Origin of the sequence: Thauera linaloolentis 47Lol = DSM 12138, from assembly GCF_000310205.1 — a bacterium.
Classification (GTDB): domain Bacteria; phylum Pseudomonadota; class Gammaproteobacteria; order Burkholderiales; family Rhodocyclaceae; genus Thauera; species Thauera linaloolentis.
In genome coordinates, this window is the sequence record NZ_AMXE01000019.1 from 1 (window position 1) to 52754 (window position 52754).

Annotated in this window: 43 protein-coding genes and 1 tRNA gene; 21 read left to right on the forward strand and 23 right to left on the reverse strand. The window is 66.4% G+C overall.

Annotated elements, in window-relative coordinates; genetic code table 11:
- Positions 1-255: 255 nt before the first annotated feature.
- From C666_RS07360 to C666_RS20400, 5 genes are all read right to left on the reverse strand, one after another.
- Entirely contained in the window at positions 256-693 is a 438-nt protein-coding gene (locus tag C666_RS07360; RefSeq protein WP_004336170.1) for a HEPN family nuclease, read from the reverse strand.
- A gap of 175 nt (positions 694-868) precedes the next feature.
- The gene (locus C666_RS07365; RefSeq protein ID WP_004336171.1) at positions 869-1963 is read right to left on the reverse strand and encodes an IS5 family transposase; all 1095 of its coding nucleotides are present in this window, start codon (positions 1961-1963) and stop codon (positions 869-871) included.
- An 87-nt stretch (positions 1964-2050) separates the two neighbouring features.
- Positions 2051-2497: a hypothetical protein gene (locus C666_RS20395; protein ID WP_154666239.1), complete on the reverse strand. Its 447-nt coding sequence runs from the start codon at positions 2495-2497 to the stop codon at positions 2051-2053.
- 11 nt (positions 2498-2508) lie between these two features.
- Positions 2509-2973, reverse strand: coding sequence for a DUF4760 domain-containing protein (locus C666_RS07370; RefSeq protein WP_157280485.1), 465 nt, complete (start codon positions 2971-2973; stop codon positions 2509-2511).
- A gap of 121 nt (positions 2974-3094) precedes the next feature.
- Positions 3095-3337 (reverse strand): hypothetical protein, encoded by a 243-nt coding sequence (locus tag C666_RS20400; protein ID WP_154666240.1) that lies wholly within the window; start codon positions 3335-3337, stop codon positions 3095-3097.
- 371 nt (positions 3338-3708) lie between these two features.
- On the opposite strand from C666_RS20400, the gene C666_RS20695 reads away from it, so the two are divergent.
- The 5 genes from C666_RS20695 (at position 3709) to C666_RS07385 (ending at position 7066) form a co-directional block, all read left to right on the forward strand.
- Complete coding sequence (locus C666_RS20695; protein WP_162173257.1) at positions 3709-3876, forward strand: hypothetical protein; 168 nt, start codon at positions 3709-3711, stop codon at positions 3874-3876.
- Positions 3877-4100: 224 nt separating this feature from the next.
- A complete protein-coding gene (selB, locus tag C666_RS07375) occupies positions 4101-6059 on the forward strand; it encodes a selenocysteine-specific translation elongation factor (protein WP_004336174.1) in 1959 nt (652 codons plus the stop codon).
- Positions 6060-6093: 34 nt separating this feature from the next.
- Positions 6094-6190, forward strand: a tRNA-Sec gene (locus C666_RS20405).
- A 19-nt stretch (positions 6191-6209) separates the two neighbouring features.
- Positions 6210-6692, forward strand: a complete 483-nt coding sequence (locus C666_RS07380) for a glycine cleavage system protein H (protein WP_004336175.1) — start codon at positions 6210-6212, stop codon at positions 6690-6692.
- Complete coding sequence (locus C666_RS07385; protein ID WP_004336176.1) at positions 6689-7066, forward strand: DsrE family protein; 378 nt, start codon at positions 6689-6691, stop codon at positions 7064-7066. Before C666_RS07380 ends, C666_RS07385 begins: the two co-directional genes overlap by 4 nt.
- A 32-nt stretch (positions 7067-7098) precedes the next feature.
- Here the strand turns inward: C666_RS07385 and C666_RS07390 are convergent, their stop codons facing one another.
- Together C666_RS07390 and katG are read right to left on the reverse strand one after the other, a co-directional pair.
- Positions 7099-7773 carry an alpha/beta hydrolase gene (locus C666_RS07390; protein WP_004336177.1) on the reverse strand — a complete coding sequence of 225 codons (675 nt, stop codon included), beginning with the start codon at positions 7771-7773 and terminating at the stop codon, positions 7099-7101.
- A gap of 77 nt (positions 7774-7850) precedes the next feature.
- Positions 7851-10025 carry a catalase/peroxidase HPI gene (katG, locus tag C666_RS07395; protein WP_004336178.1) on the reverse strand — a complete coding sequence of 725 codons (2175 nt, stop codon included), beginning with the start codon at positions 10023-10025 and terminating at the stop codon, positions 7851-7853.
- Between the two features lie 335 nt (positions 10026-10360).
- On the opposite strand from katG, the gene C666_RS07400 reads away from it, so the two are divergent.
- Positions 10361-11272: a bestrophin family protein gene (locus C666_RS07400; RefSeq protein WP_004336179.1), complete on the forward strand. Its 912-nt coding sequence runs from the start codon at positions 10361-10363 to the stop codon at positions 11270-11272.
- 43 nt (positions 11273-11315) lie between these two features.
- Here C666_RS07400 and C666_RS20410 read toward each other — a convergent pair whose 3' ends face one another.
- Both C666_RS20410 and parA read right to left on the reverse strand, forming a co-directional pair.
- Positions 11316-11939 carry a hypothetical protein gene (locus C666_RS20410; protein ID WP_004336182.1) on the reverse strand — a complete coding sequence of 208 codons (624 nt, stop codon included), beginning with the start codon at positions 11937-11939 and terminating at the stop codon, positions 11316-11318.
- Positions 11936-12601 (reverse strand): ParA family partition ATPase, encoded by a 666-nt coding sequence (parA, locus tag C666_RS07410; RefSeq protein ID WP_028792377.1) that lies wholly within the window; start codon positions 12599-12601, stop codon positions 11936-11938. Before parA ends, C666_RS20410 begins: the two co-directional genes overlap by 4 nt.
- A gap of 97 nt (positions 12602-12698) precedes the next feature.
- Here parA and C666_RS07415 point away from each other — a divergent pair, with 97 nt between their 5' ends.
- The 4 genes from C666_RS07415 to C666_RS07430 all read left to right on the forward strand — a co-directional run bounded on the left by C666_RS07415 (position 12699) and on the right by C666_RS07430 (position 16547).
- Positions 12699-13796: an FUSC family protein gene (locus C666_RS07415; RefSeq protein WP_004336187.1), complete on the forward strand. Its 1098-nt coding sequence runs from the start codon at positions 12699-12701 to the stop codon at positions 13794-13796.
- Positions 13797-13910: 114 nt separating this feature from the next.
- Positions 13911-14372: a c-type cytochrome gene (locus tag C666_RS07420; RefSeq protein ID WP_028792378.1), complete on the forward strand. Its 462-nt coding sequence runs from the start codon at positions 13911-13913 to the stop codon at positions 14370-14372.
- 143 nt (positions 14373-14515) lie between these two features.
- Positions 14516-16159 carry a 2,3-bisphosphoglycerate-independent phosphoglycerate mutase gene (gene gpmI / locus C666_RS07425; RefSeq protein ID WP_004336189.1) on the forward strand — a complete coding sequence of 548 codons (1644 nt, stop codon included), beginning with the start codon at positions 14516-14518 and terminating at the stop codon, positions 16157-16159.
- Position 16160: 1 nt separating this feature from the next.
- Positions 16161-16547 (forward strand): hypothetical protein, encoded by a 387-nt coding sequence (locus C666_RS07430; RefSeq protein WP_004336190.1) that lies wholly within the window; start codon positions 16161-16163, stop codon positions 16545-16547.
- 14 nt (positions 16548-16561) lie between these two features.
- On the opposite strand, the gene C666_RS07435 is transcribed toward C666_RS07430, so the two are convergent.
- From C666_RS07435 to C666_RS07445, 3 genes are all read right to left on the reverse strand, one after another.
- The gene (locus C666_RS07435; protein ID WP_004336193.1) at positions 16562-17020 is read right to left on the reverse strand and encodes a bacteriohemerythrin; all 459 of its coding nucleotides are present in this window, start codon (positions 17018-17020) and stop codon (positions 16562-16564) included.
- Between the two features lie 204 nt (positions 17021-17224).
- Positions 17225-19462: an NADP-dependent isocitrate dehydrogenase gene (locus C666_RS07440; RefSeq protein WP_004336195.1), complete on the reverse strand. Its 2238-nt coding sequence runs from the start codon at positions 19460-19462 to the stop codon at positions 17225-17227.
- Between the two features lie 266 nt (positions 19463-19728).
- Positions 19729-20928, reverse strand: a complete 1200-nt coding sequence (locus C666_RS07445) for a YbfB/YjiJ family MFS transporter (protein ID WP_004336197.1) — start codon at positions 20926-20928, stop codon at positions 19729-19731.
- A 102-nt stretch (positions 20929-21030) separates the two neighbouring features.
- Between C666_RS07445 and C666_RS07450 the strand changes: the two genes are divergently transcribed.
- Positions 21031-21888: a LysR family transcriptional regulator gene (locus tag C666_RS07450; RefSeq protein WP_004336198.1), complete on the forward strand. Its 858-nt coding sequence runs from the start codon at positions 21031-21033 to the stop codon at positions 21886-21888.
- Positions 21889-22018: 130 nt separating this feature from the next.
- Entirely contained in the window at positions 22019-25354 is a 3336-nt protein-coding gene (gene mscK / locus C666_RS07455; RefSeq protein WP_004336200.1) for a mechanosensitive channel MscK, read from the forward strand.
- Between the two features lie 22 nt (positions 25355-25376).
- Here the strand turns inward: mscK and C666_RS07460 are convergent, their stop codons facing one another.
- On the reverse strand, positions 25377-27581 hold the full coding sequence (locus C666_RS07460; RefSeq protein WP_004336201.1) for an OsmC domain/YcaO domain-containing protein: 2205 nt from the start codon (positions 27579-27581) through the stop codon (positions 25377-25379).
- A gap of 229 nt (positions 27582-27810) precedes the next feature.
- Between C666_RS07460 and C666_RS07465 the strand changes: the two genes are divergently transcribed.
- Together C666_RS07465 and C666_RS07470 are read left to right on the forward strand one after the other, a co-directional pair.
- Positions 27811-28569: a class I SAM-dependent methyltransferase gene (locus C666_RS07465; RefSeq protein WP_004336203.1), complete on the forward strand. Its 759-nt coding sequence runs from the start codon at positions 27811-27813 to the stop codon at positions 28567-28569.
- Positions 28569-29000: a thioesterase family protein gene (locus C666_RS07470; RefSeq protein ID WP_004336205.1), complete on the forward strand. Its 432-nt coding sequence runs from the start codon at positions 28569-28571 to the stop codon at positions 28998-29000. The genes C666_RS07465 and C666_RS07470 overlap by 1 nt, the downstream gene beginning before the upstream one ends.
- A 332-nt stretch (positions 29001-29332) precedes the next feature.
- Here C666_RS07470 and C666_RS07475 read toward each other — a convergent pair whose 3' ends face one another.
- From C666_RS07475 to def, 6 genes are all read right to left on the reverse strand, one after another.
- Entirely contained in the window at positions 29333-31804 is a 2472-nt protein-coding gene (locus tag C666_RS07475) for a TonB-dependent siderophore receptor (protein WP_004336207.1), read from the reverse strand.
- A gap of 193 nt (positions 31805-31997) precedes the next feature.
- A complete protein-coding gene (locus C666_RS07480) occupies positions 31998-32966 on the reverse strand; it encodes a FecR domain-containing protein (RefSeq protein ID WP_038001183.1) in 969 nt (322 codons plus the stop codon).
- Positions 32967-33068: 102 nt separating this feature from the next.
- Entirely contained in the window at positions 33069-33569 is a 501-nt protein-coding gene (locus tag C666_RS07485) for a sigma-70 family RNA polymerase sigma factor (RefSeq protein WP_004336209.1), read from the reverse strand.
- A gap of 213 nt (positions 33570-33782) precedes the next feature.
- Positions 33783-34628, reverse strand: a complete 846-nt coding sequence (gene htpX, locus C666_RS07490) for a zinc metalloprotease HtpX (protein ID WP_004336210.1) — start codon at positions 34626-34628, stop codon at positions 33783-33785.
- A gap of 59 nt (positions 34629-34687) precedes the next feature.
- Entirely contained in the window at positions 34688-35641 is a 954-nt protein-coding gene (gene fmt / locus C666_RS07495; protein WP_004336211.1) for a methionyl-tRNA formyltransferase, read from the reverse strand.
- Complete coding sequence (gene def / locus C666_RS07500; RefSeq protein ID WP_004336212.1) at positions 35638-36141, reverse strand: peptide deformylase; 504 nt, start codon at positions 36139-36141, stop codon at positions 35638-35640. The genes fmt and def overlap by 4 nt, the downstream gene beginning before the upstream one ends.
- A gap of 195 nt (positions 36142-36336) precedes the next feature.
- Here def and C666_RS07505 point away from each other — a divergent pair, with 195 nt between their 5' ends.
- The 4 genes from C666_RS07505 to C666_RS07520 all read left to right on the forward strand — a co-directional run bounded on the left by C666_RS07505 (position 36337) and on the right by C666_RS07520 (position 41808).
- Positions 36337-37365 carry a LysM peptidoglycan-binding domain-containing protein gene (locus C666_RS07505; RefSeq protein WP_004336213.1) on the forward strand — a complete coding sequence of 343 codons (1029 nt, stop codon included), beginning with the start codon at positions 36337-36339 and terminating at the stop codon, positions 37363-37365.
- A gap of 16 nt (positions 37366-37381) precedes the next feature.
- Positions 37382-38542, forward strand: a complete 1161-nt coding sequence (gene dprA / locus C666_RS07510) for a DNA-processing protein DprA (RefSeq protein WP_004336214.1) — start codon at positions 37382-37384, stop codon at positions 38540-38542.
- A gap of 103 nt (positions 38543-38645) precedes the next feature.
- Positions 38646-39116 carry a Smg family protein gene (locus C666_RS07515; RefSeq protein WP_004336215.1) on the forward strand — a complete coding sequence of 157 codons (471 nt, stop codon included), beginning with the start codon at positions 38646-38648 and terminating at the stop codon, positions 39114-39116.
- A 115-nt stretch (positions 39117-39231) separates the two neighbouring features.
- Positions 39232-41808 carry a DNA topoisomerase III gene (locus tag C666_RS07520; protein ID WP_004336217.1) on the forward strand — a complete coding sequence of 859 codons (2577 nt, stop codon included), beginning with the start codon at positions 39232-39234 and terminating at the stop codon, positions 41806-41808.
- A 139-nt stretch (positions 41809-41947) separates the two neighbouring features.
- Here the strand turns inward: C666_RS07520 and C666_RS07525 are convergent, their stop codons facing one another.
- Positions 41948-42868 (reverse strand): hydrogen peroxide-inducible genes activator, encoded by a 921-nt coding sequence (locus C666_RS07525; RefSeq protein ID WP_028792380.1) that lies wholly within the window; start codon positions 42866-42868, stop codon positions 41948-41950.
- Between the two features lie 140 nt (positions 42869-43008).
- Here C666_RS07525 and C666_RS07530 point away from each other — a divergent pair, with 140 nt between their 5' ends.
- Positions 43009-45114: a TonB-dependent receptor plug domain-containing protein gene (locus tag C666_RS07530; protein WP_004336221.1), complete on the forward strand. Its 2106-nt coding sequence runs from the start codon at positions 43009-43011 to the stop codon at positions 45112-45114.
- A gap of 131 nt (positions 45115-45245) precedes the next feature.
- Positions 45246-46715: a DegQ family serine endoprotease gene (locus C666_RS07535; RefSeq protein WP_004336223.1), complete on the forward strand. Its 1470-nt coding sequence runs from the start codon at positions 45246-45248 to the stop codon at positions 46713-46715.
- 37 nt (positions 46716-46752) lie between these two features.
- On the opposite strand, the gene C666_RS07540 is transcribed toward C666_RS07535, so the two are convergent.
- Positions 46753-48375 carry a methyl-accepting chemotaxis protein gene (locus tag C666_RS07540; RefSeq protein ID WP_004336225.1) on the reverse strand — a complete coding sequence of 541 codons (1623 nt, stop codon included), beginning with the start codon at positions 48373-48375 and terminating at the stop codon, positions 46753-46755.
- Positions 48376-48630: 255 nt separating this feature from the next.
- Here C666_RS07540 and C666_RS07545 point away from each other — a divergent pair, with 255 nt between their 5' ends.
- Positions 48631-49083, forward strand: coding sequence for a c-type cytochrome (locus tag C666_RS07545; protein ID WP_004336227.1), 453 nt, complete (start codon positions 48631-48633; stop codon positions 49081-49083).
- A gap of 142 nt (positions 49084-49225) precedes the next feature.
- Here C666_RS07545 and C666_RS07550 read toward each other — a convergent pair whose 3' ends face one another.
- Positions 49226-49930, reverse strand: a complete 705-nt coding sequence (locus C666_RS07550) for a cytochrome b/b6 domain-containing protein (protein WP_004336229.1) — start codon at positions 49928-49930, stop codon at positions 49226-49228.
- Between the two features lie 66 nt (positions 49931-49996).
- Positions 49997-52754: excinuclease ABC subunit UvrA (locus C666_RS07555; RefSeq protein WP_004336231.1), on the reverse strand; the 2758-nt coding region annotated here is incomplete at its 5' end.

Here is a 52754-nt window from a genome sequence, read left to right on the forward strand (position 1 = left end):
CCCCGCGTGCGTCCTTCATCAGGGTCCGCAGCCATCAAAGTGCTGCAAGAGTGACCGTTTGTAGTCTGGCCAGTCCGCACCTTGTTGTTATTGCATTGTTTGCAGCTCATTCGGGGGAAAGTTGTTCAGCAAGGGAAACGTCGTCCACTCTGTGGGCCAGGGGAAGCTATTGCTTGACAGATGGGGAAGCCCTTGCGTGACGCTTCAGCGGACGGCAAAATGCGCAGCGTTTTGACGGTCCGCTGCAAGCGCTTGTTAGGCATTTTCGTGAAGATACTTTGATAAAAATGCGACAAATTCTTTGAGCTCTTCCAGCGGGATAACTGCATAAAAACCGTTCCGGTCACGGAATGAGAAGGCAGTGACTCGCCCGGCACGATGGACAGGATCGATCTTGAAGTGCGCGACTGCATTACGTAGCCTTCGAACCAGTTGCTTAAGGTTGGGTTGGTGCTCGTGACCTTGGTCGCACTTGCCAAAGCTCATTATGGACGTAGGTGAAATACCCCAATCCGCTATAGATGCGAAAGCGGTGCTTGGGATTTTCTCAATGAGCAACGCCTCCTTTGGCACTACTAGGAGGCCGAGAAGGCAGTTAATCAGGAGAGTTGCGTCAAGAGGGCCCTCGTACTCGGTGGCGAGGGTGAGCGTTCGCTCCATGAAGCTGCGTGCGAAATCCGGATCGTATTCCATAGTGCGGTTCCTGATTGCCTAGCAGGCCGATGCAAAAATCTCAGGCCCCAGGTCCAGGCTGACGCTCATCATTCGGTGTCTCATGACTTCATCCCCCGAAATGGATTCTCAGTTCCGTTTTGATGCCTGTCGAGCGGGCCGGGGAATAGGCTTTCACCGGATTTCAGGCTTCGCCTCATGCCGTACGCCCCGCGTCCTGCAATTTCGCAATTCGCAGCAGGTTATACGCCGCTGCCGACAGGTAGGCGGCGATCTGGGTTCGGGCTTGGCCGATGAAACGAGTCTTTCTCATTCCGCCCACCGTCTTCAGCCAGCCGAAAATCTCTTCAACCCGCTTTCGTTTGCGCTGGCTGACCTTGTAGCCCTCGGTGCAGGTCGTCCGTCCATCGAGGCCCGGTGTCTTGCGTCCTTCAATGCGGGCGATATGCGGCTTGATCTTGTGCTCGCGCAAATGTTGGACGAAGTCCTTCACGTGGTAGCCCTTGTCGACCCCCAGGGTTTTGGGATGAATCCGGCGGCGCCGGGCGCGGGTGAGCAACTGGCGGGCGGCTTTGTGTTCGGCCATCGTCGCATCGGTAATGAGCAGATCAATGCACAGGCCACTGCGATTCTCCATCAGCGCATGGCGGCCGTAGCTGAGCTTGGCCGGCTGGCCGTTGCCTTTCCTCATGAGCTTCGCGTCGGGATCGGTTGTGCTCCGGTGAGTGGCGTTGGAACGCTTCTCGCCCTTGAAATCCACCATGCCGGTACCGTCCCCGCCGGACTTGGGCGGCTCGTCATCGTCCTTGCGCTTGAAGCTCTTGAAGGACGCCCAGGCGTCGATCAAGGGGCCATCCACGGTGAAGTGATCGGACGAGAGCAGCTTGTCCTTGCGGGCCAGACGCACCACTTCATCAAAGAAGCGTCGGGCGATGTCGGTCTCGACCAATCGCTCGCGCAGGCGGCTGAAATTGGATTGATCCAATCCGCCCGACTCCAGGTCCAGATCGAGAAACCAGCGAAACAGCAGGTTGTAATCGAGTTGCTCGCAGAACTGCCGATCCGAGCGCACCGAATAGAAAGCGATCAGCAATTGGGCCTTGAGCAGTCGCTCCGGCGGAATCGACGGTCGGCCGCCCTTGGCGTAGAGCCCATCGAGCTCCGCCGAAATGGCCGACAGCGCCGAGTCAGCCAGTTGCTTCACCCGTCGAAAAGGATGATCGGCCGGAATCCGGGACTCGACCGAGAAAGAGTGGAACATCGAGGACGGGGGATCTACTTCGCCGCGCATCGGTGCTGTGCCTGGGGTTCGGGAGATACGGATAGGACAGATGGGTGGTCGGATCGTTCACTGGATTCTGCATCACCCTGTTAAGCCTCAACTCGCGGGTCTTTTCGGTTCGCTCGACTTTTCAATAGCTGGTGGCTTGTCTTGTACCAAGCTGGACAGCCAAGACGAAAGTTGGTCCTTGGCAACGGCAAAGAGAACTATCAGAAGAAGCGAATAAATGATGTTGCCGACAATTCCTGTGCCAACTGCATACCAAAAGGATTCACGCTTCATCTTGGATTGGAGCTGACTTGCCTCGCCTTCAAACTGCTTTCGCAGAATTTCTTCAGCGGACCGCGTATGCGCGATCAAGCTTCCAGGGGCGAGCAGTGTCTGCTCTGTTGCTTGCACGGCAGCAGCGTCCAAAGGAGGGGTTTTGCCAAGAGTCAGCGATTCAAATTGTTGGCGATAGATGCTGAATGCCAGATCCCGCACGCAATCGCTTTTGTTGTTGCGAACGCAGTGGTCAGCAATGATTTCAAAGGGGGTTGCCACTTGCTATCTCCTTAGAACCGATAGCTAGAGTGGCGCTCACGCGACTGCCAAGTCCGCGCCAGCTGAGTTAGCTGTACATAGAGACTCGCCCGCGATCGACTTTGGGACTCGTATATGAAGCGTTTGGCAACCTCGTAGAAGTAAACAACTCGGTCACCAAGTCTTGAATACGCGATGTCCTCGTCGTAGACACCTGACAGAACTCCAGTTGCCAACGTTTCAAGGAATTCGAGTGCAGCTGTGATTTCGATGGCTTCCTTGGCGTTCACTATGAGTTCATCACCATCACCCCTCGCTGCTCGATAAAGGAGCTTGTCGATAGTTGCTGATATTTCGGCCGGTAACTGTACGGCTCGAAGAGTGCGCTCCATCTGACTAGCCTTCGCTTCCCGAAGATATGTTCTTCGAAGAATTGAAAGTTGCTGGGCCAAGTAGAGAGTCGCGAGCGCGCTGAGCGCTGAGATCATCAGGGCCATGGCAGATATGAGGAACTCTGGGTACATGATGATCCTTCGGTTGGCGATTTGGGCGGTCTTGAGGTCTAACACTCAAGTTAAGCGGCGGGCATAGCCCGTCCGCTTGAATGCCTTGTTAGGGCTAGATCTTTTCATAGACATCGAATCTTCCACTGTTTTCGATGCGCACCCATTTAACGCCTGCTATATGGTTGGCTGCAACAGCCGCTTTAAACGCTTTGCCAAAATTACGAGGATCATGACGCTTAATGAGTTGCCGCCAATGGTCACCAAATATCGAAACTAGGCCGGCCTGCGCACCGACAGTCATAAGACCGATTCGCTGATTAATTAAATCTAACTCTTGCTGGATCATGTTATGCATTGGAAGCCGCCTCGAATTTTCGTGACCCTAACAGTGTAGTAGACGGAACGGGCCGGCTAGTGAGTAGACGGAATCCACATATCGCCCCGCCCAAAATATTTTATTAGCATCAATCAAAATTGCTTCAGTACCATTGGCAACGACACTAATCCAGCCCCATGACCTTGTCAAACCACACCGTCACGCTAGCCCGATTCTGGCGTAAGTGCCTGATCATCCTCGCGGAATCAGGCGTGAAGACATCGGCTGTGGCTGGTATGTGCGCCACGCCGAAGCCTATGCCGAGGCTGCTCGCGGTCGGCGGATCGCCATTCATACGGCGGCCATCGTGGAGCCTTGGAAGAGCTGGGCAGGGTAGACGGAATAGCGGCGTGGCAATTCACGCAGGCGGTGGATGCGGTGCGCCACCTGTTGATGATGGTGGGGCGCCTGCGACTGCCGAGGCGGATTGCGACGACGAGGCGAGCCTCAAAATCGGTAATGCCGACATCGGTGAGGCGGAACTTGCCGCCATGCTTGGCGAAGCACTCGACCGGTGATCGCAGAGCCGGCCTGTTGCAGCTTGGCCGCCTGGGCCGCACACGTATACTGACGCCCGCAACATTCTGGGCCGAGGTACTGAATTCTTGAGCAAGACCGACCATCCTGCGAACATTCAGCGAAACCGGGACATCGAAGCCGGCTTTACTGCTTGCCAATCATTTTGAAGCGGGCTTTGAATCGGCTCTGGCTCGCGGGTCGATCATCAACAGGAAACCTCCCCATGCTCATCGGCACCGCCGGCCACATCGACCACGGCAAGACCACGCTCGTCCGCGCGCTGACCGGCGTGGACACCGACCGCCTGCCGGAGGAGAAGCAACGCGGCATCACCATTGAGCTGGGCTATGCCTATGCGCCGCTGGCGGGCGATGGCGAGGGGCGGACGCTGGCCTTCATCGACGTGCCGGGGCACGAGAAGTTCGTGCCGACGATGCTGGCAGGCGCCAGCGGCATCGACTTCGCGCTGCTGGTGGTGGCGGCCGACGACGGCGTGATGCCGCAGACACGCGAGCACCTCGCCATCGTCCATCTGCTCGGCATCGGCCGCGGGGCAGTAACGATCACCAAGTGCGACCGCGTGCCGCTGGAACGCATCGAGGCGGTGCGGGCCGAAGTGGCGGCGCTGCTGGCGCCGACCCGGCTGGCGGCGGCGCCGGTGTTCGCACTGTCGGCACAGACCGGAGAGGGCGTGGCGGCGCTGCGCGCGCATCTCGACGCGGTCGCCGCGGAGGAGGGCGCGCGCAGCGTGCAGGGCGGCCTGCGCCTGGTGGTGGACCGCCGCTTCGCCATTGCCGGCGCAGGCGCGGTGGTAACCGGCACCGTGCATGCCGGCCGGCTGCACGTGGGTGACACCGTGTTGCTGGCGCGGCCGGGCGGCGAGATCCGCGAACTGCGGGTGCGCGGGCTGCACGTCAACAACCGCAAGGCCGACGTCGGTGGCCCGGGCAGCCGCTGCGCGGTGAATCTGGCCAGCATCGAATACCGCGACATCGAGCGCGGCGACTGGCTGCTGTCGCCCGGCCCGGTGCGCGCCACCGATCGCCTCGACCTGCGCCTGCATCTGTTGCCGGACGTGCGGCGCAAGCTGGGGCAATGGACAGGCACGACGCTCCACCATGCCGGCGGCCACGCAATGGCACGGCTGGTGCTGCTCGATGGCGCGCTGGAAGCCGGCGGACTGGCGGGCGGGGACGACGGCCTGGTACAGGCCGTGCTCGACCGGCCGCTGTTCGCCTGTTGCGGCGACCGCATCGTGATCCGCGACGCGGCGGGGCGCGAGACCCTGGGCGGAGGCACGGTGCTCGACCCTTTCCCGCCCGCCCGCCACCGCCGCCGGCCGGAACGCCTGGCGTTGCTGGCGGCGCTCGAACACGAGAATGCGGACGTCCGGCTGCGCGCCCAGGTCGATACCGCGGCCCACGGTGCGGATGCGGCTGAACTCACCACCGCCCACAACCTGCACGGCATGGATGTGCAGCACTGGCAGGCGCGCCTGCCGGGCGTGCAGGCCATCGCCACTAAAACCGGCATCCGGCTGTTTTCGCCCGCGGCCTGGGAAGCGCTGGCCGAACGCATTCTCGGCCGCCTGGCGGCGCACCACGAGGCCTTTGCCGACGAGCCGGGCGTGGAGCGCGAGCGCCTGCGCCGGATGTGCGCGCCGCAACTGCCCCCCGCCGTGTTCCTCGCCCGCCTCGAAAGCCTGCTGGCGGACGGGCGTCTGTGCCGCGCCGGCTCGGCCTGGCATCTGCCGGCGCATACCGCCGAGCTTTCACCCGCCGAGCGGCTGCGCGCCGACGGCATCCTGCAACGCCTGCGCGACGGCGCCTTCGATCCCCCCTGGGTGCGGGACATCGCCGCGAGCTGTGCGCTGGAAGAAGCCGAGGTCCGCCGCCTGCTGCGCCGCGTGGCGATGCGCGGCGAGGTGTTCCAGATCATCCGCGACCTGTTCTATGCGCGCGCGACCGTGGCGCAGATGAGCGGCATCGTCCGCGAACTGGCCGCCGGCCACGACGGCCGCATCCGCGCGGCCGACTTCCGCGACCGCATCGGCGGCGGGCGCAAGCGGGCGATCCAGATCCTGGAATTCTTCGACCGCGTCGGCTTCACCCGCCGCGTCGGCAAGGGCAGCCAGCGCGCCCACATCCTGCGCGGCGAACCGCCCGCCGCCGAGGACGCATGAAGAGCCACGACGTGGTTACAATCCGGTTTCCAGCGGAAGAGAGGCGTTCCCCGGTGGGGCGACTGGTCTTCAAAACCAGGTGGGGCCGTCAGCCGGTCCCAGGTGGGTTCGACTCCCATTCTCTTCCGCCATCCTTTCCCACGACGGATCATGGCTGAACTGCGCGGCTGCCGCTTTCCGCAAGACCTCCGCTACGACCCGGCGAACCACCTGTGGTTTGCCGCCGAAGCGGATGGCGTCTGGCGCGTGGGCGTGACCCCCTTCGGCGTCGCCATCGCCGGCGAGATCCTGTTGTTCACCTCCAAGCCGGGCGGGCGCTCGCTGGCCGCCGGACGGGCCTTCGGCCTGCTCGAAGCCGGCAAGACCGTGTTCCCGGTGAAGACCCCGGTCGAGGCCGCGCTGATCGAAGGCAACGATGCCCTGTCGCGTTCCGCCGCGCTGATGAACACCGACGCCTACGCCGCCTGGCTGGTGCGGCTGCGCATCGCGCCAGGCGATGCGGACAAGCACCTGCTGTGCTGGGACGAGGCCCGCGCCGGCATCGCCGCGCAAATGGACCTGTGGCGCTTCGACGACCTGCGCAGCTTCCAGGCGCCCTTGCTGGGCGAAGGCGCGAAGGGCCTGCGCGGATGAACGAGCGCCTCGCCATCCTCGTCTGGGCCGCCGATCCGGACAGCCCGCAACTATGCGCCACGCCCTTCCACTTTGCCGCCGCCGCCGCCGCGATGGATGCCGAGGTCGAGATGTACTTCACCGCGCGCTCGGTGCAGCTGCTGCTGCCCGGCGTGGCCGAAACGCTCCATCCGGGCGGGCACGAAGCGCCGCCGCTGTCCCACTTCCTGCTCGAAGCCGTCCGCTACGGCACCCGCCTGTACGCCTGCCCGAGCGCGATGCAGGCCCATGGCGTGAAACCGGAAAACCTGCGTGCCGAAGTCTGCGGCCAGGCCGGCGCCGCCGCCTTCATCGGCCGCACGCTCGATCCGGCCTGGCGGACGCTGACGTTCTGAAGCTTTCAAACATTTCCCTCGGCACGCGGGACTCACAACGCCGCCAGCCGCTCCCGCAGCCACGCGCCGATGTCGGCGATCTCCTGCGGGCACACCGCGTGCGGCATGGCGTAGGCGTGCCACTCGGGTTCGAGGCCGACGCTGTGCAGCAGATCGAGCGCCTGCCGGCCCAGGCCGGGGGAGACAACGTCGTCTTCCGTGCCGTGCGCGACGAACAGCGGGATGCCGCGGTTGGCGGCGGCAAGCTCGCGCGTGATGAGGTGGGCGGCCGGGATGTAGGTCGATAGTGCGATCACGCCCGCAAGTGGCTCGGGATGGGTCAGCGCGCTCAGGTAGGCGACCGCGCCGCCCTGGGAGAAACCGGCCAGGAAGATGCGCCCGCTCGGGATGCCGCGTGCCGTTTCGTTGGCGATCAATGCACGGACGATGTCACGCGAGGCGAGCAGGCCCGCTTCGTCGATCTCGCGGCTGTCCGGCGCCAGCGACACGATGTCGTACCAGGCACGCATGACGTAGCCGCCGTTGCAGGTGACCGGCTGGTGGGGCGCATGCGGGAAGATGAAGCGCACGGCGGGCGAGGGCGCCAGCGCAAGTTCGGGGACGATGGGCTCGAAGTCGTGCCCGTCGGCGCCGAGGCCGTGCATCCAGATCACGGCCACGCTGGGGTCCGGCACGGTTTCGACTTCGAGAAAGCTGATTTCGGACATACGGCCCCCTGTGTGGCGTTCGCACGTAAAAAAGCCCACCCCGCACCTGCGCGCGGGGTGGGCAGCCAGGGCGGAGCTTAACCCAGGTCGAAGCGGTCGGCGTTCATCACCTTGGCCCAGGCCGCGACGAAGTCCTTCACGAACTTCTCCCGGTTGTCGTCCTGCGCATAGACTTCGGCATAGGCGCGCAGGATGGAGTTCGAGCCGAATACCAGGTCCACCCGGGTGGCCGTCCATTTGACCGCGCCGGTCTTGCGCTCGCGGATCTCGTACAGGTTCTTGCCCACCGGCTGCCAGGTGTAGGCCATGTCGGTGAGATTGACGAAGAAGTCGTTCGTCAGCGCGCCGACGTGGTCGGTGAATACGCCGTGCCTGCTGCCGCCATGGTTGGTGCCCAGCACGCGCATGCCGCCGACCAGCACGGTCATCTCGTGCGCGGTCAGGCCCATCAGCTGCGTGCGGTCGAGCATCATTTCCTCGGCGCTGACGACATAGTCCGCCTTCAGCCAGTTGCGGTAGCCGTCATGCAGGGGCTCGAGCACCTCGAAGGATTCGACGTCCGTCATCTCCTGCGTGGCATCGCCGCGGCCGGGCGAGAAGGGCACGACGACGTCGTGGCCCGCCGCCCTGGCGGCCTGCTCGACGCCGACGTTGCCGGCCAGCACGATGACGTCGGCCACGCTCGCGCCGGTCTCGGCCGCGATGCCTTCGAGCACCGACAGCACCCTGGCCAGGCGCGCGGGCTCGTTGCCCTCCCAGTCCTTCTGCGGAGCAAGGCGGATGCGGGCGCCATTGGCGCCGCCGCGCTTGTCCGAGCCACGGAAGGTACGGGCGCTATCCCACGCGGTGGCGACCATGTCGCCGACGCTCAGGCCGCTGGCGGCGATCCTCGCCTTCACCGCGGCGACGTCGTAATCGCTGCGGCCGGCGGGGACCGGGTCCTGCCAGATCAGGTCTTCGGCCGGCACGTCGGGGCCGAAGTAGCGCGACTTCGGGCCCATGTCGCGGTGCGTGAGCTTGAACCAGGCCCGGGCGAACACTTCGGAGAAGTAGGCCGGATCCTTGTGGAAGCGCTCGGCGATCTTGCGGTACGCGGGATCGAAGCGCATCGCCATGTCGGCGTCGGTCATGATCGGCTTGCGGCGGATCGAGGGGTCCTCGACGTCGGCCGGCATGTCCTCTTCCTTGATGTCGACCGGCTCCCATTGCCAGGCGCCCGCCGGCGACTTCTGCAGCCACCAGTCGTGCCCGAAGAGCATGTCGAAGTAGCCGTTGTCCCAGGTCGTGGGGTGAGTCGTCCAAGCGCCTTCGATGCCGCTGGTCACCGTGTCGCGCCCCACGCCGCGGCTGGTCTTGTTGAGCCAGCCCAGGCCCTGCTCGTCCACGCCCGCGGCTTCGGGCGCCGGCCCCAGCCTGGCGGCGTCGCCATTGCCGTGCGTCTTGCCCACGGTATGCCCGCCGGCCGTCAGGGCGACGGTTTCCTCGTCGTCCATGGCCATGCGCGCGAAGGTGACGCGGATGTCCTGCGCGGTCTTGAGCGGGTCGGGCTTGCCGTCCACACCTTCCGGGTTGACGTAGATGAGGCCCATCATCACCGCGGCAAGCGGGTTGTCCAGGTCACGCTCGCCGGAGTAGCGGCTGTTGGGGTTGTCGCTGGGGGCGAGCCATTCCTTCTCCGAACCCCAGTAGATGTCTTTTTCCGGATGCCAGATGTCCTCGCGGCCGAAGGCGAAGCCGTAGGTCTTCAGGCCCATCGATTCATAGGCCATGGTGCCGGCCAGAGCGATCAGGTCCGCCCAGCTCAGCTTGTTGCCGTATTTTCTCTTGATCGGCCACAGCAGGCGGCGGGCCTTGTCCAGATTGGCGTTGTCAGGCCACGAGTTCAGCGGCGCGAAACGCTGGTTGCCCGTGCCGGCGCCGCCCCGGCCGTCGGCGATGCGGTAGGTGCCCGCCGCATGCCACGACATGCGGATCATCAGGCCGCCATAATGCCCCCAATCGGCCGGCCACCAGTCCTGGCTGTCGGTCATCAGGGCGACGAGATCCTGTTTGAGCGCCGCGACGTCGAGCTTCTTCAGCTCTTCGCGGTAGTCGAAACCCGGCCCCATCGGGTTGGTCTTGCTGTCGTGCTGATGGAGGATGTCGAGGTTCAGCGCCTTCGGCCACCAGTCCATGTTCGAACTGCCCGCCGCCGTATTGCCGCCGTGCATCACCGGACACCCGCCACCGGCCTTCATGTCATTCCCGCTCATGTCCATCTCCTGTCGTCGCTACGTTGGCTGAAGCCGCAGACCTCCGGAAAACCCTTCGTGTCCGCGACCGCTGATGGATCTAGCCTAGCAAAGACCGCACATTATTGAAGCAATGTGCATGATTGACACAAACTATTCATAATCATGCGGCGCACAATAAAAACTATATCAAGTGCATCCCCGGACGGGTCTGACCCGCATCCGCACAGGGTAGGTTTCGCAGCATTCCTCCCTCGCCACACGGCGGGCGAAGCCTTCCTGTAACGGATCGCGACAACACTTGCTGCGCCGCAAAAAAATGCCAGAATTCCGCTTTCTTTCGCTAAGCCCGCATCGTGATCGTCCGCCCCCGCCCACACTGGCTCCATCTGCTGTTCGTCCGCCGCGGCTCGCTGGTGCGCCGCATTTTCGGGCAGCAGCTCTTCGTCTTCCTGCTCTCCTGTACGGTGCTGCTGGCACATGGCGAACTCTTCGACTGGAAGGTGACGCTGACCGCCGCGCCGTTCTCGCTGATGGGGGTGGCACTGGCCATCTTCCTCGGCTTTCGCATCAATGCCAGCTACGACCGCTACTGGGAAGCGCGCAAACTATGGGGCGGGGTGCTGATCACGGCCCGCAACCTGGCCCGCCAGGCGCTGACGCTGACCGCGCACGGCGACGACGTGCGGCCCTTCGTGCTCGGGCTGATCGGCTTCGCCACGGCGATGCGCAATCAGCTGCGGGGCCAGCCCTGCGACAAGGGGCTGTCCGGCCTGCTGCCGGACACGCTCGCCGCCCGCCTCGCGGGCACGCGCTCCGCTCCAACGCTGATTCTGGTGTGGCTGGCGCAATGGCTCCGTGAGCGGCGCGACAACGGCACCCTGCAGCCGATCCTCGCCCAGCACATGGAGGCCGGGCTCGACGAACTGTCCGCCACGCTGGGCGGCTGCGAGCGCATCGCCAATACGCCCCTGCCCTTCACCTACACGGTGATCCTGCACCGCAGCGCCTACTTCTACTGCATGCTGCTGCCTTTCGGGCTGGTCGATTCGATCGGCTTGATGATGCCGCTGGTGGTGGCTTTCGTGTCCTACACCTTCTTTGCGCTCGAAGCGCTCAGCGACGAAATCGAGGAACCCTTCGGCACCATGCCGAACGACCTGGCGCTCGATACCATCGTCGCCGGCATCGACGCCAGCCTGCGCGAGCTGCTGGGTGAAACGCCGCCGCCCGCGCCAATGCCCGACGAAAACTTCCTGCTGCGCTGAATCCGGCATCGGCGCGGTGCCGAAAGCAAAGCGGCGGGGGCTCTCAGGCCTTCTTGCCGTGCTTGCCCTTGGGCACCTTGGGCAGGGCGCCGACGACCCGCACGACCTCGCTCAGATCCCGCGCCGCCAGCAAGGCCAGGCCGGCACGCAGCACCTCGGACTTGCTCGCCACGCACCCCGTCCTGGCCAGCGCGTCGCGCAGCGCCTTGATGCGCTTGTGCTCGCCGGCGGGCATCGAGAAGGAGTCGCGCGCGACCTTCTCGGGCTTGCCCGGCTTTTCCTTGCCGGCCTTGCTCCGCTTGTCCGCATCGGCCTTCGCCACCCCCGACGACTTGCGCTGGCCGGGCGCCACCGCCGCCGCGGCGGACTCCGCCACGGAAACGACCACCGTCCTGGCCGTGGGCTTCGGTGCGGGCTTCGGTGCGGGCTTCGGTGCGGGCTTCGGTGCGGGCTTCGGTGCGGGCTTCGGTGCGGGCTTTTGCACCGCCTTCGGCGCTGCAGCCTTGCGCGGAGCGGCGGCCGGCGCCTTGGGTGCGGCCTTCGCCGGCTGCGCCTTTACTTCGGCGGCCGCTGGCGCAGCCACGGCCGGCAGGCGTTCGGACAGCGAACTATCTTCTTGCTTCAGGGTTTCACGCAGCCTGGACTGCGTGCTTCTTGGCGTGGTCATCGATCATCCTCGATCAGTTTGAGAACGGCCGAGACCAGTTGCTCGACCTCTTCCTGGGCCACCGCAGCCGCACGGCCGAGCCCGAAAACGGAGGTGCCGCGCACCGCGCTGAGCGCGTAGGCGCTGCGTTGCGACAACGCGACGCCCAGTACCGGCAGTTCGAAATCCTGCAGCACGTCCAGCACGTCCCCGGCCAACGCGGTACGCATGACGCGGTTCGGCAGCAAGGCGCCGCGCAGGGCAGGGCGCTGACGCTGGCGGTCGAGGATCAGGCGCTCGATGCCGCGCGTCGCCCACAGGTCGGTGGGGCTGGGCACCACCGGCACCAGCGCGAGGTCGCACAGCTCCAGCGCGCTCATCGTATGGGGATGCTCGATCGACGGCGGGCAGTCCATCACCACCACGTCGACGCTGTTGGCGACGGGCTTCAGGGTTCGGGCCATGTCCTTCGCCTTGCCTTGCAGGCGCACCAGGCGCGCGGGGAAGGGCACATCGGGCGGTGCGGATTCGGCCCAGCGCGACGCGCTTTCCTGCGGATCGAGATCGGCCAGCGCGACGCGGTAGCCGGCCAGCGCCATGCCCGCTGCCAGCTGCATCGCCACCGTGGTCTTGCCCGAGCCGCCTTTCTGCGAAATCAGGGCAATCAACGTGGGTACGCTCATGTGTCGTCCGGAAAAGAAAAGGTAATACTGCAAGATGCTATCGCAAGCATCGCCGCGGGTGTGTTACACATCGATCGCACATCATCGCCACAGAACCATGAACCGTCCCTCCGCACTGCAGCGGCTCAAGGCCCTAATCCTCTCCGAATGGCGCCAGCTCATCGCCATCGCGCCCAGCAACCGCCGCTGGCAGATGCCTTTCGCCGCCGCGCTGGCGTCCGGCCTGCCGCTGGTGGTGGGGGCATTCTTCGGCCATCTGGAATACGGCCTGATCTCCTCGCTCGGCGGCCTGGTGTTCCTGTACCAGCCCAACACGCCGCTCTCGCACCGCATGACCTGGCTGATGGCCTGCAGCTTCGGCATGTCGGCCAGCTACACGCTGGGCGCGATCGCCCATTTCGTGCCGCTGGCGCAGGCCCTGATGCTGGGCCTCATCACCATCCTGGTGTCGATGGTGGCCCGCTTCTACCGCATCGGACCGCCCGGCAGCCTGTTCTTCGTCATGGCGGCGGCGATCGCGGCCCATACCCCGGGCACCGTCGAGGAAGTACCGCTCAAGGTCGGGCTGCTGACCATGGGCACGCTGCTCGCCAGCCTGATCGCCTTCTTCTACAGCCTGCACATCCTGCGCCAGGAAGCCCCCGAGGCCACCGCGTCGCAGCCGGAGGCCGACTTCGACATCGTCGTGCTCGACTCGATCGTGATCGGCGCCTTCGTCGGCCTGTCCCTCGCCATCGCCCAGGCACTGCAGCTCGACCGCCCCTACTGGGTGCCGATCAGTTGCCTGGCGGTGATCCAGGGCGTATCGATGCGCGCGGTGTGGAACCGCCAGTTGCACCGCGTGCTGGGCACCGCCGTCGGCATGCTGCTGGCGTGGGGCATCATCTCGCTGCCGCTGTCGCCGTGGAGCATCGCGCCGATCGTGATCGCGCTCACCTTCGTCATCGAAAGCACGGTGGTGCGGCACTACGGCTTCGCCGTCGTTTTCATCACCCCCCTGACCATCCTGCTGGCCGAAGCCCCCACGCTGGGGCAACTGCCTGCCGCGGCGCTGCTCGAGTCGCGCTTCTTCGACACCCTGCTCGGCTGCCTGGTCGGGCTGGCGGGCGGCATCTGCCTGCACAATGCGCGCTTTCGCCAGACGGTCGGCCGCCAGTTGCGCAGGCTGACGCCATCGCGGCTGCGGCGGCCCTGAGCCGCCACCATCCCCGGCGCCCTTGAACGACTCACGGCCGGTGCGGTCGGAACCGACTGCGCCGTGCCGAGCACGCGTTTTTTCCCAACCTTGTCGAGTATCGCAATCCAGCCCATGTCCCGAGCGCCCCTCCCGTCCCTTGCCCTCCCGTCCCTTTTCCTGCTGCTGAGCCTCGCCGCCTGTAGCGGCCCGGTGGAAGACACCCGCCCCGGGCAGCCGGTCAAACATCGCCAGGACGCCTTCAAAGCCATGCTGCGCAGTTTCGAGCCGATGGGCACGATGCTGCGCACCGATCGCTACCAGGCCGACGAATTCGTGCGCCTCGCCAACGAGCTCGTCAGCCTGCGCGAAGCGCCATGGGCGCACTTCACGCCCGACACCCTCTATCCGCCCACCAAGGCCAGGGCCGCGGTATGGGAACGCGCGCAGGACTTCGAACACGAACGGCAGGACTTCTACGAGGCGACCGACGCACTGGCCCAGGCCGCGCAGACGCGCGACAAGGGCCGCATCCAGACGGCCTACGACAAGGTCCATGCGAGCTGCAAGTCGTGCCACAGCGACTTCAAGAAGTAGGCCACCGGCATGGGATCGGGCCGGAATCGATTGCAACGATTGAAAACACCCATGCGACGACGGCCCCGATTTGAAGGAAAATGACGGTTTGGCCGGACGCGGCCCACAGCGCCGGCCCCGAATCTCTCCTTCAGGAAGCGACCATGCTGCAAAAGAACCCTGCCTTCGCCGGCGTCCCGGGCCCCGTCGTCGTGATCGTCATGGACGGCTACGGCATTCCCAAGCACACGGTCGGCAGCGCCATCGACGCCGCGCGCAAGCCGACGCTGGACCGCCTGTTCGCCCAGTATCCGAACATCACGCTGCGTGCCCACGGCACCGCGGTCGGCATGCCGTCGGACGACGACATGGGCAATTCCGAAGTCGGCCACAACGCCATCGGCGCCGGCCAGGTCTATGCGCAGGGCGCGGCGCTGGTCGCCGACGCGATCGCCGCAGGCACGATCTGGCAGGGCGCGGCCTGGCAGGAAACCGTCGCCGCCGCCAAGGCCGGCAACGGCGGCGTGCTGCACTTCATCGGCTTGTTCTCCGACGGCAACGTGCACAGCCACATCGACCACCTGAAGGCGATGGTCGCGCAGGCCAGGGCCGAAGGCGTGAAGACGGTGCGCATCCATGCGCTGCTCGACGGCCGCGACGTGCCCGAAACCAGCGCGCTGGACTACGTCGTGCCCTTCGAAGCCTTCCTGGACGAAATCAGCGCCGACGGCTTCGACGCCCGCATCGCCTCGGGCGGCGGCCGCCAGACCATCACCATGGACCGCTACGACGCCAACTGGCCGATGGTGGCGCGGGGCTGGCGCACCCACGTGCTGGGCGAAGGCCCGCAGTTCGCCAACGCCACCGAGGCGGTCCAGGGCCTGCGCGAGCGCAATCCCGGCACCATCGACCAGGACTTGCCCGAGTTCGTCATCGCCGACGGCGGCAAACCCATCGGCACCATCGAGGACGGCGATGCAGTGGTGTTCTACAACTTCCGCGGCGACCGCGCGATCGAGATCACCCGCGCCTTCGTCGAGGACGACTTCAGCGAATTCGACCGCGTGCGCCGGCCGCGCGTCACCTACGCCGGCATGCTGCAGTACGACGGCGACCTGCATCTGCCCGAGCGCTTCCTGGTCACGCCGCCAGCCATCCGCAACACCTCGGGCGAATGGTTCAGCAAGACGGGGCTGGCGCAGTTCGCCTGCTCCGAGACGCAGAAGTTCGGCCACGTCACCTACTTCTGGAACGGCAACCGCTCGGGCAAGTTCGAGGGCGAGACCTGGCAGGAAGTCCCCAGCGACGTCGTGCCCTTCGAGCAGCGCCCGTGGATGAAGGCCGCCGAGATCACCGACGCGATGATCGCCGCGCTGCAGTCCGGCCGCTACAAGGTGCTGCGCTGCAACTACGCCAATGGCGACATGGTCGGCCACACCGGCAACTTCCGCGCCGCGACGATGGCGATCGAGGCGGTCGACCTGGCGCTGTCGCGCCTGCTGCGGGCGGTCGACGCGGCCGGCGGCGTGGCGCTGGTCACCGCCGACCACGGCAACGCCGACGAAATGTTCGAACTCGACAAGAAGACCAAGGAGCCGGCGGTCAACGAGGACGGCTCCTACAAGGCCAAGACCGCCCACACGCTGAACCCGGTGCCGCTGATCCTCTACGACAACGTCAGCGGCGGCAGGCTGGGCCTGGAGCAGACCGGAACCGCCGGCCTGTCGAACATCGCCGCGACGGTGGCGAACCTGCTCGGCCTGCAGAAGCACGAGCGCTGGGACGACAGCCTGCTGGTGGTGAAGTGACATGACGCGCCGCCGCCTCCCCGCCTGCCTCGCCAGCTCCGCCCTGCTGCTTTCCGCCTGCGGCCTGCAGCCGCCGGTGGTCGAATCGGACAACGGCGTTTCCAGCCAGAGCGGCCAGTTTCATTTCGCCCTGCCCAGCGGCCAGTATCACTGCGACGAAGGCCTGCGCATCGGGCTGCGGCGCGAGATGCAGGGCCAGGTCAACCACCGCCTGCAACTGGACTGGAAAGGGCGCAGCTACCAGCTCGAACGCGACTTTTCCGACTCTGGCCTGCCGCGCTTCGAGGATGCGGCCAGCGGCCTGGTCTGGATCGACCTGCCGTGGAAAGGGCTGCTGCTCGACGGGCGCACCCACGCCCCGCTCGCCAACGACTGCCGGGCGGCCTGAGCGCCGCCCGCAGCCTAGCGGCGGAAGAAGCGGCTGAGCCAGCCGTTATCCTTGCGCTGCCGCTTCTCGGCGATGATGCCAATCATGTTGGCCTTCACCGCCGCGACATAGTCGGCGTCGTCGCGCTTGATGTGATTGACGAGCCAGGTGGACAGCAGCTTGTACAGCTCGCTGCCGACGTCGTCGCCCAGGCGGTGGCGCTCGACATACTCGTTGACCCGCCGCACGAACAGCTCGTGCACGCGCTTGTGCGGCTTGCAGAACGTGTAGCCGGCTTCTTCCTGCAGGCTTTCCTCGAAGGCGAAATGCGACACCGTGTAGTCGACCAGATCGTCGAGCGTGCGCCCGATTTCGTCCCGGTCCCCGGCGGCATTGGCGATCTCGAGCGCATTGATGTAATCGACGATGCGGCGATGCTGCTGGTCGATCACGTCGATGCCGGTGTCGAGATCGGGGTTCCAGATAAAGGGCACGCTGCGCTTCCTCCGTGATGCCGTGGCTGTCCGCCCGGGGCATGAAAGGGCAGCAGCATACACGCAGTCATATCAGGTACCCATTTTTGATCCACATCAATATTTCATCGACATGAAAATGAAAAATGCCGGCTCTCCTCGCGGAGAAGCCGGCATGGACCCGTGCCGCGGAGGGCGCCGTCCTCCGCGTTCACGCGCTTGGCATCAGGCGTTCGCGGACTCCAGGATGCTGTTGAAGGTGGTGCTCGGGCGCATCACCGCGCCGCATTTCGCCGCATCGACCTTGTAGTAGCCGCCGATGTCGGCCGGCTTGCCCTGCACCTCGGCGAACTCGGCGATGATCTTCTGCTCGTTGCCGGCCAGGGCCTTGGCGAGCGGCGCGAAATGCTTCGCCAGATCGGCATCCTCGGTCTGCTCGGCCAGGGCCTCGGCCCAGAACGTGGCCAGGTGGAACTGGCTGCCGCGGTTGTCGAGCTGGCCGGTCTTGGGCGACGGCGACTTGTTCTCGTCGAGCAGCTTGCCGGTGGCCAGATCGAGCGTCTTGGCGAGGATCTTCGCCTTCGCATTGCCGGTCTTGATGCCGAGGTCTTCCATCGACACCGCCAGCGCGAGGAACTCGCCCAGCGAATCCCAGCGCAGGTGGTTCTCCTGCGTCAGTTGCTGGACGTGCTTGGGCGCCGAGCCGCCGGCACCGGTCTCGTACATGCCGCCGCCGTTCATCAGCGGCACGATCGACAGCATCTTGGCGCTGGTGCCCAGTTCCATGATCGGGAACAGATCGGTCAGGTAGTCGCGCAGGATGTTGCCGGTGACCGAGATGGTGTCCAGGCCGCGGGCGACGCGCTCCAGCGTGTAACGCATGGCGCGGACCTGCGACATGATCTGGATGTCGAGGCCGGCCGTGTCGTAGTCCTTCAGGTAGGTCTTGACCTTCTTGATCAGCTCGTTTTCATGCGGGCGGTACGGGTCGAGCCAGAAGATGGCCGGCATGCCGGAATTGCGCGCGCGCGTCACGGCCAGCTTGACCCAGTCGCGGATCGGCGCGTCCTTGACCTGGCACATGCGCCAGATGTCACCGGCCTCGACGTTCTGCGACAGCAGCACTTCGCCGGTGGCGAGGTCGGTGATGTTGGCGACGCCGTCCTCGGGGATCTCGAAGGTCTTGTCGTGCGAACCGTATTCCTCGGCCTTCTGCGCCATCAGGCCGACGTTCGGCACCGTGCCCATGGTGCGCGGATCGAAGTTGCCGTGCCACTTGCAGAAGTTGATCATCTCCTGGTAGATGCGGGCGAAGGTCGATTCCGGCATCACGCACTTGCTGTCGTACTGCTTGCCGTCGGAACCCCACATCTTGCCGCCCTGGCGGATCATCGCCGGCATCGACGCGTCGACGATGATGTCGTTGGGCGAATGGAAGTTGGTGATGCCCTTGGCCGAGTCGACCATCGCCAGCTCGGGGCGGTGCTCGTGGCAGGCATGCAGGTCGCGGATGATCTCGTCGTGCTTGGACTCGGGCAGGGTCTTGATCTTCTCGTACAGGTCGACCATGCCGTTGTTGACGTTGATGCCCAGCTCGTCGAACAGCTTGCCGTGCTTCTCGAAGGCATCCTTGTAGTAGATCCTGACGCAGTGGCCAAAGACGATCGGGTGCGAGACCTTCATCATCGTCGCCTTCACGTGCAGCGAGAACAGGATGCCGGCCTCGCGGCAGTCGTCCAGCTCGCGCTCGTAGAACTCGCACAGCGCCTTCTTGCTCATGAACATCGAGTCGATGATCTCGCCGTCGAGCAGCGAAAGCTTGGGCTTGAGCACGACGGTCTTGCCCGACTTGGTGATCAGCTCCATCTTCACGTCGCGCGCCTTGTCGAGCGTCAGCGACTTTTCGCCGTGGTAGAAGTCGCCGTGGTGCATGTGCGAGACGTGCGTCTGCGACCACTGCTTCCACTCGCCCATCGAGTGCGGGTGCTTCTTGGCGTAGTTCTTGACCGCGGCCGGCGCGCGGCGGTCGGAGTTGCCTTCGCGCAGCACCGGGTTGACCGCCGACCCCAGGCACTTGCCATAGCGCGTGCGCAGCGCCTTTTCCTCGTCGGTCTTGGGGTCGTCCGGGAAGTCGGGCAGCGCATAGCCCTTGCCCTGCAGTTCCTTGATGCACGCCTTCAGCTGCGCCACCGATGCGCTGATGTTGGGCAGCTTGATGATGTTGGTATCGGGCAGCAGGGTCAGTCGGCCGAGTTCGGCCAGCGTGTCCGGCACGCGCTGCGATTCGGTCAGGAATTCCGGAAACTCTGCCAGCACGCGGGCCGACACGGAAATGTCGGCCTCTTCGATTTCGATGCCTGCCGGGCCGGTAAAGGTGCGGATGATCGGAAGGAACGCGGACGTGGCCAGCAGCGGCGCTTCGTCCGTGAGCGTATAGATGATCTTGGATTTCCCCTCAGCCATTCTTTTCCCCTAGATTTCTAGTCTCTTGACGCCAATCCAATGGCGACTCCCGGTCGCGTTGCGCGACACGTGGACATGCTTGCGCAGCCGGCAGGAAAATACCACGCAACGCCCACCCCCGACACCCGGTAAACATCAAAACCCTCAAGGAAATCGCATGCCCCGGCAATTCCGCGGCCGCCGCCGGGCGGGCCGCGGGGCACCGAAGCCAGCGCCAGGCGCCGGTCCGACGGTCCGCCGGCCGGCCGGGGACGCGGCGACCGCGCTCAAGCCCGCACGCAGGACGCGCGCACGGCGAGGTCCCGCCGCTCCACCGCCTTCAGCATCATCAGCAGCGCCGTGCCCAGCGCCATCATGACGGCGGCGAAGTACAGCCCGCCGGCATAGCTGCCGAACGCCTCCCCCAGCCAACCGGTCACTGCGGGGCCGATGATCTGCGCCACGCCATAGGAAATCGTCATCTTGCCCATCATCTTCGCCGGCCGTGTCGGGTAGTAGCGCCCGGCCATCGTCAGCACCAGGCTGACCATGCCGACGAAGGTCCCGCCAAACAGCAGCGCCCCGGCGGCGGCGCCGGTCACGCCCCCCACTACCACCGGCAGCAGGATACCGACGATCTGCAGCACCGCCGCCAGGATCAGGGCATTGAGCTCGCCGCTGCGGCGAGCGATGAAATCCCACACGATGCAGGCCGGCGCGGCCGCCATGCCGATGGCGAAGAAGGTCCAGCTCCCCTTTCCTTCCAGCCCGGGCAGGCCATTGACGATGGCGACGATGAAAGTGGCGCTGACCACGTAGCCGATGCCCGCGCAGAAGTACGAGACCATGAACAGTTTCAGGAACAGGGGACTCGGCGGATCGTCGTGCATCGGCGCACCGCTCTTGGTCACCGGACTGGTGTCCGGCGCCGGCAGCCAGCCCAGCGCCGGAATCAACAATACGCAGGCGATGGCGGTGAACACGAACCACTGCCCGCGCCAGTCCAGCATGCTGCTCATCCAGGCCACCGCCACCGAACACGCGGCGATGCCGATGCCGACGCCGGCGAAATGGATGCCCAGTTCGCTGCGATGGCCATGGCGGATCAGCCAGTTCAGGATCAGCCCCGTCCCCAGCAGCATCGCGCCCGAGGTGGCGAGCCCGGCCAGATAGCGCGACAAGGCCCACACGGCCAGGCTGTCGGACAGCCCCATCATCGCCGTGGTCAGCACCGCCATCACCATGGCGACGCGGAACAGGCGGTCCTTGAGCACCAGATCGCTGATCGACGCCGCGACCAGCGCCCCGGTCAGATAGCCCGCGTAGTTGATCGCCGCCAGCCAGCCCCCTTCGGCCAGGCCCAGCCCGGCCTGCGCCTGCATCACCGGCAGCAGCGGGGTATAGGCGAAGCGCGCTACGCCCATCGCCAGAATCAGGCTGAAAATGCCCGCGCCCAGTACCTTCATCCTTTGGATCTGATCGTCCATTCTTATGTCCTGTCTCCTGCTGGAGCCGAAACGATAGTCGGCGTAAGATATCCGCTCAAATGATTATTTTAGAATAGACCGTTCTGCTATAGAGATACGTTCATGGAACTCCTCGCCCTGCGCACCTTCGAAGCCGTCGCCGACGAGGGCGGCATCCTGGCCGCCTCGCGCAAGCTCAACACCGTGCAGTCCAACGTCACCAACCGCATCCGCCGGCTGGAAGAAGAGCTGGGCACCGAGTTGTTCTTCCGCTCCGGCCGCGGCGTCGAACTCGCGCCCGCCGGCCGCGTGCTGCTCGACTACGCCCGCCGCATGCTGAGCCTCGAACGCCAGACCGCGGCCGCCGTGCGCCAACTCGGCGAGGACGCCGGCGAACTGCGCATCGGCGCCATGGAAACCTTCACCGCGCTCCATCTGCCGTCCGCGCTGCGCGACCTGCGCCAGGCCCACCCCACGCTGGAACTGCGCATCAGGACGGACACCAGCGCCGTGCTGATCGACAAGGTGCTGGCCCACAAGCTCGACTGCGCCTTCATCGCGGGTCCGGTGGTACACCCCGCGCTGCAGTTCGACGAACTGGTGCAGGAAGAATTGGTCCAAGTCTTCGCTGCCGGCACCGACCCCCTGCTCAGCCCGCTGATCCTGTTCCGCGAGGGCTGCGCCTACCGCGCGCGCGCCATCGCGCTGCAACGCACGCTCGGCCACACCCGCACCGACACGATGGAGTTCGGCACGCTCGAAGGCATTCTCGGCTGCGTGTCGGTCGGGCTTGGCTGGACGCTGATGCCGCGCCGCGTCGTCCGGCAATCGGTCCACGCGCCGCGGCTGGCAATACGCGAAGTGCCGGCCGACATCGGCGTGGTGCCCACCGGCATGGTGTACCGCAAGACCGAGACACCGCTGCACATACTCGAGACGCTGGCGCAGGCCGTCGTCCACGCCATGGCCGGCAATACCTGACGCAGCGCGGCACCCGCATGCCGGCTGCCGGATCGCCCCACACATGGGTAAACTGCGGTTCGCTGGCCGCGCGGTGACGACACGACGGCCCGGCGCGCCCTCCGCCCTTTCGCCCCGGGAGCCGCTTCCGATGCGCCACCTGCGTACCTTGCTTTGCGTGCTGCTGTTCGCCCCCCTGGCCGCCTTCGCCCAAGCGGCCGCGCTGCCCGTCGCCGGCGAACTGCAGGCGCAGCTCGACACGCTGCCCCAGCGGCAGTTGCCCGAAGCCGAGCAGCTCGCCGCGCAGCAAGATTTGCAGCAAGCCCTCGCCCATCTCGCGGACGCCGAAGACAGCCGGCGCCAGCTCGATGCATTGCGCAAGCAACTGGAACGCGCGCCCGCCCAGATCGACGACGCGCGCAACGAACTGGCGCGCCGCCAGTCGCAGCCGGCATCGGCGGCGTTCACGTCCGACAGCAGCCTCAATTCGCTCGAAACCCGGCTTTCTCAGGCCAAGACCCGGCTCGCGCACTGGCGCACCACGCTCGACCAGGCTGGCGCCCCCAGCCTGCGCGCCACCGCCGAACGCACCCAGGCCGACATCGCCGCCATGCAGGCGCGCATGCAGGCCATCGATGCCGCCCTGCGCAGCGGGCGCGAGGGCGGCCGCAGTCTGGGCACCGAACGCCGCGCCGCCCTGTCCGCCGAATGGCACGCGCTCGACGCACGCTCGGCGCTGCGCCTGGCGGAACTGTCGGGCAGCAGCCAGTTGCAGGAGGTCGCACAAGCGCAGCGCGAACTGGCCGAGTTCGAACTGGGCCGGATCGAGCACGACATGGAACTCATCCAGTCGGCCATCAATCAGCGCCGCCGCGCCGAAACGCTGGAAACGGTGCAGCAGCTCACCCGGGGCGACGCGGCCGCGGCCGCCGACGGCAGCCTGCTCGCGCGCGAGACGGCAAGCAACCAGACACTATCGGCCTACCTGCTGCGCGCCACCGAGCACCTCGCCAAGCTGAAGCAGCGCAACCTCGATGCCCAGCAGCGCCTCGACGCGCTCAACCGCAGCAGCACGCTCATCGCCGAGCAGATCAACGTGCTGCAAGGCAGCCCGCTGCTGCCGCGCATCCTCAACGAACAACGCCGCGCCCTGCCCGATCCGCAGGCCGACGACGCGCTGACGCACCAGATCGCCGACGTGCGCCTCTACCTGTTCGAGATCAACAAGCAGCGCGAGGCGCTGAGCAACCCCGCGGCCTACGCCGACACGCTGCTCGCCACGCAGGGCACCGAGCCGGACACCGCCGAGCGCGACGCCCTGCACGCCCTGCTGGGCACCCGGGCGGAACTGCTGGAGCGCCTGAACCACGAACTCAGCGCCATCCTGGGCGAATCGGTCAGCCTGCAGCTCCAGGAAGCCCAGTTGCAGGCAACCGCCGAACGCCTGCGGACGACGGTGGATGAACAACTGTTCTGGGTGCCCAGCAACAGCCCGCTCGACCTCGACTGGCTCAAGCGCCTGCCCGCCGCACTCGAGCGCCAGATCGGCTCGATGCCGTGGCGCGCCGTCGCCACCCAGCTCTGGGAAGGCCTGCAGGCGCGGCCGCTGGTGATGCTGCCGGTACTGCTGATCTCGGTGCTGCTGTTGCTGCGCCGGCGCTGGCTGCGCGACACCCTCGAACGCCTGCACGCCGACATCGGCTACGTGCGCCGCGACACCCAGTACCACACGCCGCTGGCCATCCTGCTCAACCTGTTGCTGGCGCTGCCGGTGAGCCTGCTGCTGGCGATGGCCGGCCTGGCGCTGCAGATGGACGGGCGCGGGCAGAACCTGGCACTGGGAGGCGGCCTGATGGACATGGCCCAGGCCTGGCTGGTGTTCTACACCGCCTACCGCATCCTGTCGCCGGGCGGCGTCGCCGAACGCCACTTCGAATGGCAGCCCGCCGTCATCCAGGCGCTGCATCACCGGCTGCGCCGCCTGGGCTTGGTCGTGCTGGCGGTAGTGCTGGTCGTCGCCGTCGCCGAAAGCCAGCCCGAAGGGCTGGAAAACGACGTGCTCGGCCTGCTGACCCTGCTGGCGGGCTATGCCGTGATGGCCTGGCTGATGGGCCGGCTGCTGTCGCACCAGCAGCCGCGCGACGCCGCCCCCTCGCCCTGGCGCATGATCGCCGGCACCGCCCTCGCGCTGATGCCGCTGGCGCTGATCGCGGCCCTGGCCCTGGGCTACTACTACACCGCGCTGAAACTCACCGGCCGCCTGATCGACACCCTGCTGATCCTCATCATCTGGGGCATCGCCAATGCCACCGCGGTGCGCGGCCTCGCCGTGGCCGCGCGGCGGCTCGAACACAAGCGCGCCGTCGAGCGGCGCGAAGCCGCCGAACGCGAAGCGGAGGCCGACCCCGCGGCCAGCGCCGAGATCCCCGACGTGCCGATGATCGGCATCGAGAAGGTGAGCCAGCAATCACTGCGCCTGATCCGCCTGAGCCTGCTCGGCGCCTTGCTGGGTGGGCTGTACTGGGTCTGGGCGGATCTGATCACCGTCTTTGCCTACCTCGACAACATCACGCTGTACGAATACACCAGCGGCAGCGGCCAGACCGCCGCGCTGGTGCCGATCAGCCTGCGCGACGTGCTCGGCGCCTTGGTCATCGCCACGCTCGCCCTCGTGCTCGCCGGCAACCTGCCCGGCCTGCTCGAAGTGCTGGTGCTGTCGCGCATGAAGCTCGCGCAAGGCAGCGCCTACGCCATCACCACGCTGCTGTCCTACCTCATCGGCGGCATCGGCATCGTCGCCACGCTGGGCACCCTGGGCGTGAGCTGGGACAAACTGCAGTGGCTGGTCGCCGCGCTGTCGGTGGGGCTGGGGTTCGGCCTGCAGGAAATCTTCGCCAACTTCATCTCCGGCCTCATCATCCTGTTCGAGCGCCCGGTGCGCATCGGCGACGTGGTCACCATCGGCAACCTGTCGGGCACGGTCAGCCGCATCCAGATCCGCGCCACGACGATCACCGACTTCGACCGCAAGGAAATCATCGTCCCCAACAAGACCTTCGTCACCGGCCAGCTGGTGAACTGGTCGCTGAGCGACACCGTGACGCGGGTGACGATGACGATGGGCGTGGCCTACGGCTCCGACCTGGCGCTGACGCGCAAGCTGCTCCTGCAGGCCGCCGGCGAAAACCCGCGCGTGCTCAAGGAGCCCGCGCCGCTGGCGCTGCTCGTCGCCTTCGGCGCCAGCACGCTGGACCACGAACTGCGCCTCCACGTGCGCGAAATCGGCGACCGGACCCCCGTCATCGACGAGGTCAACCGCCGCATCGACGCCCTGTTCCGCGAACACGCCATCGAAATGGCCTTCAACCAGATCGACGTGCATGTGCGCAGCATCGACGGCAAGGAAGCCCGGCTGGAAACCATCAACCATCCCGCCACCGCTCCGGGGAACGTGGATGTGGGGAAGGCGCCGGGCTCCCTGGGGTGAAGCAGGAACGCGGCCGCCCGGCCTAGCTGGGTGAAGCCGCCACCCTGGCCCGCGCCGTGTGCAGTTTCTTGAAGCTGTCGATCAGGCGCTGGTGCCTGTCGAGCCCTTCCAGCGCCATGCTCGTCGGCGTCAAGCCGAAGAAACGCACGCTGCCGTCCACCGACCCCAGAACCGCATCCATCCGTGGATTGCCGAACATGCGGCGGAAATTGGCCTCGTAATCGTCCAGTTCGAGGCCGTCGTCCAGCAGCACCTCCAACACCACATCCAGGGCCTGGTAGAACAATCCGCGTTCGAGCGTGTTCTCGTTGTACTGCAGGAAAGCCTTCACCCATTCGTGCGCCGCGTCGAACTGCCGCAAGGCGAGATGGATCAGCAGCTTCAACTCCAGAATCGTCAACTGGCCCCAGGCCGTGTTTTCGTCGAACTCGATGCCGATCAGCGTGATGATGTCGGTGTAATCGTCGAGCTCGCTGTCCTCCAGGCGTTCGAGCAGCACCTCCAGGCCGGCGGCGTCGAGACGGTGCAGGTTCAGGATATCGGCGCGGAACGCCAGTGCCTTGTTGGTGTTGTCCCAGATCAGGTCTTCCACCGGATAGACTTCCGAATAGCCCGGCACCAGGATGCGGCAGGCCGTTGCGCCGAGCTGGTCATACACCGCCATGTACACTTCCTTGCCCAGGCCCTCGAGAATGCCGAACAATGCGGCGGCCTCCTCGGCATTGGAGTTTTCGCCCTGACCGGAAAAATCCCACTCGACGAAATCGAAATCGGCCCTGGCACTGAAGAAACGCCACGACACCACGCCGCTGGAATCGATGAAGTGTTCGACGTAGTTGTTCGGCTCGGTCACGGCATTGCTTTCGAAGGTGGGCCGGGGCAAGTCGTTCAGGCCTTCGAAACTGCGCCCCTGCAGCAGCTCGGTCAGGCTGCGCTCCAGCGCCACCGCCAGGCTTGGATGCGCGCCGAACGAGGCATACACGCCGCCGGTGCGCGGGTTCATCAAGGTGACGCACATCACGGGGAACGCCCCGCCCAACGACGCATCCTTCACCAGCACGGGAAAGCCCTGCTTTTCCAGCTCGTCGATGCCGGCCAGGATGCCGGGGTATTTCGCCAGCACCTCGCGCGGCACGTCGGGCAGCGCGATCTCCCCTTCCAGGATTTCACGCTTTACCGCCCGCTCGAAGATTTCCGACAGGCATTGCACCTGCGCTTCGGCCAGCGTATTGCCGGCACTCATGCCATTGCTGAGGAACAGGTTGTCGATCAGGTTGGAGGGGAAATACACCACCTCGCCATCCGACTGGCGCACATACGGCAGCGAACAGATGCCGCGCTGCACGTTGCCGGAGTTGGTGTCGTACAGATGCGAGCCGCGCAACTCGCCATCGGGGTCGTAAATCCGCAGGCAGTATTCATCGAGTATTTCGGGCGGCAACGCATCTTTACGGCCAGGCCTGAACCAGCGCTCATCGGGGTAATGCACGAACGCCGCGCCGGCAATGTCCTGCCCCCAGAATTGGTCGTTGTAGAAATGATTGCAATTCATCCGTTCGATAAATTCACCCAGGGCCGACGCCAATGCGCTTTCCTTGGTCGCGCCCTTTCCATTGGTGAAACACATCGGCGAATGCGCATCGCGGATGTGCAGCGACCACACGTTGGGAACGAGATTGCGCCACGACGCGATTTCGATCTTGATGCCCAGGCCCGCCAGAACGCCCGACATGTTGGCGATGGTCTGCTCCAGCGGCAGGTCCTTTCCCGCGATGCAGGTGCTTGCCCCGGAATCCGGATTCAGCGTCAGCAAGGCCTGTGCATCGGCATCCAGGTTCTCCACCTCCTCGATCACGAACTCGGGCCCGGTCTGCACCACCCTTTTCACCGTGCAACGCTCGATGGAGCGCAAGATGCCCTGCCGGTCGGCGGCGGAAATATCGGCCGGCAATTCGACCTGGATCTTGAAGGTCTGCTTGTAGCGGTTTTCGGGATCGACGATGTTGTTCTGCGACAGGCGGATGTTATCGGTGGGGATGCTGCGCGTTTCACAGTACAGCTTGACGAAGTAAGCCGCGCACAACGCCGATGAAGCCAGAAAATAATCGAACGGACCGGGCGCCGAGCCATCGCCCTTGTAGCGGATGGGCTGATCGGCCACCACCGTGAAATCATCGAACCTGGCTTCAAGGCGAAGCTTGTCGAGAAAATTGACCTTGATTTCCATGCGGGAGTCCTGAAATGGCGCGGCAGGTTCCAGGATGACGTGCAATACCCTTATCCTGACAGGGCATATGCGTGCAAAGAACCTGCAAACAATTGAATATGGACGAGCGTATCACGATCCATCGCCAAAGCTGGCCGCCCGACAGGCGCTGCACTGTCTTGCACGCGGCACGGCCTTCCGGCCCTGATCACCGCCCGCGCAGACGGGCAATCCACAGGAGAACACGTTGATGGCGGCTGACCCAAATCCGGCACGGAACTGGTTCAACCAGGGTGGCCAAACGTACGCGCGCTTCCGGCCCGAGTATCCGCCCCGGCTTGCGGCCTTCCTCGCTTCGGCGGCGCCGGGCAGGCAGTTGGCCGTCGACGTCGGGTGCGGCAACGGGCAGCTCACACGGCTTCTCGCGCCTCATTTCAACGCGGTCGTCGGCCTGGACCCCAGCGCCGACCAGATCGCAAACACCGTCTCCGACGAACGCATCACCTATCGGTGCGCCCCCGCCGAACGGCTTCCGCTCGCCGATGGCTGCGCAAGTCTCATTACGGCAGCCCAGGCTGCGCACTGGTTCGACTTGCCCGCGTTCTACCGGGAGGTTCGCCGGATCGGCGCTGCGGGCGGCATCCTGGCACTGATCAGTTACGGTGTTCTCAGTCTCGAGCCTGCCCTCGACGAACGCTTCCAGGCGTTCTACCAGGATGAAATCGGCCCCTACTGGCCCCCGGAGCGCAAGCTGGTGGATAGCGGCTACGCGACCCTCGACTTCCCTTTCGAAGAGCTGGCCGCGCCGCCGCTGGAAATCCGGCTGGAATGGCGGCTGGCCGAGTTTCTCGGCTACCTCTCCACCTGGTCGGCGGTCCGCTGCGCCAGAGAAGCCGGGCGGGAAGATGTGCTACTGCGCTTCGCAAGCGAAATCGCGCAGGCCTGGGGCGACGAAAACACCAGGCGTTCCATTGCCTGGCCCATCAACATGCGCATTGGAAGACTGTGATGCCCTCCCACCCTCCCATCCTCACCGCGGGCCTCCGCCACAGCGAACAATTCACGGTCGAGCCGCGCCATACCGTGCCCGAAGTCGATGTATCCTGGCCCGGCTTCCAGGACATGCCGCCGGTGCTGGCCACCGCCATGATGGTCGCCTTCATCGAACAAACCTGCATCATGGGACTGCGGCCCTTCCTGTCGTCCGGGCAGCATACGGTCGGCATCCACGTCGACGTCGGCCATGTCGCGGCCACGCCGGTCGGCATGAAGGTCACGGCCGAGGTCGAACTCATCGAGATCGAAGGCAAGGCTTTGCTGTTCAAGGTCGCCTGCCGCGACGAAGGCGGATTGATTGGCGAGGGAACGCACCGGCGAGCCATCATCGACGTCGCCCGGTTCATGCAGCGGCTTCGGGATAAATCGGCGAAGGCGGCATGACCGGGCGGATTTTGCCTTTCATCGCAGGGCGGGGCCGGTGAATGTGCCGAACGCGCGGGCCGGCCATGTCGCGGCCGGCCCGCACCGTGGCCGTGCTGATCAGAACTGGTACTTCAGGTTCAACTGCGCATTGCGCGGTGTACCGTAGTAGCCGGTGTAGAACAATGAAGTACGAAACTTTGAATTGAAAACAGGGCAATCGCGAGCGTCTGGCTTCGCTTCGCTCTACGCCAACCTAAGAAGCCCCGGCTAAGTGCTGAATTTCCAGAGCGTGAATGCATAGCTCCGCAGGATGAGTCAAGCAAAAAACCCATCCTGGAAGGTGGGTGCAATCAATATTCGTAGCGCAAAGTCACTGCAAAGCTGCGCGGTGTGCCTGTGAAGGCATAACCAAAGTTGTTATCGCTTGGTACGTTCACATAGTAGTGTTTGTCCAGCGCGTTGTGCACGTTCAATTGCACGCTCAGACTCCGGTTGTGCTGGTAGTTGGCATGCAGGTTCAGCAGCGCGTAGCCGCCCTGGGAGATGTGGTAGTTGCTGCCAATCTTATAGGCGCCGCTGCGGGCCTGAATGTCGCCGCCAACACGCCACTGGTCACCGGGCAGCCGATAATCCGTGGCTACCTTGAACAAGCGGCGTGGCACGATGGTGTTGTAATCTTGGCCTCTGTTGCTGCCTTCGATGTACTCGGGGTCGCTGTAGGTGAAGCTAGTGCTGAGGTTCCAGCCCGGCAGGGGCGAGCCAGATGCCTCAATCTCGATGCCCCGGTTGCGCACCTTGCCGCCCTCGATATAGCAAGTGCTGGTTCCAGCGACGCCGCAGACACGGCCGATGTCCAAGCGTTCCGGCAAATTGACTTGATCGGTCTGGAAGATGGCCAGCGCGGTACTCAGGCGCCCATCAAAAATGTCACTTTTGAGGCCAGCTTCGTAGTTCTTGCCTTGAACGGGATCGAGCAGCCCGCCAGGGCCATAGTAGCCCTGAATCCTGTAGATGTCCGTATAGCTGGCGTAGAGCGTGTGCTGACTGCTCAAATCGTAAACCAGACCTGCGTATGGAATGATCTGGCTCCCCGGCTTGTAGTGACCGTTGGACCAGGGGCCAATGTCCGTGTATTCTGATCGGCTCAGGCGCGTGCCCAGAATCACACTGAGTGCGTCGGTTGCACGCAGGCGTGTGGCGAAAGATAGGCCGGTCTCCTTGCGTTCATGATGGTAGTTGCTGGGCGCAGCGTAGTTGAAGGTAGGCTCCGGGATAGCGTAATAGTCGAAATTGGTGATGTCGACCGTGGGACTGCTGGTCGCGGAATAGACCGGGTAGCGGAAGTCATCGCGCCGGTGGCTGGCCCCCAGCATCAGTTCATGCTCCCGCCCGAACAGTGTGAACGGGCCGCTGGCCTTCAGATCGACGGCCCACTGCTTGTCCTTGTAGTCCGCATCCACCGCCACCAGGTTGTATAGATCGCCCGAGACGCGCGAGGGGTACGAAGCCACGTAATCCGCCTTGGCCCGCACGGCATTCGCCGCAGCAGTGATCTTCCAGCCATTGTCGAAATGGTGTGCCAAGTCGCCAAACACCGTGGTGTTGTGGCGGTTGAGGTGCGCCCATGGCCCGGCCAGCGAGGTGGAGCGCGGCAGGTCGTAGAACGAGCCATCTTCCCGCGTGACCAGACCTCCCCATTCATAGCCCTTGTGGTCGTCCTTCTGAGCTATCGCGCCCAGCGTCAGCGTGGTCGCGGGCGCCAAGTCGGCCTCGATGATTCCGTAGAGCAACCTGTTGTCCTTACCGGAGCCCGTCTTGTAGCTGTTAGCGTTGTTCGCAAAAGCAACTGCACGGCCTCGCAGCGTGCCAGCCGCGTTGAGCGGGCCGGATACGTCGATCTGTGCGCGATAGTCCGCCCAGGAGCCTGCACCCAGTTCGCCCTTGAGCTGGAATTCCCGCGTGGGGCGTTTGCGCAGCAAATTGAAGGAACCCGATGGGTTGCCGGTACCCTGCATAAGGCCGTTGGAACCGCGCAAAATCTCCACGCGATCGTAGATCGCGAGGTTGTTGAGGGACAGCACATCCAGCGAGAAATTTTCCGCGACGCTGACCGCCATGCCATCCAGTTGCATGTCGGTGACTGCAAAGCCGCGTGCTTGGTAGTTGGAACGTTCGGTGCCAACCTTTTCAAAAGTGATGCCAGCGGCAGTGAGGGCAACATCGTCCAGCGACTGCATGTTCTGGTCCAGCATCTGCTGCTGCGTGACGACGCTGACGGACTGCGGCGTCTCGCGCACGGACAGCCCCAGCCCGGTGGCGATGGTGCTGGGGCCGGTCTGGGTGTAGCTGCCGGTGCCTTCTGTGGCGGTGGTGCGCTCGGCTGCAGCAGTCACCATCACCGCTGCAAGCCGCGCCTCGCCCCAGCTTGCCGCCGGCAGCCGGCGCAGCCGGTAGCCGCCATTCTCACCGTGCACCGCTTCCAGCCCGCTGCCGGCGAGCAGCCTGTTCAGGCCGGTTTCCGGGCTGTAGCTGCCGTCGAGGCCGCTGGATCGCAGGCCGTCGGTAAGCGCGGCGTCGAAGGTCAGCGTGATGCCGGCCTGCGCGGCGAAGTCGTACAGCGTCCGGTTCAGCGGGCCGGCAGGCAGAGTGTAGCGTTGCGCGCCGCTGGCCGCTGCGGCCGGCTCGGCGGCATCGGCCGGAACAACCGGCAGGAGGGCGGCGCAGGCGAGGCCCAGCAGGGCAGTGCACAGGTGGGCGGCAAGCGGGCGCAGGCGAAGGGCCTGGCTGGAAAGCGGATGGGGGAAACGCGGCGGGGTGTGCACGGGGACTCCTTTCGAAAGTCAGTTCATGGAGGTGTTTCCCTGACTTGTCGAACGAAGCGGAAAAAGGGGCCATTTTTCTTGTCGCCGGACCGCCCGAAGGCAAGAAGCACCCCTTTGGGGGGCAGCGAGTCCGCGCAGCGGATGAGCGTGGGAGTTTTGGACGGCCCGTTCAGTCGGGCCGCGAAAAGAGGTTTCAGCCGGCTTCCCTGGGGTGCACATTCACCCAGTAGCGCGTGCGCCGGCGCACGCTGATGGGCAGGTCTTCCTGCAGGATGGCGAGGATGCGGTCGGTGTCGTCGAGCTGGAAGACCCCGGAGATGCGCAGGTCGGCCACTTCGGGCGCGCAGCGCAGGATGCCGGGGCGGTGGCGGGAGAGTTCGGCGAGGAAGTCTTCCAGGCGCTGCTTGTCGGCGATCAGGTTGCCCTGGCGCCAGGCATCGCCGCCGGCCGGAGCGGGCTGGATGGGGCCCACGGCATGGGCGGAGAAGCGCACGCTCTGGCCGGCATCCAGCCGCCGCGCGGCGTTGCCCAGGGCGGGGCGGATTTCCACGGCGTGTTCGAGCACGCTGACCCGCGTCTGCCGGCCGCTTTCGCGCTGGACGATGAAGCGGGTGCCCAGCGCGCGTATGGTGCCGTGCTCGGTCTGGACCACGAACGGGCGGGGCGGCCGGATGCTGTCCGGGGCGGTGTGGATGAGGATTTCGCCGGCTTGCAGCACGATGCGGCGCTGGGCGGCGTCGAAGCGCACGTCGGCGGCGCTGGCGGTGTTGAGGTGGAGCAGGCTGCCGTCGGCAAGCTGGATTTCGCTGCGCTGGCCGGTGGCGGTGCGGTGGTCGGCGACGAGTTCGGCGGCGAACTCCGCGCCCCACTGGCGCCAGCCCAGCCAGCCGGCGGCGGGCGCGGCGAGCAGCAGCGCGATGGTTTTGGCGGCACGGCGGCGCTGGGCCTGGCGGCTACGCCGCAAGGCCTGGGTGCCGATGCCGGCGGGGATGGCGCCCAGGGTGCCGGCCAAGGTTTCGGCGGCCTGCCAGGCGCGTTCGTGATCGGGATGCTGGGCGCGCCAGGCGGCCAGCGCCTGGCGGCCGGCGTCGTCCAGTTCGCCGGCGTGCAGGCGCACCAGCCAGCCGGCGGCCTGGTCCGCCACGTCGTTGGCGGGAAGCATGTCCGCGTTCACTGGACGACCCTCCGGTCGCTGATGCGACCACCTCCCCATGGGAGGAGAGCGCCGCCTTCGGGCGGCCGGGCGACGGCGCTCATGGCCGGTTTACATCAGCGCCCGCAGGCATTGGGCGAAGGCGGTGTGCATGTGGCGCTTGACGGTGCGCAGGGAGAGGCCCAGGCGCTCGCCGATGTCCGCATAGGCGAGGCCGTCGATCTGCGAGAGCAGGAACACGCTGCGGGTCTTGTCGGGCAGGGCGGCGAGCAGGCTGTCGATGCGCAGCAGCGCTTCGATGACGAGCAGGCGCTCTTCGGGCGAGGGGGCCAGGGGCTCGGGTTGCAGGGCCAGGGCTTCGAGATAGGCTTGCTCCAGCGCGCGGCGGCGGATCTGGTCGACCATCAGGCCGTGGGCGACGGTGCGCAGATAGGCGCGCGGCACGCGGAAGGCTTCCTGCTCGCGCGTGCTCAGCAGGCGCAGGAAGGTGTCCTGGGCGAGATCGGCGGCCTGCTGCGAGCAGCCGGTCTTGCGCCGCAGCCAGGCGAACAGCCAGCCGTGGTGGTTCTGGTAGAGCGTGGAAATCGATTCGGGTGTCGCTGCGCTGCGCACGCAAGTCTCCGGGGGAAAGCGCCGCCGGCCGGTACGGAAATGGGCGGCCCGCGCTGCTTATTGCGAATCGTTCCCATTTTTGTGGATTTGCCGCGTTGCGTCAAATCGGCACGCGGCAGGTGCCGCCGCCGAAAAGACGCCGCCCCGCGGCCCGGTACGGGCGGCGGGGCGGGGCGGGGCGGCTGGCGGAAGCGCTGCCGGGATGCCGGTGGCTCAGCGCTGGATCATCTCGCGCAGGCGGGCGATGCGTTCCTGGGTCGAGGGGTGGGTCGAGAACAGGCCGCGCAGGCCGCCGCCGGAGAGCGGATTCATGATCATCATCTGTGCCGTTTCGGGGTGCTGCTCGGCGGTGTGCATCGGGATGCCGCGGGCGTAGGCGTCGATCTTGCCCAGCGCGCTGGCAAGCGCCTCGGGGTCGCCGGAGATCTCGGCGCCGCCACGGTCGGCGCCGAATTCGCGCGTGCGGCTGATCGCCATCTGGATGACCATGCCGGCCAGCGGCGCAAGGATCATCATGGCGATCGACACGATCGGGTTGGGGCGGTTCTCGCCGTCGCGTCCGCTGAAGAACATGCCGAAGTTGGCCAGCATCGAGATCGCACCGGCCACGGTCGCCGAAATCGTCGAGATCAGGATGTCGCGGTTCTTGACGTGGGCCAGTTCGTGCGCCATGACGCCGCGCAGCTCGCGCTCGGACAGCATGCGCATGATGCCGCTGGTTGCCGCCACGGCGGCGTTTTCCGGGTTGCGGCCGGTGGCGAAGGCGTTGGGCTGGTCTTCATCGATGATGTAGACCTTGGGCATCGGCAGTTCGGCGCGCTGCGCCAGATCGCGCACCATGTTGTACAGGTAGGGCGAGGTGCTGGCATCGACCTGGCGCGCGTTGTACATCTTGAGCACAGCCTTGTCGGAGAACCAGTAGGCCCAGAAATTCATCGCGCCGCCGACGACGAGCGCGATCAGCATGCCCTGCTGGCCGCCGATGGCTGCACCCATCGCGCCGAACAGCGCGACGATGCCGGCCATCAGGATGGAGGTCTTGATCCAGTTTCCGAACATTGCGGTTCCTTCCTAAAGAATCTGTTTGATGCGGCAGATGGGGGCGGACGCGCCCGACATCAAGCCGGACCGGCTTCGCCGGACGCGAAGCATTCGCCGACAGAGACCGCGAAGCCACGCAGGAATTCCCCCGCGGGTAGGCGCCGGCTGCCCGGGCGCTGTAACACCGTGCAACGCAGCGCGCCCCGGCCGCAGGCGACGACGATGCCGGTGCCGTCCGCAGCGAGCACGCTGCCGGGCTCGCCTTCGGCATCGACGGCTTCCGCCGACCAGAACTTGACCACCGTGCCGCGCAGCGAGGACGCCAGGCCGGGGAAGGGGTCGAAGGCGCGCATCGCGCGTTCGAGTTCGGCCGCCGGGCGGTTCCAGTCGGCGGCGGCTTCGGCGCGGCCGATCTTGGCTGCGTAGCTGGCGCCTTCGGCAGGTTGCGGTACGGGGACGAGATCGTCCGGCGCGGCCAGCGCGGCGGCGATGCATTCGCCGCCCAGCACGGCCAGGCGATCGTGCAGGGTGGCAGTGGTGTCGCGGGGCAGGATCGGCAGGCTGCGCTTGAGCAGCATCGCGCCGGTGTCGAGCCCTTCGTCCATCTGCATGATGGTGATGCCGGTTTCGGCGTCACCGGCTTCGATGGCGCGGTGGATCGGCGCCGCGCCGCGCCAGCGCGGCAACAGCGAGGCGTGGATGTTGATACAGCCCAGCCGCGGCAGGTCGAGCACCGCGCGGGGCAGGATCAGCCCGTAGGCGGCCACCACCAGCACGTCGGGCGCACAGGCCACGAGGCGCGCGCGCTGCGCGTCGGTACGCAGCTTTTCGGGCTGGTCGACCTCGATGCCGCGCCCCAGCGCAAGCTGCTTGACGGGGCTGGGGGTGAGTTTCATGCCGCGGCCGGCGGGCCGGTCGGGCTGGGTCAGCACCAGCGGCACCTGATGGCCGGCGGCCAGGATGGCATCGAGCGCACAGGCGGCGAATTCGGGCGTTCCGGCGAACGCCACGCGGAGCGGGGCGGCCGTCATGCGGTGATGCGGGCCTTCTTGGCCAGCTTGCTCTTGATGCGGCTGAGCTTGAGCGAAGACAGGTATTCGACGAACACCTTGCCGTCCAGGTGATCGATCTCATGCTGGATGCAGACCGCGAGCAACCCTTCGGCCTCGATCTCGCGCGATTCGCCTTTTTCGTTCAGGGCGCGAACCTTCACACGCTCGGCACGCGTCACCTTCTCGTAGATTCCAGGTACCGACAGGCAGCCTTCCTCGCACTCCTGCTCGCCGGAGCGTTCGAGGATCTCGGGGTTGATGAGCGCCATCAGCCCGGTCTTGTCCTCGGACACGTCGATGACGACGACGCGCTTGTGGACATTGACCTGGGTGGCAGCAAGGCCGACGCCGGGCGCCTCGTACATGGTTTCGGCCATGTCGGCGACCAGTTGGCGGATTTCGTCATCGACCGATCCCACCGGCTGGGCGATGGTGTGGAGTCGGGGATCGGGGTAGCGGAGAATGGGTAGTAGAGCCATGAATGCTTGCCGCAATAAACCTTTAAGTGCAGAATTTCAAGCGATTTCACACATATGCGTGTGTAATGCGCCAGGATCCGGGGGCAGTCGCGCGGGCGTTTCCGCACGACACTCACCCGTCGCGGATTCGACCCTGCCTGGCCGAGGGCGTTCCGGAATTCGATCGGCGCGTCCCACCACAACCGGAAGCGATCAATGATCCGAATTATATTCCCTCTCCTCGTCGGCATCGCGGCCCTGTTCAGCGGCGCCTCGATCGCCCAGTCCGGCATCCGGCTCGCCGACGACGCGCCCGATACCTATACCGTGGTCAAGGGCGACACGCTGTGGGACATCTCGGGCCGCTTCCTGCGCGAACCCTGGCGCTGGCCCGAAGTCTGGCGCCTGAACCGCGACCAGATCCGCAACCCGCACCTGATCTACCCCGGCCAGGTCGTGATGCTCGACCGCAGCGGGCCGTGGCTCACCATCGGCCGCCGCATCGGCGGCAGCGACAAGCTGCAGCCGCAGGTCCATACCGAGGCCCTCGAAAGCGCGGTGCCCAGCATTCCGGTGCACATCATCGAGCCTTTCCTGAACAAGCCGCTGGTCGTCGACCAGGCCAATCTGGAAGGTGCGGCGACCATCGTCGCCACCGAGACCAGCCGCGTGATGACCGGCGCCGGCGACACCGTGTTCGCCAAGAACGTCGATGCCGGCACCGAAGTCTGGCAGATCATGCGCCCGGCGCGCCCGCTGAAGGACCCGCTGAAGGGCGAAATCATCGGCTACGAGGCCGACTACCTGGGCACCGCCCGCGTCATCGAGCGCGGCGAGCTGGCGACCCTCGAGATCCTGTCGGCGGTCGAGGAAATCGGCACGGGCGACCTGATGCTGCCGAGCGAGCCGCCGAGCGTGTTCGCATACGTGCCGCACGCGCCCGAACACGAAGTCGAGGGCCGCGTCGTGTCGATCTACCGCGGTGTCAGCGAAACCGGCCGCCTGCACGTCGTCGCCCTCAACGCGGGCGGGCGCGAAGGTCTGGAGGCAGGCCACGTGCTGAGCCTGTTCCGCAACCGCGGCACCGCCGTCTATCGCGGCAGCGAGGGCAAGGAAACCTTCAACCTGCCGGAGAAACGCTACGGCCTGGTGTTCGTGTTCCGCGTCTTCGAGCGCGTGTCCTACGCCCTGGTGATGGAAACCGACGGGCCGGTGACGGTCGGCGACGCCGTCCGCAAGCCCTGATCCACGGCCCGCGCAGTTGACCGACGGCAACGAGCTCATCGACTGGCTGCGGCTGGCCGCCACGCCCGGGCTGGGCGCCGACCGGCAGCGCAGCCTGCTCGCCGCCTTCGGCCTGCCGCGGCACATCTTTGCCGCGGGCCGCAACGCCATCGCGGGCGTGGTCGGCGGCGCAGCGGCCGACGCCTTGCTGGCCGCCCCCCGGCAGGACTGGATCGAACGCGCGCTGGCGTGGGCGGACGAGGCAGGCAGCCACATCCTGACCCTGGCCGACGAGGCCTATCCGCGCCCCCTGCTCGACATCGCCGACCCGCCCGTCGTGCTCTACGTCAAGGGCGATCCGGCCTTGCTCCAGCGCCCCGCGCTCGCCATCGTCGGCGCCCGCAGCGCCACGCCTCAGGGCGAATCCAACGCCGAAGCCTTCGCCCGCCATCTGGCCGCGCAGGGCTTCGCCATCGTCAGCGGCCTGGCTTCGGGCATCGACGCCGCCGCCCACGCCGGCGCGCTGGCGGCGGGCCGGCAAGCCGCCGGCACGGTGGCGGTCGTGGGTACCGGCATCGACCGCATCTACCCCGCCCGCAATGCGGCACTGGCGCGGGAGATTGCCGCACGCGGCGCCATCGTCAGCGAGTTTCCGCTCGGCACGCCCCCGCTGCAGCACAACTTCCCGCGCCGCAACCGCATCATCGCCGGCCTGGCGCAGGGCGTGCTGGTGGTCGAGGCGGCGCTCAACAGCGGCTCGCTGATCACCGCGCGGCTCGCGGCCGAAACCGGGCGCGAGGTGTTCGCGATCCCGGGCTCGATCCACTCGCCGCTTTCGCGCGGCTGCCACCGCCTGATCCGCGACGGCGCCAAGCTGGTGGAAACCGCCGAGGACGTGGTCGAAGAGCTGAGAGGACGGCTCGGCATGCAACTGCCCGCCGCCGCCAGGCCGGCCGGCTCGACGCGGCGCCCCCGGGCGGACAGTCCGCCCCCGGCGGCGCAGGCCCACCTGGCGCTGGATACGCTAGATGACGATGCCGCCCGGGTGCTGCGGGCGATCGGCCACGACCCCGTCGACCTCGACACGCTCGCCCCGCGCTGCGGCTTGACGGTGGACGCCCTGTACGCCATCCTGCTGCCGTTGGAACTGGACGGGCATGTCGCCCGCCTGCCCGGCGGCCGCATCCAGCGGACCTGAATCCGAATTGCCCCGCCTTTCCTCATCCACGATCGCCGCTGTCGGCAGCGTCTGGTCGGGCGCATTTACACCGTTCCCGTCGCTGTTCCCCTGAGAGGCCGTTTTGTTCGACATCCTCGTTTATCTCTACGAAAGCTACATCCACGCCGACGCCTGTCCGGAGTCCGACCTGCTCGCGCGCAAGCTGTCCGCCGCCGGCTTCGAGCAAGAGGAAATCTCCGAAGCGCTGGAGTGGCTGGCCGGGCTGCATCGTGTGGCGCGCGAGATCCATCCGGGCGGAGCGCCCGATGCCCGCTCGACCCGCATCTACACCGAAGACGAGCAGATCCACCTGAATGCCGAGTGCCGCGGCTTTCTGGCCTTGATGGAAAGCGCCGGCGTGCTCGAAGGCGTGCATCGCGAACTGATCATCGAACGCGCGATGGCGCTGGAGAACTTCAACATCACGCTCAACCGCCTGAAAGTCATCGTACTGATGGTGCTGTGGCAGCAGGAGCAGCCCATCGACACACTGATGGTCGACGAGCTGCTGAGCGAGGACGAAGACTGGGACTACACCCCCACGGTGCACTAGACCAATCGGCACGACTGCTTGCAAGGCGCGGCGCGGGCTCTTTATCATCCGCGGCTTCAGCCTCCCGACCCCCCAAGAGGCCGGCACACGCCGACCCGCCCGATAGCCAGAGAGCATGAGCAAGCAACTGATCATCGCGGAAAAGCCTTCCGTCGCGCAGGACATCGCCCGTGCGCTGGGCGGCTTCACCAAAGAGAAGGACTACTACGAGTCCGACGACTACGTGCTGTCGTCGGCCGTCGGCCATCTTCTCGAGCTTGCCGTGCCCGAGGAATTCGAGGTCAAGCGCGGCAAATGGACTTTTGCCCACCTGCCGGTGATCCCGCCGCACTTCGCGGTCAAGCCGATCGAGAAGACCGAGGATCGCCTCAAGCTGCTGACCCGGCTGATCAAGCGCAAGGACGTCACCGGCCTGATCAACGCCTGCGACGCGGGCCGCGAGGGCGAGCTGATCTTCAACTTCATCGCCCAGCACGCGGGCACGAAGAAGCCGATGCAGCGCCTGTGGCTGCAGTCGATGACCTCGCAGGCGATCCGCGACGGCTTCGCCCACCTGCGCGCCGCGCAGGACGTCGAAGGCCTGCGCAACGCCGCCATCTGCCGCGCCGAATCCGATTGGCTGATCGGCATCAACGGCACGCGGGCGATGACGGCGTTCAACTCCAAGACGGGCGGCTTCCATCTGACCACGGTCGGCCGCGTGCAGACACCGACGCTGGCATTGGTGGTGGAGCGCGAGGAGAAGATCCGCAAGTTCAAGCCGCGCGACTACTGGGAGCTCGAAGCCGACTTCGCCGCCGCCGCCGGGCACTACGCCGGACGCTGGTTCGACGAGAAGTTCAAGAAACCGGAAGGTGACGAGCACTCCACCGCCTACCGCCTGTGGGACAAGGCCCGGGCCGAGGCCATCCGCGCCAAGTGTGACGGCAGGCCCGGCGTGGTCACCGAGGAAGCCAAGCCTTCCACGCAACTGTCGCCGCTGCTGTTCGACCTCACCAGCCTGCAGCGCGAAGCCAACGGCCGCTTCGGCTTCTCCGCCCGCGTCACGCTGCAACTGGCGCAGGCGCTGTACGAAAAGCACAAGGTGCTGACCTACCCGCGGACCGACGCGCGCGCGCTGCCCGAGGACTACCTCGGCACGGTCGGCGAAGTGATGCGCAACCTGCCCGAGCAGTACGCCCCCTTCGCCGGCGAGATCGTCAGACAGGGCTGGGTGAAGCCGAACAAACGCATCTTCAACAACGCCAAGATCTCGGACCACTTCGCCATCATCCCGACCGGCACGCTGCCGAAGAGCCTGTCCGAAGCCGAGCACAAGATCTACGACCTGGTCACCAAGCGCTTCCTCGCGGTGTTCTACCCCGCCGCCGAATACCAGATCACCACCCGCATCACCCGCGTCGAAGGCGAAGCCTTCAAGACCGAGGGCAAGGTGCTGGTCAATCCGGGCTGGCTGGCGGTATACGGCAAGGAAGCCGCCAACGACGACAAGGACAGCAAGGACGGCAAGGACAGCGGCCCGCAACTGGTGCCGGTGAAGCAGGGCGAGACGGTGGCGACCGAAGCCATCCTGCTGAAGGCGCTGCAGACCAAGCCGCCGGCGCGCTTCAACGAAGCCACGCTGCTGTCGGCGATGGAAGGCGCGGGCAAGATGGTGGACGACGAGGAACTGCGCGCGGCGATGGCCGAACGCGGACTCGGCACGCCGGCCACGCGCGCGCAGATCATCGAAGGCCTGATCACCGAGCAGTACATCCACCGTGAAGGCCGCGAGCTGATCCCCAGCGCCAAGGCCTTCTCGCTGATCACGCTGCTGAAGGGCCTGGGCGTGACCGCGCTGACCTCGCCGGAGCTGACCGGCGGCTGGGAATACAAGCTGTCGCGCATGGAGCGCGGCGAACTGAGCCGCGAAGCCTTCATGCAGGAAATCGCCGGCATGGCGCGCGAAGTGGTCGAGCGCGCCAAGCGCTATGAATCGGACACCGTGCCGGGCGACTTCGCCACGCTGAAGACGCGGTGCCCGAAGTGCGGCGGCGTGGTGAAGGAAAACTACAAGAAGTTCGCCTGCCAGAGCTGTGACTGGAGCACCTGGAAGATCGTCGCCGGCCGCCAGTTCGAGTACGACGAGATCGAAGCCCTGCTGCGCGACGGCAAGGTCGGCCCGCTGCTGGGTTTCCGCAACAAGATGGGGCGCCTGTTCAACGCCGACATCGTGCTCAACGAAGACAAGCAGCCCGCCTTCGACTTCGGCCAGCCCAAGGAAGGCGAGGAAGCCGAGGCGGTCGATTTCTCCGCCCAGGAGAGCGTCGGCGCCTGCCCGAAGTGCGCCAGCCGGGTGTTCGAGCACGGCATGGCCTACGTCTGCGAGAAGTCGGTGGGCCCGGGCAAGAGCTGCGATTTCCGCTCCGGCAAGATCATCCTGCAGCAGCCGATCGAACGCGGGCAGATGGCCAGGCTGCTGGCCGAAGGCCGGACGGAGCTGCTGAAGGGCTTCGTGTCGGCCCGCACGCGGCGCAAGTTCTCGGCCTTCCTCGTGCGCGGCAAGGACGGCAAGGTCGGCTTCGAATTCGAGGCCAAGACGCCGAAGGCCGGCGCCAAGACGGCAGCCGGCAAGGACAAGGCCGGCGACGAGGCTCCGCCCGCAAAGGCCGAGGCCCCCGCAAAGAAGCGCGCACCGCGCAAGGCCGGCTAAACACCCGCGGCACGTGCCGGCCATCCAAAGCCGGCACTCCCGACAAGCGCAAGGACTCTTTGCCGCCGGGCCGCCCCAAGGCAAAAAACGCCCCCTCGGGGGACAGCGCCGCTGCAACGCAGCAAGCGTGGGGGCCTCCTTACACCCGACCGACCGGCGTGACCCCGGGCAATTCGCTGTCGAGGATGGCCCGGCGCAGCACGTCGATCGCACCGCTGCGCGGATAGGTCACCCGCCACGCCAGCGCGACGCGGCGCGACGGCTGGGGCTCGGCGAAAGGCCGTACCGCGACGAGCGGATTCAGGCCCGACCACTCGTCCGCGGCGGAACTCGGCAACACGGTCACGCCCAGGCCGGTGGCGACCATGTGGCGGATGGTCTCCAGCGAGCTGCCTTCTAGCGTGCGCTGCAGGCCGCCGACGTTGCGGCAGCTCGGGCAGACTTCCAGGACCTGGTCGCGGAAGCAGTTGCCGGCGCCGAGCAGCAACAACTGGTCTTCGGCCAGGTGGCGGGCGTCGATCGCCGCCTCCCCCGTCCATGCGTGGTCGGCCGGCATCAGGATGCGGAAAGGCTCGTCATAGACGGGCTGGGCGACGACACCGGCCTCCTCGAACGGCAGGCTGATGATGATGACGTCGAGTTCCCCGCGCTTCAGTGCCTCGGCGAGCCGGGCGGTGTAGTTCTCCTGGATGATCAGCGGCATGCGCGGCGCCAGCCGATGCACGCGCGGTATCAGCCGCGGCAGCAGATAGGGGCCGATCGTGTAGATCACGCCGACGCGCAGAGGGCCGGCGAGCGGGTCCTTGCCGGCGGCGGCGATCTCCTGGATCTGGCTGGCCTCCATCAATACCTTTTCCGCCTGGGTGACGATGCGGCGGCCGGTTTCGGTGATCTTGACCTCGGTCGCACTACGCTCGAAGAGCTGGATGCCGAGCTCTTCCTCGACCTTCTTCACCGCTACCGACAAGGTCGGCTGGGAAACATGGCATTTTTCCGCGGCACGGCCAAAATGGCGCTCATGGGCGAGCGCGACGAGATAACGCAGATCGGTCAACGTCATGGTCTGCTCCCGCTTGAGATAGGTTTCACCCCGGAATGGGCTGTAAACGATGTTACCTCGCCCATCAGCCCCCTGCTCGGCCCGGCGGCCTCCCGCTTATACTCATGGGCCCTGGACATACACATACTCGACGGACACGAATGCCGATCCGCCAGCGCCACGCCACTGCGATGCTGTTGCCTCTGATCGCCTGCATCATGCCGGGCTGGGCAAGTGCCGAGGATACCTTCTTCCAACCGCTGCCAGTGGTGTTGAGCGCATCCCGGCTGCCGCAGTCCTTGCAGGATACACCCGGCGCGGTCACGGTCATCGACGCCGATCTGATCGGGGCCACGGGCTACCGCGAGCTCCCGAGGCTTTTCCGCCTCGTGCCCGGCATGCAGGTCGCCCAGGAGCGCGGCAACCAGCAGCGGGTGACCTATCACGGCCTCGGCTCGGACCACCCGAACCAGATGCAGGTGCTGATCGACGGCCGCTCCGTCTATTCGCCGCATTATTCCGGCGGCGCGAACTGGCGCGCTCTGCCGGTGGCGCTCGAGGACATCGAACGCATCGAGATCGTCCGCGGCTCGAATTCCGCAACCTATGGCTCGAACGCCTTTCTCGGCGTGGTCAATCTCATCACCCGCCATACTGGCGCCGAAACCGGCAGCTCGGTCAGCGCGCGTATCGGCAACCATGGCATCGCCGACGTGAGCGGGCGGGCAGTACTGCGCACCGGTGCGCTCGGGCTGCGCCTGAGCGTGCAGGAACAGCGCGACGACGGCTGGTCCGGACTGCGCGACGACCAGCACCTTCGCGCCGTCAATCTGCGCGGCGACCTGGATCTGGGTGCGACCGATGCGCTGGAATTCTCCGCCAGCTACAGCACGGCCAGGCTGGGCGAAGGCTATCCGGACACCCTGTTCGACGGCAGCGGCCTCCGCGACCTGAAGCAACGGGACTACACGGTGCATGCAACCTGGCGGCACATACCCTCGTTCGACGAGGAATGGTCCCTGTCGTGGTACCGCAACCGCGAGCACACCGAAGATGCCTGGCATGTCGATTCCTGGGCCAACTGCCCGACCGCGGAACCTACCGTGGGCGCGCTCTGCGCCAAGCTGCTGGATGCGCCGCGGCGCGTCGGCAGGGTCGACAACAACCGCAATACCCTGCGCGACAACATCGCGCTCCAGCACCGCTTCTCGGCCACCGGCGATCTGCGCATGCTGTGGGGTACCGAGTGGCGCTACGACCGCATCGAGTCGGATTTCCTGTACGAAAGCGGCCACCGCCCCTCGCAGCAGGAATGGCGCCTGTTCGGCAATGCCGAATGGCGGGCCGCGCCCGAATGGCTATGGAACTTCGGCGCCATGGCCGAACACATCGAAGGCGACCGCGTGCGCTTCGCGCCGCGCATCTTCCTGAACTGGCAGCCGCAGGACAACATGACCTGGCGCATGGGGTTTTCGCGCGCCTGGCGCCAGCCCACGCTGCACGAACGCTGGACGGACGTGCTGGTGTCCGTCGACGGACTCGGCCCGGTGAACCAGCGCTACACCTCGAACCCCCGCCTCCGTCCCCAGCAGATCGACGCCTGGGAGATCGGCTACCTGGGCAGTACGCCCTGGGGAGGGCTGCTCGACGTGCGCGTATTCGACGAGCGCATCGACGACTACATCCGGCGCGCGCCGATTGCGATCCCCGCGCCTTTCGTGCCGAGCGACGCGCTCCATGACGCGACCGGCGGCGACCCCTTCCTGATCCATCACGTCATGGGCTCCACGCAGTGGACCAACATGCCCGGCAGGATCCATCTCCTCGGCCTGGAATACCGCCTCTCGCTCAAGCCCCGCGCGAGCACGACGCTGCTGTTCACCCACACCCTCATCCAGCGCAGCGCCAGCAACCCCGCGGTGCGGCGCAGCGTCGCCCCCTACACGGCAACGCTGACCTGGATGGAAGAAACCGGCCCCTGGCGGTCGACGATGAGCCTGTTGCGCATGGGGCCGCTGGAGGCCGCCTCCGGCGACGTGCCCGGCCTGCGCTACACCATGCCGGCCTATACCAGCCTGGACTGGAGCATCGCCCGCAGCCTGCGTGCCGGCAGCCGGCCCGTGGAGGTGCGCCTGACGGCGACGAACCTGCTCGGCAACCACCAGGAACAGGCGCACAAGCCGCTGCAGTGGATGCCGCACCAGCGCAACCGCGCGCCGAACAAGACCGACCGCCAGGTGTTCCTGGCGGTGCACATGGCGTTCTGAAAAGCCCGTTCATGGCACTTGATCGCGGGGGCCGCCATCCCAATTTTGCAATCAGATGTGAGCTGTGGAACAGACGAAACGAATCGGCGTCCACAGCCTGTCGTCGGCACTGACAAATCACGGAATCGAACATGCGCAAACACTTTCTCAGCACCACCCTCGCCCTTGCCATCGCTGCCGCGCTGCCCGGCCTGGCCTCGATCCCTTCCGCCCACGCCCAGGCCGCGCCCGCGGCCTCGATGGTGTCGCCGAACCGCTACGGCCTGCCCGACTTCGGCGATCTCGTCGAGCAGGTCGGCCCGGCGGTGGTGAACATCAGCGTCGTGCAACAGCAGCAACAGGCGGCGACTGACCAGAATCCGTTCGCCAACGACCCGTTCTACGACTTCCTGCGCCGCTTCGGCGTGCCGATGCCGGGCTTCCCCGGCCAGCCCGGGATGGGGCCGCGCGCGCGGCAGGGCATCGGCTCGGGCTTCATCGTCAGCCAGGACGGCTATGTGCTGACCAACGCCCACGTCGTCGCCGGCGAGGATGGCGACGCAGCGCTGTCCGAGGTCACCGTGACCCTGATCGACAAGCGCGAATTCAAGGCCAAGGTCGTCGGCATCGACCGCCGCACCGACGTCGCATTGCTCAAGATCGACGCCAAGGGCCTGCCGGCGGTCAAGATCGGCAAGGCCGACGAGGCTCGCGTCGGTGAATGGGTGGTGGCGATGGGCTCGCCCTTCGGCTTCGACAACACCGTCACCGCCGGCATCATCTCGGCCAAGGCCCGGCGCCTGCCGGACGAGACCTACGTTCCCTTCATCCAGACCGACGTCGCGATCAACCCCGGCAACTCGGGCGGCCCGCTGTTCAACCTCGCGGGCGAGGTGATCGGCATCAACTCGCAGATCTACTCGCGCTCGGGCGGCTTCATGGGGATCTCGTTCGCGATCCCGATCGACGTCGCCATGAACGTCAAGGACCAGCTCGCCACCCACGGCCGCGTGCAGCGCGGCCGCCTGGGCATCGCGATCCAGGGCGTCGACAAGGATCTCGCCCAGTCCTTCGGCCTGTCCGATGCGCGCGGCGCGCTGGTGGCGAGCGTGGAGCCGGGCAGCGCCGCCGAAAAGGCCGGCGTGCAGGTCGGCGACGTGGTGCTGAGCGTGGACGGCAAGCGCATCGGCGAAATGTCCGACCTGCCGCGCGAGGTGGGGGAAAAGCGCCCGGGCACGCGCATGCGCCTGGAAGTCTGGCGCGACGGCCGCAGCCGCGACGTGGTGGCGACCCTGGATGAACTGACTGCCGACAACGCCGCCGGTACCACGGCGCCGAGCCAGGTCGAAAGCGTGAACGCCGGCCTCGGCCTCACAGCGCGCGTCCTGAGCCCGCAGGAAGCGGCCCAGCTGCGGCTGCGTGGCGGACTGGTGGTGGAAGGCGTGGATGGCCCGGCCGCACGCGCCGGCCTGCAGCGCGGCGACATCATCCTCGCGCTCAACAACCATGCCGTCGGCAGTGTTGCCGAGTTCCGCAACCTGGTCCAGGCGGCCGGCAAGCGCTTCGCGCTGCTGATCCAGCGCGGTGAATCGCGCATCTACGTGCCGCTGCGGCTGGAGTGAGAGAACGGGGCCGGAAAGGAACCCGGCCCCGCCCTTGTCAGACCCGGAAGCGACCGATCGATTCCTGCATCCGCGCCGCGAGCTGTTCCAGTTCGCGCGCGGCCTGCACCGTCTGCCCGATGGCGAGATCGTTCTCGCTCGCCATGCCGGCAATGTCGTCGATGCTGGACGTCACCGATGTGCTGGAGCGGCGCTGTTCGGCGGTTGCCGAGGCGATGCGGTCCAGGCCTTCGCCCACCTCGGCCACCAGGACATTCGCCGCCCCCAGCACGCGCGAGACGTCATCCGCCACCTTGCGGCTCGATTCGAGGTGTTCCAGCCCGCCCTCGATCGCCCCCTGCACCGAATCCGAGCGCTGCTCGATTTCGCGCGTGATGCCGTCGATCTCGCCTGCCGACCGCGCCGATTTCTCGGCCAGCTTGCGCACCTCGTCCGCAACCACGGCGAAGCCGCGCCCCTGTTCCCCCGCGCGCGCCGCTTCGATCGCCGCATTGAGGGCCAGCAGATTGGTCTGCTCGGCGATTTCGCGCACTTCGCGCGTCATGCGCGAGATCGCCTGGGTGGACTCGACGAAATCGCCGACCGTCGCCGCCATCTGGCGCACCGCGGACTCGATCTGGCCCATCTCGCCGATCAGTTGGCGCAGGCTCTGCTCGCCTTCCCGGGAGCGCGTCAGGCTGGCATGCGAACGCTCGCGCACCTCGGCGGCACTGTCGGCGATGTGGGTGATGCTGTCGCTCATCGCATCGACCGCGGTGCTGGCCATCGCCGAACGCTCGTTCTGCCGGTGCGAGCGCTGAGCGAGGTCGGACGCGCCGCCCGCCAGGCGCCGGGCCGCCGCCGTCACCTCGCCGGCAGCCATGCCAACCTGGCGCACCAGCGCGGCGATGGTCCCCATCATGTTGTTGAACGATGCCGCGGTGCGGCCGATCTCGTCCTCACGACCGCCGTCGAGGCGGCGCGTCAGATCACCGCCGCCCTGCGCAATCTCGGCAAGGCTGCCGGCCAGGCGCGACAGCGGGCTGGCCACGAAGCGGCGGATGAAGAAGAACACGAAACCCAGCAGCGGCAGCGACACCAGCAGGGCAAAGACGATGCTCTTGTTGCGGAATTCGGTGACGGCTGCCTCGGCCCTGTCGAGCGAGACACGCATGCTCACCACGCCCAGCGGCACGCCCTCGGCGACCTGGTGGCAGGCGATGCAATCCTTGCCCAGCCAGTTGGCCGATGCCAGCGTCGGTATCACCACCCGCAGGTGCTCGCCATGCTCCGCGCTGTGCTCCAGCGCCATCAGGGATTTGCCGTCGGCCAGCGCCTGGCGTTCGGCGGCATCGGCGGCAAGCTCGCCGGCGTGGCCCGGGCCGAAGATCTTGCTGGTCTCCTCGCCGCGGATCACCTTCAGGTCGCGCACCACCGACAGTTCCTTGATCTGGTCGAGGAACACGTCGCGCTGGGCGACGGTGCCGGTGATCATCATGCCGGTGAGCCCGGCCATGGTCATTTCATTGACCGTGCCGGCGAAATCCTTCGCCTGCTCGATCGCCATGTCGCGGGTCACGCGCGTTTCCCAGGCGATCATGCTGCCCCAGGCGATCACCAGCATCAGCCAGATGACGGCGGTAAGCCTGAACCAGATCGGGGTATCCGCAAAGCGGCGCATCATTCCTTCTCCACATCCGCGACGGCGGATCAAAACGGCCCCTCCGCGGGCCCGCATCCCATCAACGGCCGCCGGGCCGTAATTCTTGAGCCGGCATCAGGGATTTGATCGAAACCGTGCAAACCGAATATCATCCAACGCTGATAAAAGATGCATTGAACCAAAAACGAAGCCGTGCTGTCGCAGTGCGGTCTGGTTCGCGGCAGAACCCGTCACATCCTTTCCAACCGCTTCCAACCAAGCAACGAGGTAACAATGAAGAAGATCATCGCGCTCGGCATCCTCGCCCTTTCCATCGCCGGCACCGCGTCCGCCCAGGTCAAGCCGGAAGACCAGATCAAGTACCGCCAGGCCGGCTACAGCTTCATGGCCTGGAACATGGGCAAGATCAAGGCCAACCTCGACGGCGAATACAATGCGCAGCAGGTCCAGGCCGCCGCCAACGCCATCGCCGCCATCGCCGGATCGGGCATGGGCGCGCTGTACGGTCCGGGCACCGACAAGGACATCGGCAACCGCAAGACCCGCGTCAAGCCCGAGTTCTTCCAGAACATGGAAGACGTCGGCAAGATCGCCACCAACTTCAACGCCGCTGCAGCCAGCCTGGCCAAGGCCGCGGCTGAAGGCGACAAGGCCGCGGTGCAGAAGGCCTTCGGCGAAACCGGCGGTTCCTGTAAGGCCTGCCACGACAAGTATCGCGCGGACTGAATCGCACGATCTACGGGAAAAAAGCCGCACTTGCGGCTTTTTTCATCGCTGGGCCGCCCCAAGATGAAAAGCACCCCCCTGGGGGGCAGCGACCTCACGCAGTGGGGGAGCGTGGGGCCATTTTCATGATTGCCGCCACACTCTACCAGGCGGGCACGGCCTGAGGCGGGGGTGGCGGAGGCGGCGGCGGCGGCGGCAGCATGCCCCCCATGGCCGCCCACACCGCAAACCCCGCCACCGCCGCCGCGAGGACGAAAGCGGCCGCGCCGCCGCCCTGCGCCGGCTTCAGGGCTGGATCGGACACTTCCTTGACGCCGGTGATCATCGGCTTCACCAGGTTGTCCTTCTTCACATGCGCATAGAACAGGATCGCCAGCACATGCAGCGATACCAGCGCGATGATCACCCAGAAATTCTGCCGGTGCAGGCTGCTGAGCCAGTCGCTCGTGTCCTTGCTCACCAGGGTATACAGCGGCCCCTCGAACGCGATGTCGTCGTTCGACACCAGCCCGCTGCCCGCCTGGAAGACCAGGATGCCCAGCAAGCCCAGCACCGACAGCGCCCCGATCGGGTTGTGCCCCACGCCGCGCCACTGCCCGCGCAGATAGGCGGCGATGCGGCCCGGCCCCGGCACGAAAGTGGCAAAGCGCGCATAGGTCGAGCCGACCACGCCCCACACCAGGCGGAACGCCAGCAGGCCGGCGATGGCGATGCCGAGCCAGCCGTGCCATACGATCAGACTGCCGCCGGCCATGCCCGTACAGAAGGCCGCGACGACCAGCAGCAGCAGTGTCCAGTGAAAAATGCGTACGGGCAGATCCCATACGGCGATGACCACGTTCTTCATCCGATCGCTTCCTGTTGGCTGAAAATCAGTCATGAAAGATTCCTCGTCATGTGAATTGGTTCCGCCTTACGCCGTCCGTGCCGCCAGGAATTCCCTCAGATGCCGTCCGGTGTGCGAAGCCGCGATCGCCATCGCGGTCTCCGGCGGACCTTCGGCCACCACTGTTCCACCGCCGTCGCCACCTTCCGGGCCGAGGTCGATCAGCCAGTCGGCCTCGGCCATCACGTCGAGGTCGTGCTCGATCACCAGCACCGTGTGGCCGGCATCGGTCAGGCGGTGCAGCACGCGGATCAGCTTGTCCACGTCGGCCATGTGCAACCCCACGGTCGGTTCGTCCAGCACGTACAGGCTGTGCTTGTCGGCCGCCAGCGGCACGCCGCCGGTATCCTCGGCGTCGCCCGGGCGACGGCGCACCTTGGCCAGTTCGGTGACCAGCTTGATACGCTGTGCCTCGCCGCCAGACAGCGTCGGGCTGGGCTGGCCCAGGGTCAGGTAGCCCAGGCCGACGTCCTGCAGCAGTTGCAATGGATGGGCGATGGCCGGGTGAGCGGCGAAGAAATCGACCGCTTCGTCCACCGCCATCGCCAGTACCTCGGCGACGGTCCTGTGCTTCCACCGCACCGACAGGGTCTCGGGGTTGAAGCGCGCGCCGCCGCAGGCTTCGCACGGCGTCTTGACGTCGGGCAGGAAGCTCATCTCGACCGTGGTCTGGCCCGCGCCGTCGCACACCGGGCAGCGGCCGGCACCGGTATTGAAGGAGAAGCGCGATGCGCTCCAGCCGCGCGTGCGCGCTTCGAAGGTGTCGGCGAACAGCCTGCGGATCGCATCCCAGAAGCCGACGTAGGTGGCCGGGCAGGAGCGCGGCGTCTTGCCGATCGGGGTCTGGTCCACTTCCAGCACGCGGCCGACCTGCTGCCAGCCGTGCAGGGCCTTGCAGCCGATCAGGGGCTGGTCGACCTGCTCCGGCTGCGCCTGGCCGCGGCGGCGGGCGCGGGTGGCTTCGGGGTCGCCGAGGCGGGCGCGCAGGTTGGCGTGGATGACGTCGCGCGCGAGGCTGGACTTGCCGGAGCCGGACACGCCGGTGACGACCGTCAGGCGCGCGAGCGGGATTCGCACGGAAATGTCGCGCAGGTTGTGCAGCTTCGCACCATCGATACGGATCGCCGGATGATCGGCCGCTACCTGCCGGCGCGGCCGCAGCGGGTGCTGCAGCGGATGGCGGAAGCATTCGCCGGTCGCCGATTCGGGCGCGGCCAGCAGGGCGGCGATGCCGCCCTCGGCCACCACCCGGCCGCCGCGCACGCCGGCGCCGGGGCCGAGGTCGATGACGTGGTCGGCGCGGCGGATGGTGTCCTCGTCGTGCTCGACCACCAGCAGCGTGTTGCCGCGGTCGCGCAGGGCCTCCAAGGTGTCGAGCAGCAGGCGGTTGTCGCGCGGATGCAGGCCGATGGTCGGCTCGTCGAGGATGTAGCACACGCCGCGCAGGTTGGAGCCGAGCTGCGCGGCCAGCCGGATGCGCTGCGCCTCGCCGCCCGACAGCGTGGGCGCGGCGCGGTCGAGTGCCAGATAGCTCAGGCCGACGTGCTGCAGGAAGGCGAGCCGGCCGCGGATCTCGGCGACGAGGTCGCGGGCGATGTCGTTCTCCCGTTCGCCGAGCGCCAATCCGGCGAAAAAGGCGGCCGCCTTGTCCACCGGCCACGCGGCGAGCTGGTGCAGGCCGAGTTCACGGAAGCGCACCGCGCGCGCCACCGGATTCAGGCGCGCGCCGTGGCAGGCAGGGCAGGGCTCGTCGCTGACGACGGCGCCTTCGGCGTCGCCGAGGTCGAGCGCATCCGGATCCTCGATGCGCGGCACCGTTTTCAGCCCGGTGCCATAGCACTTCGGGCACCAGCCGTGCTTGGCGTTGTACGAGAACAGGCGCGGATCGGGTTCGGGGAAGCCGGTGCCGCAGCTCGGGCAGGCGCGCAGCGTTGAGAAGGTGACCGGCGCGGCGCCGAGCTTGCCGATCTCCAGCACCTTGATCACGCCCTTGCCGATGTCCAGCGCCTGGCGCACGAATTCGCGCAGCGTGGGCTCGTGCTCCGGCGCCACCACCACCATGCCGGTGGGCAGTTCGATGTTGTGTTCCTTGTAGCGGTCGAGCCGCGGCCATTTTGCCGTGGGCAGGTATTCGCCATCGACGCGCAACTGGGCATGGCCCTTGCCGCGCGCCCATTTGGCGAGATCGGTGTACAAGCCCTTGCGGTTGACCACCAGCGGCGCCAGCACCTCGACCGAGGCGCCGTGCAGTTCGCGCTGGATCTGCGCGACGATGGCCTCGAAGCTCTGCGGCGTCACCGGCACATTGCAGTCCGGACAGAACTGGGTGCCCAGTTTCACGTACATCAGGCGCAGGAAAGGGTGGATTTCGGTCAGCGTCGCCACCGTGCTCTTGCGCCCGCCACGACTGGTGCGCTGCTCGATCGCCACCGTTGGCGGAATGCCGAACAGGCCGTCCACGTCCGGCCGGCTCGCCGGCTGCACGAACTGGCGCGCATAGGCATTGAGCGATTCCAGATAGCGGCGCTGGCCCTCGCCGAACACGATGTCGAACGCCAGTGTGGACTTGCCCGAACCCGACAGCCCGGTGATGACGGTGAAACGGTCGCGCGGAATGCTCAGGCTGACGTTCTTCAGGTTGTGTTCGCGCGCGTGGCGGATCTCGATCGCCGGCGCCGCGACCGCGCAGTAGCGCACGGCGGGTTCGGCGGCCAGCAGCGCGGCGGCACCGGCGTGCCCGGTGGCCGCCTCGGTACGCGTGCGCGCCAGCGCCGCCGCGTATTCG

Coding starts and splice junctions, on each gene's coding strand:
- C666_RS07530 (WP_004336221.1), top strand. CDS start 43,009: ATGCCGATCCGCCAGCGCCACGCCACTGCGATGCTGTTGCCTCTGATC.
- C666_RS07540 (WP_004336225.1), bottom strand. CDS start 48,375: ATGCGCCGCTTTGCGGATACCCCGATCTGGTTCAGGCTTACCGCCGTC.
- htpX (WP_004336210.1), bottom strand. CDS start 34,628: ATGTTCGGAAACTGGATCAAGACCTCCATCCTGATGGCCGGCATCGTC.
- parA (WP_028792377.1), bottom strand. CDS start 12,601: ATGAGCGTACCCACGTTGATTGCCCTGATTTCGCAGAAAGGCGGCTCG.
- def (WP_004336212.1), bottom strand. CDS start 36,141: ATGGCTCTACTACCCATTCTCCGCTACCCCGATCCCCGACTCCACACC.
- mscK (WP_004336200.1), top strand. CDS start 22,019: ATGCGCCACCTGCGTACCTTGCTTTGCGTGCTGCTGTTCGCCCCCCTG.
- C666_RS07545 (WP_004336227.1), top strand. CDS start 48,631: ATGAAGAAGATCATCGCGCTCGGCATCCTCGCCCTTTCCATCGCCGGC.
- C666_RS07415 (WP_004336187.1), top strand. CDS start 12,699: ATGAACCGTCCCTCCGCACTGCAGCGGCTCAAGGCCCTAATCCTCTCC.
- gpmI (WP_004336189.1), top strand. CDS start 14,516: ATGCTGCAAAAGAACCCTGCCTTCGCCGGCGTCCCGGGCCCCGTCGTC.
- C666_RS07430 (WP_004336190.1), top strand. CDS start 16,161: ATGACGCGCCGCCGCCTCCCCGCCTGCCTCGCCAGCTCCGCCCTGCTG.
- C666_RS20410 (WP_004336182.1), bottom strand. CDS start 11,939: ATGACCACGCCAAGAAGCACGCAGTCCAGGCTGCGTGAAACCCTGAAG.
- C666_RS07380 (WP_004336175.1), top strand. CDS start 6,210: ATGGCTGAACTGCGCGGCTGCCGCTTTCCGCAAGACCTCCGCTACGAC.
- C666_RS07370 (WP_157280485.1), bottom strand. CDS start 2,973: ATGGCCCTGATGATCTCAGCGCTCAGCGCGCTCGCGACTCTCTACTTG.
- C666_RS07450 (WP_004336198.1), top strand. CDS start 21,031: ATGGAACTCCTCGCCCTGCGCACCTTCGAAGCCGTCGCCGACGAGGGC.
- C666_RS20400 (WP_154666240.1), bottom strand. CDS start 3,337: ATGCATAACATGATCCAGCAAGAGTTAGATTTAATTAATCAGCGAATC.
- C666_RS07465 (WP_004336203.1), top strand. CDS start 27,811: ATGGCGGCTGACCCAAATCCGGCACGGAACTGGTTCAACCAGGGTGGC.
- C666_RS07385 (WP_004336176.1), top strand. CDS start 6,689: ATGAACGAGCGCCTCGCCATCCTCGTCTGGGCCGCCGATCCGGACAGC.
- C666_RS07525 (WP_028792380.1), bottom strand. CDS start 42,868: ATGACGTTGACCGATCTGCGTTATCTCGTCGCGCTCGCCCATGAGCGC.
- C666_RS07365 (WP_004336171.1), bottom strand. CDS start 1,963: ATGCGCGGCGAAGTAGATCCCCCGTCCTCGATGTTCCACTCTTTCTCG.
- C666_RS07505 (WP_004336213.1), top strand. CDS start 36,337: ATGATCCGAATTATATTCCCTCTCCTCGTCGGCATCGCGGCCCTGTTC.
- C666_RS07520 (WP_004336217.1), top strand. CDS start 39,232: ATGAGCAAGCAACTGATCATCGCGGAAAAGCCTTCCGTCGCGCAGGAC.
- selB (WP_004336174.1), top strand. CDS start 4,101: ATGCTCATCGGCACCGCCGGCCACATCGACCACGGCAAGACCACGCTC.
- C666_RS07535 (WP_004336223.1), top strand. CDS start 45,246: ATGCGCAAACACTTTCTCAGCACCACCCTCGCCCTTGCCATCGCTGCC.
- C666_RS07390 (WP_004336177.1), bottom strand. CDS start 7,773: ATGTCCGAAATCAGCTTTCTCGAAGTCGAAACCGTGCCGGACCCCAGC.
- C666_RS07445 (WP_004336197.1), bottom strand. CDS start 20,928: ATGGACGATCAGATCCAAAGGATGAAGGTACTGGGCGCGGGCATTTTC.
- katG (WP_004336178.1), bottom strand. CDS start 10,025: ATGAGCGGGAATGACATGAAGGCCGGTGGCGGGTGTCCGGTGATGCAC.
- C666_RS07420 (WP_028792378.1), top strand. CDS start 13,911: ATGTCCCGAGCGCCCCTCCCGTCCCTTGCCCTCCCGTCCCTTTTCCTG.
- fmt (WP_004336211.1), bottom strand. CDS start 35,641: ATGACGGCCGCCCCGCTCCGCGTGGCGTTCGCCGGAACGCCCGAATTC.
- C666_RS07470 (WP_004336205.1), top strand. CDS start 28,569: ATGCCCTCCCACCCTCCCATCCTCACCGCGGGCCTCCGCCACAGCGAA.
- C666_RS07360 (WP_004336170.1), bottom strand. CDS start 693: ATGGAATACGATCCGGATTTCGCACGCAGCTTCATGGAGCGAACGCTC.
- C666_RS07550 (WP_004336229.1), bottom strand. CDS start 49,930: ATGAAGAACGTGGTCATCGCCGTATGGGATCTGCCCGTACGCATTTTT.
- C666_RS07480 (WP_038001183.1), bottom strand. CDS start 32,966: ATGCTTCCCGCCAACGACGTGGCGGACCAGGCCGCCGGCTGGCTGGTG.
- C666_RS07440 (WP_004336195.1), bottom strand. CDS start 19,462: ATGGCTGAGGGGAAATCCAAGATCATCTATACGCTCACGGACGAAGCG.
- C666_RS07460 (WP_004336201.1), bottom strand. CDS start 27,581: ATGGAAATCAAGGTCAATTTTCTCGACAAGCTTCGCCTTGAAGCCAGG.